Source organism: Bradyrhizobium guangdongense, assembly GCF_004114975.1.
GTDB classification, from domain to species: domain Bacteria; phylum Pseudomonadota; class Alphaproteobacteria; order Rhizobiales; family Xanthobacteraceae; genus Bradyrhizobium; species Bradyrhizobium guangdongense.
The window spans coordinates 1,593,707-1,649,208 of sequence record NZ_CP030051.1; the positions used below are offsets into that span (position 1 = coordinate 1,593,707).

Here is a 55,502-nt window from a genome sequence, read left to right on the forward strand (position 1 = left end):
GAAACGATTGACCAGCTCGCGTTCCTCGCGCGCGAAGGCTGCGACGGCGTGCAGGGCTATCTGCTCGGCAAGCCCTTGCCGATCGGGCAATATGCCGGCCTCGTCGGCCGCGTCGAGACCATGGAGCTTGCGCTCAAGACGGGCTAGAGCGTTTTCGAGCGAAGTGGCTACCGGTTCGCGTGAAGAAAACGCGTCAAGACAAGAATCTAGAGCCCCGTTCCGATTCCATCGGAACGGAAAAGGCTCTAGTGAGGAGAGACTTGGCTCGCTCCCTCTCGACGGTTTCATGGCGGATTACGACCTCGCGATCATCGGTGGCGGCCTCAATGGCGTCAGCCTCGCGCGCGATGCGGCCGGCCGCGGCCTGCGGGTCATCCTGATCGAACAGGGCGATCTCGGCGGAGCAGCCTCGTCGGCGACGCCGCGGCTGATCCATGGCGATTTGTCGGTGCTGGAGCGTCGCGGCTTCCGGCGGGTGCGCCGAGCTCTTGCCGAACGCCGAACCTGGCTGCGGATCGCGCCGCATCTGGTGCGGCCGATGAGTTTTGTGATCCCGGCGCATGCGGACGAGCGTCCGCCATGGCTGTTGCGGGCCGGATTGTATGTTTATGACGCGCTGGCGAACCGCGGCGGCCTGCCGCAATCGACCACGCTCGACATCACGCATCATCCGGTCGGCAACGCGCTGAAGCGTCCGTTCGGTATCGCATTTGAATACGCTGATTGTATCGTCGACGATTCGCGCCTCGTCGTGCTTACGGCGCTGGATGCCGCCGAGCATGGCGCCACGATCCGCACCGGGGCGCGCTGCGTCCGCGCCGACAGGACCGACATCTGGCGGCTCGCGCTGGTCGATCGCGGCCATCGCCGGGTGATCACGGCACGTGCGCTGGCCAATGCCACCGGGGGCTGGACATCGTTGGTCGCTGAGACGGTGCTGCGACAGCCGCTGCCGGCAATGGCAGCCGTACAGATGAGCCAGATCGTCGTGCCCAGGCTGTTCGAATCCGACAACGTCTATGTGTTCCAGAACAATGACGGTCGGCTGATTTTTGTCAGCCCGTTCGAACGCGACTTCACGCTGGTCGGCACGGTCACGCACGACTTCACCGGCGATCCCGCGGTTGTCGCAATGCCGGGTGCCGATGTCAGCTATCTCTGCGAGGCCGTGAGCCGTTACTTCCGCGAGCGCGTCGCCCCGACCGACGTTGTGCGCACGGTCTCCGGCGTCAATTTGACGCTCGCAGCCGCACGGCGAAGAGACGTCACCACGCTGTTCCACGCGCGCCGGCGCAAGGCGCCGCTGCTCACGATGTTCGGTGGCGACGTCACGACCTCGCGGCTGCGCGCCGAGCGGGCGGTGACACGGCTGACGCCGTTCTATCCGATGTCGCGGCCCTGGACTTCAGACGCAGCATTGCCCGGCGGCGATTTCGCCTGGGATCGTTTCGAAACCGAAGTCGATCTGGCGCGCCACCGCTGGCGGTTTCTTTCCGAGCCGCAAGCGCGCCGCCTGGTCGCGGGCTACGGCACGCGGCTGCCTGATGTGCTGGGCGAGGCGAAGACACGCGAAGAGCTCGGCCCGGCCTTCGGTCCTGAACTGACCGGCGCCGAGGTGCGCTATCTCATGGCCCGTGAATGGGCGCGCTTTCCCGACGACATCCTGTGGCGCCGTTCCAAGCTCGGCCTGACCATGCCTGCCGCGGGTCGGGACGCACTGGCGGCCTTCATAGCGGACTTGGCTCGAACCAGTTGAGCAAAGGACGTTCCGCGGCTAGCGTGCGGCGGCATTGGGGTTGGCTGGGACGATGACTGACGAATTGCCTGGAACGGATACCGCGGTCGCTGCGGCAGGAGATGTGTCTCCGTCCATCGGCCAGCCGCTGCTGCGCATCGAGGGCGTGGTGAAGACGTTCGGAACGTTCCGTGCCGTCGACGGCGTATCGCTCGACATCAAGGCCGGCGAATTCTTTGCGCTGCTCGGGCCGAGCGGCTGCGGCAAGACCACGCTGCTGCGCATGCTCGCGGGGTTTGAGGCCCCGGACGAAGGGCGCATCCTGCTCGGCGGCAAGGACATTGCGCAGGCGCTGCCGCACGAGCGCCCCATCAACATGATGTTCCAGAACTACGCGTTGTTTCCGCATCTGTCGGTGCGCGACAACATCGCCTTCGGCCTCAAGCGCGCCGGCATGTCGCGCGCCGACATCGCCCCCCGTGTCGCGGAGATGGTCGCGCTGGTGAAGCTCGAGGGGCTGGAGAAGCGCAAGCCCGACCAGCTCTCCGGCGGCCAGCGGCAGCGCGTCGCGCTGGCCCGCGCGCTGGCCCGCCGGCCGCAATTGCTGCTGCTCGACGAGCCGCTCGCAGCGCTCGACAAGAAACTGCGCGAGAACACGCAGGGCGAGTTGATGGAGCTCCAGCGGCGACTCGGCATGACCTTCATCATCGTCACCCACGACCAGGAGGAGGCGATGACGATGGCCAGCCGGATCGGCGTGATGAAGTCAGGCAAGCTTGTGCAGGTCGCGTCTCCGCGTGAGCTCTACGAGGCACCCCGCTCGCGCTGGGTCGCGGAGTTCGTCGGTGACATCAATCTGTTCGACGCCGAGTCCAAATTGCGCGATGGCCATCGCTTGGTCGTCGGCACGCGTGATGCGGGGACGCTGGTGGTGGCCGAGCCGCGCCAGCCGCTCGGTGACGTCAAGTTCTCGGTCGCGATCCGCCCCGAAAAGGTCAAGCTGTCGCGTCGTGGACCGGTGAGCGAGGTGGGTCGTGGAACCGCGATCAACGTGCTGGACGGCGTGATCGCCGACATCTGCTATCTCGGCGGCACCACCACCTACAAGGTCAAGCTCGATGCCGGTGGGATGGTGCAGGCGTCCGTCGCCAACAGCGCCCGCCTCGATGTGGATGCCTACAGCCTGAACCAGCATGTCGTCGCCTGGTTCACGCCCGACGACTGCGTGGTGCTGCCGTCATGAGCGCGCGCCGGATTTTCGCGCGGCCGGCGCGCTTTGCCGCGATCGCGCCATATGTCTGGATGGTGCTGTTCTTCCTGGTGCCGTTCGGCTTCGTGCTGAAGATCAGCCTGTCGCAGACGGTGATCGCGCAGCCGCCTTACGAGCCGCTGTTCGATCTGACGGCAGGGTGGACCGCAATCCAGGCGGCTTTTGCCGCGCTCTCGATCGACAATTTTCGGCTGCTCGCCTCCGACGACCTCTATGTGTTCGCCTACCTCCGTAGTCTGACCGTTGCCCTCACGGCGACCGGCTTGTTGCTTCTGATCGGCTATCCCATCGCTTATGGCATGGCGCGATTGCCGAAGCGCTGGCAGGCGGTGGCGATGGTGCTGGTGATCGTGCCGTTCTGGACTTCGTTCCTGATCCGCATCTATGCCTGGATCAACATCCTCCAGCATGACGGCCTGCTCAACCAGATCCTGCTGGCGCTGCGCTTGGTCAGCCAGCCCGTGGTGTGGCTGTCCACCGACACGGCGATGTATATCGGCATCGTCTATTCCTATCTGCCGTTCATGATCCTGCCGCTCTACGCCACGCTCGCCAGGATGGAGCCGGCGCTGGAAGAGGCCGCCAGCGATCTCGGCGCGCCGCCTTGGCAGGTGTTCTGGCTGGTGACCTTCCCGCTGTCGCTGCCCGGCGTCGGCGCCGGTGTGCTGCTCTGCTTCATCCCGATCGTCGGCGAGTTCGTGATTCCGGATCTCCTCGCCGGCTCCAATTCGCTGATGATCGGCCAGACGCTGTGGCTTGAATTCTTCACCAACAAGGACTGGCCGGTGGCCTCAGCCGCGGCGATCCTGCTGCTCGTGGTGCTGCTGTTGCCGCTTCTCTTCTACGAGCGGCTGCAGCGCCGGCAGCTGGAGGAGCGCTGAGATGCGCAAGGTCTCCCGCCTGTCTCGCTTCAACATCGCTTCGCTCGCGCTGGGCCTCGCCTTCCTGTATCTGCCGATCCTCATTCTCGTGATCTATTCCTTCAACGCCTCGCGGCTGGTGACGGTGTGGGGCGGCTGGTCCCTGCGCTGGTATCACGAGTTCTTCGCCGACCGGGCCATGATCGAGGCGTCCTGGATGAGCCTGCGGGTCGCGGTCTCATCCGCCACGATAGCCACGCTGCTCGGCACGCTGGCCGCCGTGGCGCTGGCGCGCGGCGAGCGCTTTCGCGGCCGCACGCTGTTCTCCGGCATGCTCTATGCGCCGCTGGTGATGCCGGAGGTGATCACGGGACTGTCGCTGCTCTTGCTGTTCGTGGCGCTGAACGCCGAGCGCGGCTTCTGGACCGTGACGATCGCCCACACCACGCTGACGATGTGTTTCGTCGCCGTGGTCGTGCAGTCGCGTCTCGGCTCGCTCGACCGCTCGCTGGAGGAGGCGGCGATGGATCTCGGCTGTGCTCCGGTTCGCGCCTTCCTGTTGGTGACGTTACCGCTGATCGCGCCCGCGATCGTCGCCGGCTGGATGCTGGCTTTCACGCTCTCCCTCGACGATCTCGTGATCGCGAGCTTTACGACCGGCCCCGGCTCGGCAACCCTGCCGATCCGGATCTATTCCGAGGTGCGGCTGGGCGTGAAGCCCGAGATCAATGCGATCTGCACGCTGGTGATCGCGCTGATCGCGGTGGTCATCGTCATCGCCTCGCTTGCTTCAAAACTGTCGAGCTCGCAGGGCGAGAGTGCAGCGCCTCTGTAGAGGAGAACAGGCCATGATGTTCGTATATCAGATAGTGATCCATACGCCGCCATGGGTCTGGATCCTGCTCGCTTATCTGGTTTGGCAGGGCATCAAGTCGATGCAGCCGCGCAAGGCGCCGATCTGGCGCGCGCTGATCGTCCCGGTCGTGTTCATCGTCTGGGGCGTCTCGCGGATTGGCTTTGGGCACCAGGATAACCAGTGGCCGCTCGTCGCATGGATCGTGGCGGCGCTGGCGCTGCTGCCTTTGGGCGTGTTGACGCCGCGCCCGTTCGATGTCGATCGCAAGACCGGGGAAATCATCCGGCCGGGCAGCGCGTTCGGGCTGATCCGCAATCTCGTCGTGTTTTTTCTACAATATACGGTGAGCGTGATCTCGGCGATCGACGCCGGCGACCGCGCCGTGGCCATCATTGTCGGCCGCGCCATCTCGGGCGCGACCGCCGGCTATTTCTTTGGCTCGATGATCGCGCTGCTGATTGCATATCGCAGGAAGCGCGCGGCCGATGTCTAGGACTTCACCGCACCGGCCGTCAGCCCGCCCACCATGTAGCGGCGGAAGGCGTAGTAGACCGCGGCCGGCGGCAGCGCGTAGATGAAGCCGGTGGTCATCAACAGCTCCCACGGCGAATCGTCGGCGGCGAGGAAGTTGCCGAGCGCGACGGGAAGCGTGATGTCCTGGTCGTTCGAGAGCAGCAGGAACGCGTAGAGATATTCGTTCCAGGCGAGCAGCACCGCATAAGTGCCGATCGCGACCAGCGACGGCATCATCAGCGGCAGATAGACCAGGCGGAAGATCTGCAGCGTCGTGGCGCCGTCCATCACCGCGGCTTCGTCGAGCTCGACCGGCAGCTTGTCCGAGGCCTGCTTCAGCACCCAGATCGCGTAAGGCGAGGCGATCGTCACCATGGCGAGGATCAGCGACCAGCGATTGTTGAGCAGGCCGTAATTACCCATGGTGCGGTACATCGGCACGGCGAGGAACGCGGCGGGGATGAAATAAGTGAACAGCGCGAGGTTCAACACCATGCGTCCGCCCGGCACCTTCAGCCGCGAGATCGAGAACGCCGCGGCAGTTGCGACGACCAGTGTCAGCGCGCCGACGGCGGCTGCAATCACCACCGAATTCCAGAACTGGACGTAGAAGTCGCGCAGGAAATAGTGCTGCTGCTTGAACACGATCTCGAAGTTGTGCAGCGTCGGGTGGTCCGGCCACAGCTTGCCCGAGAAAGCGTCTTCCTTCGGGGAGATGGCGAACAGGAACATGTGGTAGATCGGAATCATCGTCCACAGGAAGACGGGAATGCCGATCAGCAGCAGCCGCGCTTCGGTGGCGACGTCACGCCAGGAAAATTCGCTTACGCCGGGGAGCTTCATCGCGACAACCGTTTCATCATGAAGTACACGAGCGGCAGGACGAACGGCATCGCGCAGACGATGGAAGCCATCGCCAGCGAGAGCTGGTCGAGCCGGAGATAGCGGATGCCGAGTGTCGACAGCACATGCGTGAGGTCGGCCGGCCCACCGCCGGTGAGAAGGTAGACGCTGTTGAAGTCGCCCAGCGTCCAGATCATCGAGAGCAGCGTGCAGGTCACGTAGAGCGTCTGCATCGACGGCCAGGTGATGAAGCGGAATTTCTGCCACCAGCTGGCGCCGTCGACCTCGGCGGCCTCGAACAGATCGTGCGAGATCGCAAGGCGGCCGGTGATCAGGATCAGCGTCCAGAACGGCAGCGACTTCCAGATGTGCACGGCGATCGCCATGGTCAGCGCCACGGTCGGGTCGTTCAGCCAGTTCGGGCCGTCGTCACCGGTGAAGGCGAAGATGTAGTGATTGATTATGCCCCATTCGGGATTGAGCATGAACCGCACCGACAGGATGGTCGGGATCGACGGCACCGCCCAGGGCAGGATGAAGATCACCGAGAGCCATTTGATCCAGGTGCGCTGCTGGGCGAAGAAGCCGGACAGGAACAGCGCGATCAGCATCTTGATGTTGATGCCGATGACCAGGAAGATCAGCGTGTTGACCGCGGCGCGCGCGAAGATCGGGTCGTTGTAGAGCGCGACATAGTTCGATGGGGCTCGCGCCAGCCAAAGCCCGTAGCAGACGGGGTAGACGACGAAGGCGAGGAAGACGAGGAAATAGGGCGTGAGCAGCACGATGCCCCAGACCTGCGCCGGGCTCAGCCGCGACGACAAGGGTGGGGCGATCGCCTGATCGCCAGAGAGCGTGATCGCCATTCTTTTCGGACTCTTCAAAGAGAAGCCGGCCGCGAAACGCGGCCGGTGTTGTTCTTACACCTCTCCCCGCGAGGCGGGGAGAGGGAGGATGGACTTAACCCGCGACCTGCTTGATGCGGGCGATCAGTTCGTCGACCGCTTTGTCGACCGGAACCTTCTCGCTGACCACCCGGTTCATCGCCTTGGCCCACACGTTCTCGTTGTTGAGGATCGTGAACTTCCAGTTCTTGGTGAAGTCGAACGGCGCGGTTCCGCCCTTGAACTGCGCGTACACGGCCTTGCGGTGCTTGTCAGCCTGCCAGAACGGGCTTTCCTGGCTTTCCTTGGTCACCGGGAACCAGCGGCCGAGCGCGCCCTCGATATAGGGGCGAACATTATCCTCCTGGAGCAGGAAGCTGATGAACTGCTTGGCCTCGGCCTTGTTCTTGGCCGCGGTGAAGATCAAGCCGGTCTTCACGTCGGAGCGGTACTTGATCGTCGAGCCATCCGGCGCCTTGGGGAAGGACGCCGTGATGATGTCCTGCTCATAGGCCTTCTTGCCAGCGTCGCGCTGCTCCTGGGTGAGCGCCTGGTTCTGCGAGTCCTCGTACCACTTCGCCGCGATCGAGATCGTGAAGTTGTGGGTCATCACGATGGTCTTGTTGTGGAAGGCGACGTTGTTGTCCGGATCCTTCCAGGTCGTGGAGGACGGCGGCGTGCAGCCCTTGATGTAAGTGTCGGTGTAGTCCTTCATCGCCTTGATCAGGCCGTCGCGGACCTTGGGATCGTCGACCAGGAGCTTACCGTCGTCGTCAACCAGCTTGACGTGATAGGCATCCATGAAGGTGTAGAACGACTGGAAGGCATCGGTGGATTCCACGCCCATCGGCTGGCCGACGGCATAGATGCGCTGACCGGTGGCCTTGCGGATCGCCGGCTGCACCTTGTCGCACCAGAACGACCAGTAGCCGGTCCAGTCGTTCGGAATGTCGCTCTGCTTGAAGCCGGCCTTCTCCAGCATGTCGTTCCAGATCTGGACGTGCATGCTCTGCTGCTTCAGCGGGAAGCCGTAATAGGCCTTCTTCTTGGCGACGTCGTTGTAGAGGATCGAGGCGTCAAGCGTGTTCTGCACGAACCGATCCTTGATCGGCTCCATGACGTCGGTGAGATCCTCGAGCTTGCCTTCATAGGCCCACTTGCCCTGTGCCTGCACGTCATAGGAATCGGAGTAGGCGACATCCGGCACGGTGCCGGCGTCGAGGGCGGCGACCGTCTTCGGAATCATGTCCTGGATCGCATACTGCGACAATTCGACCTTGATGCCGGTCTTGGCCTCGAATTTCTTGATCGTCTCGATCAGTGCGTCGTCTTCGGAGCGGTAGAAGCCCTTGCTCCACCAGACCGTAATCGTTTTCTGCTGCGCAAAGGCGGGTGCGGCGGCTGCAAACAGCCCGACCGCAGCGACCGCCAATGATACTGCGCCAATAACCTTGGATCTCACGTTTTTCTCCCTCAAACGGCCGGTGTTTTAACCGGTCGGATAAAACACTAGCGCATGGCGGAAGTCCGATCTAGCGCCATCTTGTCAGACCAATGTCGCGGGGACAGAGCCTCAGGGAGATGCTTAACGCGCGCATCGATCCAATCGCCGCATCAATTCGCGGCAATCAATTCGCCTTGTGCGTCGCGGCTCAGCCCGACCAAGCGCAGCGCCACGCGCCTACGAGCCTCTATTTCGAACGGCTTGACCGCGGCTTGCCTTGCCCGCGGGCTTGCGGAGGAGAACGCCATGCCTCGAGCAGCATCTTGAGGAATTGGCTGGCATGCGGAGAGAGTGTCGCCCCGCGCCTGCGCACGATGCCGATCGTCCGCGACACTTCCGGCTCGGTCAAGCGAATGGTGTGAATGATCGGATGGCCGGCGGCGGGTGTCGCCAGCCGTGGCAGCACGGCGATGCCGAGGCCCGCTTCGACGAGGCCGAGCGAGCCGGAGAGGTGAGCGACTTCGTAGGACCAGTTCAGCTGCAGGCCGTGTCGCGCCAGCGCATTGTCGATCAAGGCGCGATTGCCGCTGTTGCGGCCGACGGTGATGACCCGGTGCGGCACGATATCCGGCCAGCTGACCTGTTTGCGCGATGCCAGCGGATGGTCATGGCGGCAGGCCAGCACGAAAGGATCCTCGACCAGCTTCTCGAATTCGATCTCGGCATGCGAGGCCCCGATGAAATTGATGCCGAAGTCGACCTCTCCGCGCGCGACCGCTTCCAATCCCTCGTTGGCACCGATGTCCAGGATGCGGACGCGAATGCGCGGATAGGCTTCGGCAAACCGGCCGATCGCGCGCGGCAGGAAGTAGAACACCGTTGTCGGCACCGCCGCCACCGAGACCAGGCCCGAGCTTCGCGCGCCGATATCCTGGATGGCGAGCACGGAAGTCTCGAACTCGTCGATCAGGCGCCGCACCTTTGGCAGGAAGTCGCGGCCGGTCATGGTGAGATTGACGTGGCGCGTCGACCGCTCCAGCAACGGAGCGCCGAGGCTTTCCTCCAGCTTCTGAATGCGGCGGCTCAGCGCTGGTTGAGACAGGTTGAGCGCCTTGGCGGTCCGGACAAAGCTTCCCGTTTCCGCGACGGTGATGAACGCCTTGAGGTCGAGCAGTTCTGCGTTCATGGCGAGCTCCTATTATACCGATATACGAAATAATACCTCAGATATTTGCATTTCACAAAAGAGTTCGGAGGGAGGATGTTCTGGGTCAGGCGAAGAGTTCGCCGAACGGAACAGCACCATGAACGATCAGATTGCCATTCCCTGTGTGGTCATGCGCGGTGGGACCTCGCGCGGGCCGTTTTTCCTGGCCCGCGACCTTCCGGTCGATCCGCAGCAGCGCGATGCGTTGCTGTTGTCGGTGATGGGAGGCGGGCACGATCTCGGCATCGACGGGATCGGCGGCGGCAATGCCGTCATCAACAAGGTGGCGATCGTCGGACCGGCATCGGTTCCAGGCGCCGATGTCGACTACCTGTTTGCCCAGGTCCGTGTCCGCGAAGGGGTCGTGGATACGTCGCCGAACTGCGGAAACATGCTGGCGGCGGTGGGGCCGTTCGCAATCGAAGCCGGCCTGATCGCCGCGACAGCAGATATCACCCATGTGCGCATCCACAACGTCAACACCGGCAAGCTGATCGATGCGGCGGTCGCCACCCCCGGCGGGCGCGTGACTTACGAGGGCGAGGCGCGGATCGACGGCGTTCCGGGAACGGCCGCGCCCATCGAACTGTCGTTTCCGAACGCGGCCGGCGCACGCACCGGTCGCCTGCTGCCGACGGGACGGCCGGTCGACCGCATCGATGGGATCGACGTGAGCTGCATCGACGCGGCAATGCCTGTGATGCTGGTCCGCGCGGCGGACCTGGGCTGCACCGGCCGTGAGGCGCCTTCGGACTTCGCCGACAGCAGCTTTCGCGCGCGTCTCGAAACGCTGCGCATCGAGGCCGGGCGCCTGATGGGTCTTCCTGACGCCGCCAACATGGTGATCCCGAAGCCGGTTCTGATTGCACCGGCAAGCGGGGCGACGTTGAACGTCAGGTACTTCATGCCGCATGACTGCCATAGCGCGCTGGCGGTGACCGGCGCCGTCGCGATTGCGACGGCGTGCCTCACGCCCGGAACGATCGCCGCGGAGATGGTCGGACCGCTGACGGCGCCGGTGCCGATCACGCTCGCCCATCCCTCCGGCCAGCTCCTGGTCCGGCTGGAGCCCGGGCCGGTCGCCCGGGTGCAGCGGACGGCCCGCCGGATCTTCGAGGGCCAGATCTTCGCTCGCCGGTCGCACGTGCCTCATGCGGTCCTGGCGGCCTGAGGGCCACCGCTTTTGCAGCCATCAAGAAAAAATCAGAGCCATGGGAGAAGCGATCATGCACAAGGAAGCGCGGATTGGATACGAGGTCATCGAGGCGCGGAAGCCGTTCTACCGGATCCTCTACGTCCAGGTCCTGATCGGCGTCATGCTCGGCGTCCTCACGGGCCACTTCTGGCCTGAATTCGGCGCCGCGCTGAAGCCTTTCGGCGACGGCTTCGTCAAGCTGGTCAAGATGATGATCGCACCGATCGTGTTCTGCACCATCGTGAGCGGCATCAACAGCATCAGCGATTCCCGCGAGGTCGGCCGCACGCTGGTGAAGTCCATGGCGCTGTTCTATCTGCTGACCGTGCTCGCGCTGCTGGCCGGGCTGATGGCCGTCTCGTTGATCCAGCCGGGCGCGGGCATGCATGTTTCAGTCGCGACGTTGGATCCGTCGGTGGCTGCGAAATTCACCAAGCAGGCAGCTGCGACCGGCTTTGCGGACTTCATGCTGCACATCATCCCGCATTCGTTCTTTGGCGCGTTTGCGGACGGCGAGGTGCTGCCGGTCCTTCTGGTCTCCATCCTGATCGCTTTTGGTCTCAGCCGTGCCGGCGACCAAGGTGTCGCGGTGACAAAGGCGGTCGCCTCGTTCTCGCACGTGCTGTTCGTGTCCTTCGGCTTCATCATGAAGCTCGCGCCGCTCGGAGCCTTCGGCGCCATGGCGTTCACGGTCGGCCGCTACGGTGTCCGTTCGATCGGCTCCCTCGGACTGCTGATCCTGACCTTCTATATCGCCTGTTCCGTCTTCGTGGTCGTCGTGCTCGGGACGCTGGCGCGGCTGAACGGCTTCAGCCTGTGGAAGACCATCCGATATTTCAGGGAAGAATTGCTGATCGTGCTCGGCACGTCCTCGTCGGAGCCGGCGCTGCCTGGCGCGCTGCGCAAGCTGGAGCAACTCGGATGCCGGAAAGGCGTGTCGGGGCTCGTGCTGCCGATGGGCTATTCCTTCAATCTGGACGGCAGTGCCATCTATCTCACCCTGTCGTCCATCTTCATCGCGCAGGCCTGCGATATCAACCTGTCGTGGGGGCAGATCGCGGCGATGCTCGGACTGATGCTGCTGACGTCCAAAGGGGCGGCAGGCGTCACCGGCAGCGGCTTCGTCGCACTCGTCGCGACCCTCACCGTCATGCCGGATCTGCCGGTGACCGCCGTGGCGCTGCTGGTCGGCATCGACCGCTTCATGTCGGAAGCGCGGGCCCTGACCAGCATGATCAGCAACTGCGTCGCGGCGATCACTGTTTCCCTGTGGGAGAATGCCTGTGACCGCGAAGTGCTGGCCCGTGAACTCGGGCAGAGCGGCGCTCTGCAAGCCCCGGCCGGCGCGGGGATCCGCGAGGCGACGGTAGCCGAGGACAAGAGCTGGATCGCGACGACGCGATCGGCTGCCTGACGGAAACCAGCCGCTCGCCGCGTTCAACCCGGCAAGTCGCGCCTGAAGTTAAGGAGACGACCGAACGGAGAGAGCGGCATCGATCGCGCTAGTTGGATTTGGCGTTCTCTTTGGCGTTCTCCGCCGTCGGCGATCCCTCAGGCTCTTGCCGCTTTCCGCCGGTGATGCGCTGCTTCAAGAGGTCGAGGAAAGGAGACGCGGCGGGCGAGTGGCGGATCAGGGCCTCGGGGTCGGGGAAGATCAGCGGATCGTCCCAGGGACCCTGCACCATGAAGGGCAATTGAAAGCCGGAGGCCGTGTTGAGGCTGGCGACACCCTTCATGTCGTATTCGCGCGTCGGCACCGACGCGGTGCCGGTCAGCGTGATCTTCGCCGAAGGCCCCTCGATGCGGATGTCCTCGGCGGTGGCGATCCCGTCGGCGAATTTCACCGCAATGGTGAGGTTGTCGTAGGGCGTCGAGCCGTTGCGGAAATTGCCGCCGCCGGACAGCGGGCGGCGCTCGAGCCGCTTCAGGAGCTGCTCGGCATTGAAGCCCGAGATCGCGCCGTCGTGCCCGGTCACCGTGGCGGTACCGTCGAGCGACTGCATCAGACCGAACGGGCTCGAGCCGGAGGCGACGAGAGACACGTTGATGTTGCCGCGGCCGGACAGCTTGCTGAGGCCGAACAGTTCGGTGGCACAGGCCTGGAGGTCGACGTCGGTGAACTGGAATTGCGCCTTGATGTCGGCGACGGTGTCGGCGCGCGAGATGCCGAACGAACCCTTGGCGATGCCGCCATAGACCTGCGCCTCGCCGACCGAGAGCGCCAGCGTGCCGTTGCGCAGATTGGCGCCGATCGCGGTGCGGCCGAGTTTGGTCGGGCCGACCGTCAGCTTGGCTGCCGACAGGCGCATGTCGAGGTCGGTGGTCGAGAGGCCGTTGAGGTCGAACAGCTGCCTGTTCCAGTCGCGCGCCCCGCTCGCGAGCAGGCGGAAGGTCGAGATGTAAGGCGTGAAGTCGAGCGCGTCGGCGGCGAGCGTCGCCTGCAAGGTCTGCCGGCCGTTGTTGGCATAGGTCATCACGCCCTCGGCGGCGTTGCCGTCGAGCTCGACATTGACGTTGGTGAGTGCAATCGAGGCGCCGACGACGTTGGCGCGCGCCTTCAGCGTGAACCGGCCGAAGCCGCCGCTGCCGGGCTGCGGCTGCCCGGTCCAGCGCAGCGCGTTGCGCAAGGACGGGCTATCGATGGTGAGGGTGCCTTCCATCATCGGGCTGGTGCGGTTGGCGACGCTGCCGTCGAAGGCGAGCTTGAGCGGCGCGCTCGCGATCCGCGCCTTCAGCCCGGAACGGTCGCCGGAGAGGGCGGCGACGAAATCGGCAAAGCTGATGGAGCCGTCGACGCGCTCGCCGCGCCAGTCGAATTGCCCGGTCGCAGCGAAGGAGCGCGAGATGGAGGGCCAGGCCAGCGACAGATCGATGTCCTCGAACTTCTCGGTCGCGTGCGTTGCCATGTCTTCGTAATTGAGCACGCCGTCCTGGATCCTGATTTCCGAGAACGAGACCTGGTTGTCGGCGCCGGGCTTCATCGTGCGTGCGATGGTCTGGATGAAGGGAGTCCAGTTGCTCTCGCCATCCGGCTTCAGGCTGACATGGATGTGAGGCCGCAGCAGCGTCAGGTCGGCGATCTCGAATCGTTGCAGCAACAGCGGCAGCAGGCGGAGATTGGCGGTGAGTACGTCGACATGGAGCGCGGGGTCGGCCGTGCCGCCGCCCTTGAGGCCGACGTCATGGAAGGAGATGTAGCTCGCCGGCAGCACGGAAATGTCGATGCTGCCTGCCACACTGAGCTCGAGCCCGGTGACGTCGCGGATCTGCGCTTCCACGGCCTTGCGCAGCGCGTCGCGGTTGATGAGCCAGGAGGTCGCGATCAAGGCGATCAGCGCAACGCCGAGCAGCGCCGCGATCGGCGTGCCGAGGCGCTTCATTCCTTGGGCCATGGTCAATGGCATGTCCTGATCGAGTTGGTCGCTGGAGCCAAATGGGCGGGGCGGGAAACCTGAGCGCCCCCACGCCCAACCCCTGCAACTTGATGGGTTTTCTTGTCGCTTTCAAGGCCGCGGACGGGTCTGCCCACGGTGTGGGCAGCTTCTAGCACCGGGCCGCGATGCGGAGAACCCCGTATCATTGACGGCTTCGGACGATTTCGCCTAATAATCGCCGCCAATAGGGCGCGACGCCTGCAAGCCGAAGGTTTCCTGCATGAATAAGGTCTATCCCGACGCGAAGTCGGCCCTCGACGGTATTCTGAAAGACAATATGATGATCATGTCGGGCGGCTTCGGCCTCTGCGGCATCGCCGAGGAGCTGTCGGACGCGATCCGCGAGTCCGGCGTGAAGGGGCTGACGGTCGTCTCCAACAATGCGGGCGTCGACGGCATCGGTCTCAGCCGCCTCTTGGAAACCCGGCAGATCAAGAAGATGATCTCGTCCTATGTCGGCGAGAACAAGCTGTTCGCCCAGCAATTCCTCGCCGGCGAGCTGGAGCTCGAGTTCAATCCGCAGGGCACGCTGGCCGAGCGCATCCGCGCCGGCGGCGCCGGCATTCCGGCCTTCTACACCAAGACCGGCGTCGGCACGCTGATCGCCGAAGGCAAGGAAGTGAAGGAGTTCGACGGCGAGAAGTATCTGATGGAGCGCGGCCTGTTCGCCGACCTCGCCATCGTGCACGCCTGGATGGGTGACACCGCCGGCAACCTCATCTACCGCAAGACCGCGCGCAACTTTAACCCGATGATGGCGACCGCGGCCAGGATCACGGTCGCCGAGGTCGAGCATCTGGTTCCGGCGGGCCAGCTCAATCCCGATCACATCCACACCCCCGGCATCTTCGTGAAGCGCATCGTCGAGGTCGGCACGGCCAAGAAGCGTATTGAGTTCCGCAACACCCGGCCGCGTCCCTCTGCGGCTGCAACGGGAGAAGAAGTCTGATGGCCTGGACCCGCGAACAGATGGCGGCGCGTGCCGCCAAGGAGCTGCGCGACGGCTACTACGTCAATCTCGGCATCGGCATCCCGACGCTGGTCTCGAACTACATTCCCGACGGCATGGATGTCTCCCTGCAGAGCGAGAACGGCATGCTCGGCATGGGCCCGTTCCCGTATGAGGACGAGGTCGATCCGGACCTCATCAACGCCGGCAAGCAGACCGTCAGCGAGCTGCCCTCGACCTCCTATTTCTCGAGCGCGGATTCCTTCGGCATGATCCGCGGAGGCCACATGGACCTGTCGATCCTGGGCGCCATGCAGGTGGCCCAGAACGGCGATCTCGCCAACTGGATGATCCCCGGCAAGATGGTCAAGGGCATGGGCGGCGCGATGGATCTCGTCGCCGGCGTCAAGCGCGTCATCGTGGTGATGGAGCACTCCGCCAAGGACGGCGCCAAGCTGCTGAAGAAGTGCAATCTGCCGCTGACCGGCGAGCGCGTCGTCGACATGGTGGTGACCGATCTTGCCGTCTTCACCATCGACAAGCACGGCAGCGGCGGCATGGCCCTGATCGAGCTCGCCGACGGCGTCACGCTCGACGAGGTCAAGGCCAAGACCGAGGCCGAATTCCGCGTCGCGCTGAAGAACACGTAAGGTCTTCGCCAAGGGGGCGCGCATGACGATCCGGTCTGCGCGTCCCGAAGACGCCGATTTCATCGCCGGAATCATCCTGTCATCGATGCGCGGCTATCGCTCGCGCGGCTGGTTCGACGTCGCGCTCGGCTGGCCTGAAGCGCGGTGCCTCGATTTCATTGCGCGCGTTGCGACGGCACGCGCGGTGTCGATGTGGCATGTCTCGCAGTTCCTGGTCGCGGAGATTGACGGGAAACCGGCAGCGGCGCTCTGCGCCGTGCCTGCGGCGAACACCGGCCTTTTGGCCTGGCGCGCGATCGAGGAGGTCGGTTTCGCGACAGGGCTCGCCGCGGCGGAACTGGACGCCATCCGACAGCGCGGTGCCTACACGCGAGCCTGCTGGGTTCAGGGCGGCGAGGGCGACTGGATGATCGAGCATGTCGCCACCGATCCGGCCTATCGCGGCCGTGGTCTCGTGCAGGCCTTGATCGCACACGCGCTGGAGAAGGGGCGGGCGGCCGGATTTGCCCGCGCGACGATCTCGTTCCTGATCGGCAACGAGCCCGCCGAGCGCGCCTATGCCAAGGCGGGCTTCGCGTTTGCCGAAGAGAAGCGCGATCCCGCCTTCGAGTCGATCATCGGCGCGCCGGGCTTTCGCATGTTCGCGCGGACGATGTGATTGCGCCGCGCCTCGATTGGAAGCGATCCGGCGACGACGTGGCCTACGACCGCGCCGCCCAGACCTTGCTCCACCGTGCCGACACGCTCGCCATCCAGGTCCTCTCCTCCCGCACCAGGCGGAAGCCGAGATTGGCGGGCGGCACGCCCTGCGCGCAGCCGCCGGCGCGGGCGTCGCGAATGAAGTCGGTGACATAGGCGCGGTGGGCGCCCTCGGCGACACGCACGCCGCAATTCACCGTCGGTCGGCCGGCATTGCCTGACGCATCGAGGTGCGAGCGTACGAAGCAGGTCGAGGTCCACTCCCAGACATTGCCGGCGAGATCGGAGACGCCGCGCTCGTTCAGGCCGAACTTGCCGAACGGATAGGCCCTGGTGTCGGAGGAGCCGCGCTCGGATTCGCGCTCATAGCGGCTGATCCAGCGCTTCGAGGGATCGCTTTGATCGACCGGCACGCCGTCATCCCTGAACCTGGCGCCCGCGGCGAACGCCCATTCCTCATCGCTCGGCAGGCGATAATGCTTACCCGTCTTGCGCGACAGCCAGACCGCATAGGCTTCCGCATCGTGCCAGTTCACCTGCACGACGGGGCGGTCGGGCGCGATCACGACGTCCTTGTCCAGCGCGCGGCAGGCGCCATCCTCCACGCAAAGCTGATAGTCGGCGGAAGAGACCTGCTCTCGCATGATGTGAAGCGGTCTGTCGAATTGCAATGTACGCAGCGGCGCTTCGGCCTGCTCCCCGCCGCGGGTGAAATCCCCGGCCTCGCGATATGCGAAGCTGCCGGCGGCGATCTCGACGATCGCGGGCTCGCTTTGTGTGCCGTGAGCCGTCATCTCGGAAACCAGCGGCGCAACGGCGAGCGGTCCGGCGAATCCGGCCGCGCAGGCGAGCACCAGTTTAAGCTTGAATGCGATCAGCATGGTCGCCCCCGGAAGGAAGAAGGGGCCGGCTGTTGCCGGCCCCGCGTCGCGTCTAGTTGGTGGTACCGGGCGGGATTTCCGCAGGCGCCTTCACCTGGGTCATCAGATCGTCGTTCCACTTGCCTTCGACCTTGAAGTGCGCGGTGGCACCGAGATCGGCCGCCTCGATCAGATTATGCGTGACATAGGCGTAGATGCCGGGTTGCAGGAACTTGTACATCGCCGCTCCCGCCGAGCCGCCGCGGATGAACCAGGTCTCGAGCCCGGTCTCGGGCGGATTGGAGAACTTGCCCGTTTCCCAAACATAGTCGCCATGGCCGCCGATCAGATGCGGACGGCTGTCGCGGTTGGCCTGAGAATGTACGATCAGCACGTTCTCGCCGACATTGGCGGTCAGCGCGTTCTTGCCGGTGAGTGCGCCGACCTTGCCGTTGAACACGACATGGGTGGGGATCAGCTTCTTCATCACCTCTTCGGTGTCGGTGAAGGCTTCACCCGGCGAGTCGTAGGACTTGAAATTGCCCTTCTCGTCGCGCGGCACGTACATGTCCTGCTCGCCGATATAGTAGATCTTGTCGTACTTCAGGGCGTGGCCCTTGCCGTCGTTGAGGCCGTCGCGCGGCAGCACCATCACCGCGCCGTTCATGCCGGAGACGACATGCCAAGGGATCATCGGGCCGCCCGGGGCGCAGTGGTAGACGAACACGCCGGTCCGCGTCGCCTTCCAGCGCAGCACGACCTGCTCGCCGGGATTGATCAGGGTGAGCGCGGCGCCGCCGAGTGCACCGGTTGCGGAATGGAAGTCGATGTTGTGCGCCATCGTGTTGCTCGCGGGATTGACCAGCGTCACTTCGACGTAGTCGCCCTCATGCGCGACCATCAGCGGACCCGGCATCGAGCCGTTGAAGGTCATGGCCTGGAACGTGGTGCCCTTCTCGTCGATCACGACCTTCTTCTCCTGGATCGTGAGCGTGAACTCGAGGATCTTGGGACCCTGCTTGGTCGCCTGCTCGTGCGCATGCACGAAGGGTGGTGCGACCAGTTCGATCTTCTGGCGCGGCAGCTTGAGATCCTCGGCCGCGAAGGCGGGGGCTGCCAGCATCAGGGCCGTCGCGGCGGCGCTGATCAATGCGGCTCTGCGGGTGAACATCGGAAGCATCCTTCATGTGAAAGGGTTTTGATGACGGATGCAGTGTGCGCCTGTTGTGGCAAGAGTGTTTGCGCTGCGACAAGCTTTCGCCGGATTCGCCTCCGGTAAAATCCTTAAGAGCGTTGCCGAAGGACAGGCAGAGCGCGCGGCCGCAGATCGCGGGACATACTTCGCGTCGTCGGCCGCGTCAGCGGCAACTCGTTCGCATGTTCAATGGTGTTCGATAGCGAATATCGGATGCGTCGATCAGAGAAGCCCGATCGCGATCCGGACCGTGCCCCAGACCGCGAGCGCGACCACGGCGAGCACCGCGATCACGATGGCCAGCACGCGTACGGGATGGCTTCCGCCGGCATCCGGCGTGACGGGGACGGGACGAAAATCGTCGAAGCGCGGGATATGGCCGCGAATACCGGCAAGCCAGAGAACGAGATCGAGCGCGAACGACGCCATGGCCTGTCTCCCAAAGGGTAATGATCGTTATCATGGTCTCAATCCGGTGCTCTGACTTTGAGCGAGCGCAAGGTGACCCCCGCGAAAGCGGGTAATCTAATGCCATCCGGAGCTTGCCGTGACTGCAAGCGAATGAATTTACGAATGGATAAGCTATGAGGACTGATCTCGCTGCGAGCTACGGCGAAGAAAGATTGCCGCGCTACACGAGCTATCCGACCGCGCCGCATTTTTCGGCCGCGATCGGTGCCGATACCTATGCACGCTGGCTGGCCGAGCTTCCCTCGAACGCCAGCGCGTCACTCTATCTTCACGTGCCGTTCTGCCGCGAGATGTGCTGGTATTGCGGCTGCCACACCCAGATCGTGCGTCGCGATGGCCTGATTGCAGCCTATCAGCGCACGCTGCGGAGCGAAATTGCGCAGGTCGCCGACACCATTGGCCGCCGCATCAAGGTCGAGCACATCCATTTCGGCGGCGGCACGCCGACGATCATGGCACCGGATGCCTTTGCCGAGCTGATGGCGGAGATGCGCCACGCTTTCTTCGTGCTGCCCTCGGCCGAGATCGCGGTCGAGATCGACCCGCGCACATTGACCGCGGAGATGGTCGAGGCGATGCGGCTCTCTGGCGTCAACCGCGCCAGCCTCGGCGTGCAGAGCTTCGATCCGGTCGTGCAGCGTGCCATCAACCGCGTGCAGAGTTACGAGCAGACCGCTTCCGTCGTCGACATGCTCAGGCAGGCCGGAATCCAGGGACTCAATTTCGACCTGATCTATGGCCTGCCGCACCAGACCATCGCATCCTGCCTGGATACGGTGCGGCGTTCGCTCGCTCTCGCGCCGGCTCGTTTCTCGGTGTTCGGCTACGCGCATGTGCCTGATTTCAAGAAGCACCAGCGCATGATCAACGAGAGCCATCTGCCTGACGGTCCTGCGCGTCACGACCAGGCCTGCGCCATCGCCAACGCGCTGAAGGAGGCCGGCTATGTGCAGATCGGCCTCGACCATTTCGCCCGCCCCGATGATGCCATGGCCGTGGCCTTCGAGCAGGGGACGCTGCGGCGAAATTTCCAGGGCTACACCACCGACCAAAGTGAGGTGCTGCTCGGCTTCGGTGCCAGCGCAATCGGACATCTGCCGCAAGGCTATGTCCAGAACGAGGTGCAGATCGGTGCTTATCAGCACAGCATCGCGGATGGCCGCCTCGCCACGGCGAAAGGCTACAGGCTCACTGAAGACGACCGGTTGCGCGCCGACATCATCGAACGGATCATGTGCGAGTTCGGCGCCGATCTCGCCGACATCTGTGCGCGACATGGCACTGAGCCGGAGGCGATGTTGCAGTCTGCGCCACGCCTGAAGTCGCTGATCTCCGACGGCGTGGTGCGGCTGGATGGCAGCCATATCGCGGTTGCGAACGACTCGCGCTTCCTCGTCCGCAGCGTTGCTGCCGCTTTCGATGCGCATCTGGATCCGGGCAAGCAACTGCACAGCCGGGCTGTGTAAAGGTTCGCCGTCATTCCGGGCTCGCGCTACGCTCGCTGCGGAATGACGGCAGAGAAGCAACCGCCAGCTTGCGCTTCCACAAAGAAACTATGATCCCCTCCGCTATCGTCATTTCGGAACGGAGTTGTCCATGCCTTTCCGATCTGACGATTTGGTCGATGACATCATGCGTATGGCGCCGCACACGATCCGCGTGTTCCTCGCCTTCAAGATGGCCTGTGTTGGCTGTCCGATCGCGACCTTCCACACCGTGGATGACGCCTGCCGCGAGCATGGCATCGACCGTGACAAATTCCTGGCCGCGCTGAGCGATTGCGTGCCGGCGTGAGGCGGATCGGAGTCTGCGCGGAGGGCGCGCGGATTCCAGGGTGAGGGAGAGCTTTCGCCGCAAGCGAGAGTGCCCTCACCCGTTTCTTCAGGCCGCCCCGCTATCCGGGTTTCGCTCTGCCAGCACGACGATCCGGTGCGGCTCGCGCAGGATGATGCGTTGCCGGCCGCTCTCGACAAGTCCCTGGCTCTCCCAGCCGCTGAGGATGCGGCTCACGGTGTGCAGCGTGGTGCCTGTCATCTGCGCAATGTCCTGGCGGCTGATCGGGAAGTCGATCTCGACACCGTGGTCGAGCTTCTTGCCGGATTGGTTGGCGAGCCGCAGCAATGCGTGTGCGACGCGCTGCTCGACCTGCTGGGTCGACATTTCCAGGATGCGGGTATGGCTTTCCTGCAGTCGCTTGCCCACGGTCTGCATCGTGTTGGCGGCAAGCGCGGGAAACCGTTCGATCAGCCGCGGCCAGGCGGAGGTCGGCCAGATCAGCACCACGCTGTCGTCGACCGCCATCGCGGTCGCGGGATAATGGGCGGAGCCAATCGCCATCGCGAGCCCGAAAGTCTCTCCGGGCGCCACGTAGCGCACCACGATCTGCTCCCCGGTCGGCGTGGTCTTGGCCGCGCGGACATGGCCGTGCAGCAGCAGGAAGAAGGACTGCGCGTCCGCGCCCTGCTCGAAAATGGCGGTGTTCTTGGGATAGCGCGCCGAGCGGGCCTCGCGCAGGATCTCGTCGAGTTCCTCCGGCTTGACGCCGGCGAACAGCGGCAAATGTGCAACCAGCGATGTGTCGACCTTGGCCATTCTGCCTCCTCAGGCTTGGGAGTGTGATGGCACCTGCAATCGTCGGACAGTTTGCGATAGCGCAAAACGGGCTGGCCGTGCGGCAGTATTTTTCCAGACAACCGTTTGAATTCACAGGAGTTGCCCCATGGCTGGTGCCCGATCCCGCAATTTTGCGGGCTGGCCGTTGTTTGCGAACAGTTTCCGGCCCTTCTTCCTGCTCGCTGCGGTCCAGGCCGGACTGTCGATCCTCGTCTGGCTGCCGATGTTCTATGGCGAGTTGTCGGTGACCTCAGCCTTCGCGCCGCGGGACTGGCATGTCCACGAGATGCTCTACGGGTTCCTGCCGGCCGTCATCACCGGGTTCCTGTTCACGGCGATCCCGAACTGGACCGGGCGGCTGCCGATCCAGGGCAAGTCGCTGGGGGCGCTGGTGGTGGTCTGGCTGGCCGGGCGTGCCGCGGTGGCACTCTCCGCCGAGACCGGCTGGGCGTTCGCGCTTCTCGTCGATGCCGCCTTCCTGACGCTGGTCGTCGCGGCCGCAACCCGCGAGATCATCGCGGGTAGCAACTGGCGCAATTTGCCGGTGGTGGTGCTCGTGCTGCTGCTGCTCTCAGGCAATATCGCCTTCCATCTCGAAGCCCATTACGAGGGGGCGGCCGATCTCAGCATCCGCATCGGCATCAGCGTGGTCATATTGCTGATCTCGCTGATCGGGGGCCGGATCATCCCGAGCTTCACCCGCAACTGGCTGGTCAAGTTCAATCCCGGCCGCCTGCCGGTGCCGTTTGCGCGGTTTGACGGCGCGGTGATCGGGCTGAGTGCACTCGGGCTGATCGCGTGGATCGCGGCGCCGTTGACCATGATCACCGGCGTCATCATGGGGCTCGCCGGCGCACTGCACCTGGTGCGGCTGGCGCGCTGGGCCGGTGATCGTACCACGCGCGAGCGGCTGCTCGTGATCCTTCACGTCGGCTACGCTTTCGTGCCATTGGGCTTCCTCCTGAACGCCTTGGCCGGCTTCGGCGTGCTGCCGTCGAGTGCAGGCATTCACGCCTGGATGGTGGGAGCGGCCGGGATCATGACGCTGGCGGTCATGACGCGCGCGAGCCTCGGCCACACCGGGCAGGCGCTGACGGCTTCGCTCGTGACGCAGGGCATCTATGCCGCGATCATCATTGCGGCGCTGGCCCGGGTGTCTGCGGTGTTGCTGCCTGCTCATAGCGATGTGCTGCTGCACATCGCCGCCTGCGGCTGGATCGTGGCGTTCCTCGGCTTTGCCGCTGCGTTCGGACCGCTGCTCGCCGGCAATCCCCGGCGCGCGCTTGCCATCATGGGCGTGCCGGCTGCGGCGCGCTGAAGTCAGGCTGCGCTGGCTGGCAGCATATTGGCCGGCTGCGCCAGCGGGCGTGCGCCCTTGCGCCAGTCGGTGATGGTGCAGCCGAAGCGGCCGCGGAACCAGCGGGCCATGGCGCTCTGCGCGGAGAAGCCGAGCTGTGCGGCGATATCGGCCAGCGGCCGGCCGGGGTCCTCGATCAATTGGATCACGAGGTCGGCGCGTTGCGCCTCGAGAATGGCCGAGAAGCTGGTGCCTGATGCGGCCAGATGCCGGTGAATGGTCCGCCGGGTGCAGGCGAGATGCTCGGCCACGCGTTCGACCGTGCAGTCGCCGCTCGCGAGCAGGCTGCGCACGACGTCGTCGACCTTCTCCTCCCAGCTCGCCGGCCGGTTCTCGATCGCCTCGATCCGCTTGCGCAGATAGTTCGCGACCAAGGGATGCGCGCTAGGAATCCGCCGCTCCATGTCGTGCACCGACAGCAGTATCGCATCGTCATCCGCGTTGAAGACCACGCGGCAGCCGAAGAAGTCGCGGTAGCGTTTGCGGTCGTGCGGCGGCGGGTAGTGCAGGTGAACTTCCTGCGGCCGCCAATCGCTGCCGAACAGCGACTGGATGATGCGGTGGACGCTGCCGAGCGCGGTGTCGATCGACTGGCGCGGCGCGGTCGGTCGCCGTCCGCGCAGATGCAATCTGACCGTCACGGTCTGCTTGTCCCTGACAATGTCGAGCTTCATGCCCTCATGGTGGACATGGATGAAGCGGGAGAAAGCCTCGATGGCCTCGCCGACGGTTGCCTGTTCGCGCACGATGAGGCCGACCGCGCCGAAATTGGTCAGGCCGCCGCGCTCGGCCAGTCGCAAGCCGAAATCTTCGGCGCCGGAGGCCGCCGCCGACATCTCGAGCAAGCGGCGCAGGCTTGCGACGGGGATGGGCGTATCGGGCTTGTCGAGAACGGCCAGCGGCAGCCTGGCCTTGCGCATCATCTGCCGGGGGTCGAGCCCGACCGACCGGGCGATCTCCGGGTAATAACTCAGGCTTGCGCTGCGAATGAGATCGGCCATGCGACCAAGTCCTGCCGGCTGTTCCCGCAGATGTCCCGAAATGTAAAGTTTCTGTCCCGATCCGTCAAATCGGGGAACAGCGCGGAACATACATAAAGGAAAGCGACGCACCGGCGCGAATGCCGTGCTCATGACGGCGGGGCGCGATGAGGCCCCCGGCCGTCTCGCATGATTTGACCAAGACATTGCTGGATCGGGGATTATTCCGGGGAACATGGTTTCCAAGGGCGAGGTATTCGTCATCGACACCGACGCTGCCTGCCGCGAAGAACTGTCGAACGCGCTGCGGCAGAGCGCCTACGACGTGATCTGTTTTGCCGACGGCGCATCGCTGCTGTCGGAAGCGAAGGCGCGGATACCCGCCTGCGTGCTGCTGGAGATGCCGCCGGATCGCTCCGCCCTCGAGGTGCTCAGGCGCCTGCGCGAGGAAAACTGCATGGCGCCGGTGCTGGTCACTTCGGCGAACGGCAACATCGCCATGGCGGTCGACGCCATCAAGAGCGGAGCTGCGGATTTCATCGAGAAGCCGTTTCGCACCCACGATATCGTCGGCCGGATCAATGCCGCGATCGACGAATCCGCCCAGCCCACTTCGAGGCGGCAGCGCTGGTTGCCCGGTTGCGAGCCCCTGACCGCGCGCGAAGGCGACGTGCTCGCGCTTCTCGCGGCTGGCCTCACCAACAAGGAGGTCGCCCGGCGCATGCATCTGAGTGCGCGCACGGTCGAAGGCTATCGCGCCAGCATTTTGAAGAAAGCGGGCGCACGCAACGTGACTGACCTGCTCCGCCGCATCTACGGTCAGGGCTCGCCCAGCCAGGTCTGACCGCTCGATGTTGCTTGCTGTCGCGGCCTGGTGACGCGTTCCGCGGCCATGGTGCTGCCGCAGCGGCGCCCAATGGAAACCCCAATCGAACCGGTTCCTTCCCTGCCGCGTCTCACCACGATGGTGTGGCACGTTTTCGCGCGTCCGGCTGGCGGCGCGGCGATATCGGCAGGGAGAAATTGATGCGCACGATCGCAAGATGTCTGGCGACGACGAGCCTGGTGCTGGTGACCGCGATGCTGGCGCCGCCCTCATGGGCCGCCGATGTGGATGCCACGTCGGCGATCGACGCCGTCACGGTTTACCCAGACGGTGCCACCGTCACCCGCGTGATCGCGATCGACCTGGCCTCCGGCGACAGCACGCTTGTCGCGAAGGATTTTCCGCTTTCGCTCGATCCGTCCTCGCTCCGCGTCGAGGGCGAGGCGGGGACCAAACTCACCATCGGCACCATCGATGCCCGGCCGCCGCGGGCGGCGCCCCCGGTCAATCTGCCCGAGCTCGACAAGCGCATCGAGGCGCTCAAGGATGAGCGCGCCGATCTGCAGGGCGCGATCGATGCGGCCACCGCACGGCGTAAATTCGCCGAGCGCTTTGCCGAAGCATCTCCCGCCGGCATCGGCGAGAAGGGCGAGGCGCGCCCGATCACGGAGTGGCGGGCGGCCTTTTCCGCCGTGGCCGAGGAAGTCGCAGCCGCCGACACGGCGATCCGCGATGCCGCCCGAAAACAGCGCGAGATCGATCGCCAGATCGCGCAGCTCGAAGCCGACCGATCCGCCAAGCCGCCGAGCAAGCTCGAGGTGCGCATCGATATCGCCTCCGACGCCGCAACGAAGGCCAGGCTGCGGGTCACCTACACGGTGCGCAACGCGCGCTGGCTCCCGCTCTATGACGCCCGGCTCGATACCGGCGCCAGGGACCGCAAGCCACAGCTCGAGCTGGTCCGCCGCGCCGAGGTGACGCAATCGACCGGCGAGGATTGGTCCAACGTCACGCTCGGTGTCTCCACCGTGCGCATCGCCCGCGGCGGCAGCGCGCCCGAGCTGGGCTCGCTGGTGGCCCAATATCCGCAGATGCCGAAGCCAACGGCACTCGGCTCGGTTTCGGATCTGGCAAGGCCCGCTCCCGTATTGCGTCAGATGCAGGCTCCATCCTTCGCTGCCAAGCTCGCGGAAGCATCCGAGCCGCGCGAGCGCGCCGATGAACAGCAGGCCGTTGCCGAGATCGGCGACTTCCAGGCCACCTTCAAGATTCCCGGCCGCGTCAGCCTCGGTGCCGCCGAGGGTGCCAAGAGCCTGCGCATCGCCTCGATGAGCGTGCCCGCCGAGCTCGCGGTCCGCGCCGCACCGGTGCAGGACCCCACCGCTTTCCTCGAAGCCAGCTTCAAGCAGACCGACGATATGACGCTGTTGCCGGGCAAGGTCGCGATCTATCGTGATGGCATCTTCGTCGGCCGCGGCAAGCTGTCGGCATCAGCCAAGGACGACATCGTGCGGCTCGGTTTCGGTGCCGACGACAAGGCCAAGGTCGAGCGGACCGTCCTCAAGCGTAACGAAGGTTCCGCCGGCCTTCTGGTCACGACCTCGAAGACCGACGAGCGCGCCTTCAAGACCACCATCCGCAACGGCCATGACTTCCCGATTCACGTTGCGATCGAGGATCAGCTGCCGGTCAGCGAAAACGAAGATATCGTGGTCGAGATGCTGCCCGCGACCACGCCTCCCACGGCCAAGGACATCCGCGACAAGCGCGGCGTGCTGGAATGGTCGTTCGACGCCAAGCCCGGCGAGGTCAAGGACATCAACTTCGCCTGGCGCGTCCGCTGGCCGAAGGACAAGAGCATGGTGATCGTGCCGTCGGGCTAGGACTTCTTCGCCACGGAGGAAATGCGCTCCCTCTCCCGCCTGCGGGAGAGGGCAGGGGTGAGGGCTCTTTCCTCTTGGGGAGTCTTCGTCGTCGAGACACCCTCTCCCCAACTCTCCCCGCAAGCCGGGGAGGGGGAGGACTGTCTTCGTGGTTCGCGCGTTGAGCCGATCTGACTCTTGTGACGGTCGTTCGCGAGCAAACGAGAGAGCTATTCCTTCACCGCGCCTGTGAGCGAAGACACGTAATAGTCCACGAACAGCGAGTAGAAGATCGCAACCGGCAGCGAGCCGAGCAGCGAGCCGGCCATCAGCGCGCCCCACTGGTAGACGTCGCCGGTGACCAGCTCGGTCAGGATCGCGACCGGCACGGTCTTGTTGGCGCCGCTCTGGATGAAGGCGAGCGCGTAGATGAACTCGTTCCAGGACAGCGTGAAGGAGAAGATGCCGGCCGAGATCAGGCCGGGCACCGCCAGCGGCAGCGTGATCCGGCGCAGGATCTGCAGCCGCGTCGCGCCGTCGACCAGCGCGCATTCCTCGAGCTCGTAGGGGATCGACTTGAAATAACCGATCAGCAGCCAGGTGCAGAACGGCACCAGGAAGGTCGGATAGACCAGGATCAGCGCCAGCGGAGAATCGAACAGGCCGAACTGCACGACGACGGTGGCAAGCGGAATGAACAGGATCGAGGGCGGGACGAGATAGGCGAGATAGATGCCGAGGCCGACATAGGGGCTGCCGCGAAAGCGCAGGCGCTCGATCGCATAAGCGGCCAGCGTGCTCGCGACCAGCGACAGCGTGGTCGCCCCGATCGCGACCAGCATGGTGGTCCACAGCCAGCGCGGATAGGCGGTCTCGAACAAGAGATGCTTGATGTGCGCCAGCGTCGGCGAGGAGATCCAGAACGGGTTGTGCTCCCGGTAGTTCATCAGCTCCGCGTTCGGTTTGAACGAGGTGATCGCCATCCAGTAGAACGGAAACAGCAGGATCAGCACGAAGCAGCCGAGCGGCAGATAGATCATCATCAGCCGGCGCAGCCCGGAATCCCAGGCCATGGTGTCGGGCGCCGCTTTGGCGTTGGCGATAGTGGAGGCTTGCGCGACGCTGTCAGTCATTGGCCTCTCCCTGCTGCCATTTGCGGCGTGCCAGGCCGAAATACGAAAACAGCGTCGCGAACACCAGGAAGGGGATCATCGACACCGCGATCGCGGCGCCTTCGCCGAGCTCGCCGCCGGCGATGCCGCGCTGGAACGCGAGCGTCGCCAGCAGATGCGTCGAGTTGCCCGGACCACCGCGGGTGATGGCGTAGACCAGCTGGAAGTCGGTGAAGGTGAAGATGATCGAGAACGTCATGACGATGGCGAGGATCGGCATCATCATCGGGAAGGTGATGTAGCGGAAGCGCTGCCACGAACTGGCGCCGTCGAGCATCGCGGCCTCGTAGAGCGAGGGCGAGATGGTCTGCAGGCCGGCCAGCAGCGAGATCGCGACGAAGGGAATGCCGCGCCAGATGTTCGCGGCGATCAGCGAGAACCGCGCCGGCCAGGGCGAGCCCAGGAAGTCGATATTGCTCGATTTCCAGTGCAGCACATCGACCAAGAGATAGGAGATGATCGAGAATTGCGGATCGTAGATCCACCAGAATGCCAGGGCCGACAGCACCGTCGGCACGATCCAGGGCAACAGGATGATCGCACGCAAGAGGCTCTTGAACGGAAAATGGTTGTTGAGCAGCAGCGCCAGCCAGAAGCCGAGCGCGAACTTTCCGAAGGTCGCGATACCGGTGTAGATCACACTGTAGGACACCGCGCCCCACCACAGGGGATCGCTGAGCAGATATTGAAAGTTATCCAGGCCGACGAAGATGCCCTTCTGGCCGATCGTGGTGTCGGTGAAAGCGAGCCAGATGCCGAGCCCCAGCGGATAGGTGAGGAACACCGCGAGCAGTCCGATCGCGGGCGCAAGACACATCGCGATCAGAAACGGCTTGTAGTCGAACAGGCGAACGAGCCAGTTCGGTTGCCGCTGGGGCAGGACGGGAGAGGAGAGGGTGGTCACGGACATCAGGGCGTTGTCCTGTCGTTGAAGGTCACCACACCCGTCATTGCGAGGAGCCCGCGACAAAATTGCGAAGCAATTTTGCGTTGGTGCGACGAAGCAATCCAGGCTGTAACCGCCGAGAGACTCTGGATTGCTTCGCTTCGCCCGCAATGACGGATCGCTCTGTTCGATGCTACCTCTGTCGCCTGAAATACCGCTTGCAGCGCTGCTCGGCTTCCGCGGCTGCGGCCTCCGGCGTGGCCGCCCCGGTCGCAACGGAAGCGAACATCTGGATCAGCACGTAGTCGGCGCTGACGGCACCCGTTGCCGTCGAGATCGGACCGGCATAGCCGTCGTAGTAGGTGCTGTTCATGGTGTCCTTGAAGATCGCGACCTTGGGATCACCTTTCCACACGGCCGCCTCCGCATAGGCCGCGAGCGGCTGCGCCCAATAACCGGAATTGGCATTCAGCCACGGCTCGTACTGGTCCTTCTCCAGCATGTATTGCAGGAACGCCTTTGCGGCGTTGGGATACTGGCTGTGCTTGAACACCATGGCATTCAGCGTCAGGCCCGCCATCGGCGAGACCTTGGCCACGCCCTTCGGCAGCAATTGATGCTCGCTGTCGTCGGCGATCGCCTTGGTCGCCGGATCGTTCTTCAGCGAGAAATACAAAGAGACGCCGTTGGCCGTCAGCGCGATCTCCTGCGCGGAATAGGCGCGGTTGTTGCTGACGTCGTTCCACGACGTCGTGCCGGCGATGAAGGTCGGGTAGAGCTGCTTGACCCAGTTCAGCGCGGCGATGGTCTCCTTGCTGTTGATGGTGACGTTGCCATCGGAGTCGAGCAGGGCCGCGTTGTGCGACCACAGCGCCCAGCTCGCAAAACCGTTGCCGTCGCCCTTGGCGTTGCCGAGCGCGAAGCCCGCCGGCTTGCCGGCCTTTTGCAGCTTCTGGCAGAGGTCGAGGATGCCGGCGTGGTCTTCCGGTACCTTGTCGAAGCCGACCGATTGGAGGATCGACTTGCGGTAGATCAGCGGACCTGCGGTCGCGCCGAACGGGAGGCCGATCCAGGTGTCGCTCTTGTTCTTCTTGCCGTAGCGCTGCGCCAGCGGCAGCCAGCCGCCATAGCGCTTGCCGACATAGTCGGCGACGTCGGTGAGCTCGATCAGCTTGTCGACATAGATGTGCGGCGCGTCGGAGAAGCCGATGATGATGTCGGGGCCGGCGCCGGAATTGGCGGTCACCGCGGTCTGCTGGCTGATGTCCTCCCAGCCGACGAAATCGACCTTGACCTCGACTCCGGTCTCCTTGGTGAATTTCGCCGCGTTGGCGCGGAACACGTCCTCGTCGGCCTGCACGAAGCGCACCGGCCGCAGCATGCGCAAGCTTGCGCCCTTCTCGATCGGCAGCTTCGGTGCGGGGACGTCGGCGGCCTTGATTGCGGATTGAGCGTGCGCTGCAACACCCGTGGCAGCGACCGTTGCAGCGGACAGGCCCAGCGCCAAGGCATCACGACGCGTGATGTCGTTCCTCATCGGTTCCTCCCTATGATGTCTCCCTTCCCGGCGTTGATCGCCGGTGAAGGGCCGTTTCAGTCCTTCGGCGCGTTGTGCGCCGGCCGCCTTAGCTGTTCGGGCCGCGATCCATGCTGACGGGTTGCCAGCGGCGGAGCGCGGTGTTCTGCAGCACCGACGGATTGACACAGCTTACCGGCCACATGCCCTGAAGCACCAGTGACAATTCGTAGCCTACGCGCCGCTTGCGCGCTTCGTCGAACCGTGCCGAGGCCGAGGCGACATGGGCGGTCAGCGTCACGTTCTCCATGCCGAGCAGCGGGTTGTTGTGCGAGGGCGGTTCCTTCTCCAAAACGTCGAGTGCGGCATGTGCGATCCAGCCCTCCTGCAGCGCCTTGATCAGGCTCTCCTCGTCGACGGTGGCGCCGCGCCCGGTGTTGATGAAGATCGAACCCTTCTTCATCTGCCGGAAGTGCTTCTCGGTCAGCATGTGATGCACCTCGGGCCGGGCGGGCGCGTGCATCGAGACGAAGTCGGATTGCGACAGCACCTCGTTCAGCGTCGCCGGGATGACGCCGTGGTCGTACATCAGCGTTTCCTGGATGAACGGGTCGTAGGCCATCATGCGCAGGCCGAAGGGAGCGGCGCGCTTCGCCACCGCACGCGCGACGCGGCCGAACGAGATGAAGCCGAGCGTCTGGCCCATCAGCCGCGGGATCCTCAGCAGCGCCGGCCGGCCCTCCGCCCAGCGGCCGCTGCGCACCATCCTGTCCTGCTCGACCAGGCGGCGGAAGCCTGACAGCAGCAGCATCATGGCGTGGTCGGCGACCTCCTCGATGAAAGTGTCGGGGATGTTGGTGACGGGAATGCCCCGCGCGGTCGCGGCCTTCACGTCGACGCTGTCGACGCCGACCGAGCCGAGCGTGATGACCTTGCAGCTCTCCAGCGCATCGATGATCGATTTGGTGATCGGCATGCCCTTGGCGTAGATCGCATCGGCAGTCCTGGCGGCGGCGATGAACTCCGCCTCGTTGGCCGGCGCCTCGACGATTTCGGCATCGATCGGATCGAGCGCCTCGCGCTCGTAGGAATAATCGCTGCCGGCGACCGTGAAGCTCGCGCCCTTCGGCGTCACCACCCTGTATTTCGGCATGTCCTGCTCCCGATTTGGTTTCTTGTTGTGACCCGGCCTTCTTGGGCGGGCCTTTGCGTCTTTTACGCGAAATCGGCGGCGCCGCGTACAATTCACGGTTGCCGTCGGAGCCATTATTTGCCGTTTTGCTCGGTGTCGTCCGGGCTTCTACGGAGGCCTGTAAGTAACTTGCTAAGGGGTCTGACACTAAAAGTTGATTCAAATCAAAACTGCCTGGCGGTGCATTTCCGCGTCATTCGAGGAGCCCATGGTGAAGTTGAGCAATCTGAAGATCGCCCCGAAGCTGGGCATCCTTGTCGGCGTCACCTTGTTCGGCCTGTGCGTCTCCGGGGTTCTGGCCGGCTATCTCATGAAGCAGGAGATGGTGAACGCTCGCATCGAGCAGGCCAAGGCGATCGTCGACATGGGGCGCAATTATGCCGTTGCGCTGAAGAAGCGGGTCGACGCCGGCGAGATGACGAAGGACGCGGCGATGGCCGATCTTCGGCGCTATGGCAATGCGATGACCTATGACAAAGGCGCCGGCTATCTGTTCGGAACGTCCTACGACGGCATCACGCAGTTGGCGCCGGATCCAAAGCAGATTGGCACGAACCGCATGGAGGTCGTGACCAACGGACGCAAACTGTCCTGGGAATTGATGAACGGTGCGAAGGCCAACGGGTCGATCCTGCTGACCTATGAATACGCAAAGCCGGGCCAGGAAGGGCTGATCCGGAAGATGGGTTACGCCGTGGCCGTCCCCGAGCTCGAGATGTATCTCGGCACCGGCGCCTATCTCGACGACATCGACGCCAAGATGGTCCCGGTCTACTGGCTGCTCGGGCTTGCCATGCTCGGCATTGTCATCGTCGCCGGCAGCGTCGCCTGGATGCTCGGGCGCAGCATCAGCCGCCCGCTGGCGCTACTCGGTATTCGCATGAAGGATCTCGCCGACGGCAAGCTCGAGGGCGACATTCCCGGCGTCGGCCGTGGTGACGAGATCGGTGAGATGGCCGCCACCGTCCAGATCTTCAAGGACAACGCGGTCCGGATTCGCGAGATCGAGAAGAGCGAGGCGGACGCGAAGGAGCGTGCCGCAGCGGAACGCCGCCGCGCGATGGAAGACATCGCCAACGATTTCGAACGCAGCGTCAACGGCATCGTGCGCTCTGTCTCCTCGGCCGCAGCGGGCATGCAGTCGACGGCGCAGTCGATGACTGCGACCGCCAGCGATGCATCCTCGCGCGCGGCAACGGTCGGTGCTGCCTCGCAGAAGGCCTCCGGCAATGTCGGCACGGTTGCGGCCGCTGCCGAAGAACTGTCGAGCTCGGTTGCGGAAATCTCCCGCCAGGTGACGCGCTCGACGGAAGTGGCGAGCCGCGCCGTCAGCGACGCCGAGCGCACCAACGCCACGGTGCAGGAGCTCTCGACCGGCGCCGAGAAGATCGGCGAGGTAGTCAAGCTGATTCATTCGATCGCGGCGCAGACCAACCTGCTCGCGCTCAACGCCACCATCGAGGCGGCGCGTGCCGGTGAATCCGGCCGCGGCTTCGCCGTTGTCGCCTCCGAGGTCAAGGCACTCGCCAACCAGACCGCCAAGGCGACCGAGGAGATCTCCGCGCAGGTGGCGGCGATGCAGACCTCGACCAGCGATGCGGTCGCGGCGATCGGCGGCATCACCCAGACCATCGCCGAGATGAGCGAGATCACCGCCGGCATTTCCTCATCGATCGAGCAGCAGGGCGAGGCGACGCGCGAGATCGCGCGTAACATCCAGTCGGTCGCGGCCGGCTCGAGCGAGATCAACGCCCATATCGGCAGCGTTACCTCGGCCGCGGAAGCGACCGGCACGGCGGCCGGCGACGTGCTGACCAACGCCCGCGAGCTGGATCATCAGTCCGGCGCGCTGCGCAGCGCGGTGGACGGCTTCCTCGCCAAGGTGCGCGCGGCGTAAGATCTTGCGCTGAATTCGTAAGGTGGGCAAAGACGCGGAAGCGTCGTGCCCACCTTTTCATTGTGGGATCGTTGTGACGTCTCGGTGGGCACGCTTCGCTTTGCCCGCCCTACGAGACCTGCTTACTGCTTCTCGATCCCGGCGTCCCTGATCAGCTTCTCCCACAACACCAGCTGCTCGTTGACGAACGTGCCGAGCTCTTCGGGCGTGCCGGAAAAGGCGTCCATGCCGAGCGTGGCGAGCTGGGTCTTGATCTCCGGCTTCTCGACGATCTTGCGGATCTCGGCATTGAGCCTGACCACGATCTCCTTGGGCAGGCCGGCGGGCCCGAAATAGCCCTGCCATGACGAGATGTCGAAATCAGGCACGCCCGCCTCCTGCATTGACGGCAGGCTGGGCACCAGCGGCGAGCGGTCCTTGGTGGTGACGGCGAGCGCCCGCAATGCGTTGCCCTGGACGTGCGGAAGGCCGGTCAGGATGTCCACGAACATCATCGAGACGCGCCCGCCCATGACGTCGTTGAGCGCGGGCGGCGAGCTCTTGTAGGGCACGTGCAAGAGGTCGAGCCCGGCATTGTGCGCGAAGGTGGCGCCCGACACGATCGCCGAGGACGAGCCTGAGGCGTAGCTCAGCTTGCCCGGATTGGCCTTGCCGTAGGCGACGAGCTCGGCGACGGTTTTGGCCGGCACGTCCGGATTGACGACCAGCATGAACGGCAGATCGCCGGTGCGCGCGATCGGCGTGAAATCCTTCACCGGATCGTAAGTCAGGCTCTTGAGCAGATAAGGATTGGCCGAATGCGTCGTGTTGGTCGTCACCAGCAGGGTGTAGCCGTCGGGGGCGGCCTTCGCGACATAGGTCGCCGCAATCATGCCGTTGGCGCCAGCCTTGTTCTCGATCACGATGCCGACGCCGAGCGCCTGCGACAGGTGCTGCGAGATCAGCCGCGTCGTGGTGTCGGTGCCGCTGCCGGCCGCAAACGGCAGCACCAGCGTGATGTTGCGGCTCGGCCAGGTATCGGCTCGTGCGGTGGATGCGGCGGCTAGACACAGTGCGGCGGCGCCGGCGGTGCGCAGAGTGCGCACAAGTGATGACAGCATGGTTGGACGTTCCCTCTTTTTTCGTTGGCGAGGAACCTAGCCGGTTCGCATCAAAGGCGAAAGGCGGCAGCGCGCCGCGTCCGCAGCGCGGAATTATTTCGCGGCGGAGCCCTGGCGCGAGGCGAAGACGACGCCGGCGAGCACCAAGGCGTAGCCGATCAGGTGGAACGGTCGCAGCTGTTCACCCAGCAGCAGGATCGCCATCGCCGAGCCGAATACCGGCACCAGATGGAAGAACGGCGCCGCACGGTTCGGCCCGATCAGCGCGACGCCACGGTTGAAGAAGAGGTAGGCGAGCGTGGAGGGGAAGATCAGGATGTAGCCGAGCGTCATCAGCGTCACGGCGTCGAACTGAATGACGTGGCCCTGCCAGGCCTCCCACACCGCCGTCGGCAGCAGCATCGTGGCGCCGCAGCAGGTGGTGAAGGACAGGAACGACAGCTGGTGGATCTTCGGCCGGCGCGGGATGAAAGCGGAGTAGAGCCCGAAAGCCACCAGCGAAGACGCGAACATGATGTCGCCCCTGTTGAACGAGATGCCGGCCAGCGCCGCGAGGTCGCCGCGCAGGATGATGATCAGCACCCCGATCAGCGAGATCGCGATCCCGGCAAGCTGCGCGGGCGTCAGCCGCACGCCGAACAGCACCAGCGACCAGAGCGCCACGAACAGGGGGCCTGCGGACTGGATCAGCAGCGCGTTCAGCGCCTCCGTATATTGCATCGCCCAGTAGGAGATCGCGTTGTTGAAGGCAAAGCCGACCAGCGACAGGAACAGCATCAAAGGCAGGCTCTTGCGTAACGCCCGCCAGTCGCGCTTCAGATGCGGCCAGGAAAACGGCAGCAGGATCAGGAATACGCCGAACCAGCGGATCGTGGTCACCGTCAGAGGCGGCACATGTGCGCCGACATGGCGCGCGAGCACGATGTTGCCGGCCCAGAACAGCGAGCTGAGGCTCAGCAGCAGATAAGGCTGGTTGTTGAGCCAACTGGCGGGATTGGTGGCCGGTGGCGCAGGCGAAGCAATCGTCATGGGCGTCGCGTGCGACCTTGCGCCGGATTGCCGTCGTGACACAAGTCACGCCGCCGCAATGCTACAATGCAGGCACGACCAGAGGAGGTGCCATTGGCGGTCAATATGTTGAACATTTGGGGTCTCGAAGCGCTCGATCAGCATGCGCCGGTGGTGATGCTGAACCTGATGCGTTTCCATGTGCGCTCGCGCGACGGTGACGGCTCCGGCTGGGACGCCTATTTGCGCTACAGCGCGATCACCGTGCCCATGATCAAGGCGCGCGGCGGCACCCTGCTGTGGACCGGCGAGGCCAAGGCCATCGCGCTCGGCCCGCATGGCGGCAACGACTGGGATTTCGTCGCGCTGGTCTACTATCCCTCGGTCGCAGCGTTCCTCGACATGATGACGTCGGAGGCTTACGAGCGAGAGGCAGATCCGCATCGCGTCAACGGCTGTGCCGAGCATGTCATTATCGCGACCAGCGAGGCGTACAGCAAATTCAGGATGACCTAGCTCGTCTGCTTCCTTGACGCCACGAACACGCCCGACAGCACCAGCGCGAAGCCGATGAAGTGGAAGGCCTGCGGGCGCTCGCCGAGGAAGGCCATCGCCATGATCGAGCCGAACACCGGCACGACGTGGAAGAACGGCGCGGCGCGGTTGGCGCCGATCAGCCTGACGCCGCGGTTGAAGCAGAGATAGGCAAGCGTCGAGGGAAACACCGCGACATAGAACAACGTGAGCAGGTTCGGTCCGTCCAGCTTCATGACGGGGCGGGCCGATATCTCCCAGATCTCCAGCGGGATGAGGCAGGCCGCGCCGGCGCCGAAGGTGAAGGCGAGGAACGACAGGCCGTGGATCGGCGGGCGTTTCAAGGTCAGCACCGAGTAGAGCGCGAAGATGATCAGAGCGACGATGAAGATCAGGTCGCCCTTGTTGAAGGCGATGTTCGACAGCGTGGTAACGTCGCCGTGCAAGAGGATGATCAGCACGCCGCACATCGAGAGCAGCACGCCGAAGGCCTGCGCCGCGGTGAGGCGGATGCCGAGGATGACCAGCGACCACAGCGCCACGACGAGGGGCGCGGCCGACTGCAGCAGCAGGGTGTTGAGCGCCTGGGTGTGCTCCAGTGCCCAATATTGCAAGGTGTTGAAGGCGCCGATGCCGGTGATCGACAGCACGATCATCAGGCCGAGCTTGTCGCGGATCGCCGGCCAGTCCTCCGCGAGATGCTTCCAGGCGAACGGCAGCACCAGCAGGAAGGCGAAGAACCAGCGCAGGAAGGAGAGCGTCACCGGCGGGATGTGGCCGGCGGCAAGCCGCCCGACGATCGCATTGCCGGCCCAGCACAGCGCGGTGATGCTGAGCAGGAGGTATGGCTGGTTGGCAATCCAGTGGTGGCCGGATGTTTCGGCGTTCGTGGTCTGGCCGGTGGCGGACATTGTGATTGTTGTGGCCCCGCGTCATGCGCCGAGCCTCGGCCCGGCGGATGTCCAGGCCGTCCCATGGCCCGGCACGGTCCAAAGACACGGAAATCGGCTTGATATCAATGGGGCGGTGTGCATCGCCTCCATGCGTTGGGCGAGCCGGGGAACTTCAACTCCTCCGCCCCGCGCGGATCGCGAACGGCTTCAATAGCTCGGCGCAGCCGAGATAGACGACGACGAGAACCGCGATACCGGCCGTCATGATCGGCGGCGGTGCGACGAAGCCGAACCAGGCTCCGAGCGGCGTGAACGGCAGGACCATCGCGACGAGCAGCGCGACCAGCGAGGAGGCCGCGAGCGCGGGATCCGGCCAGTTGCGCCATGGCCGCCCGTTGGTGCGGATGACGAAGATGACCAGGATCTGCGTCGCCATCGATTCGACGAACCAGGCGGTGCGGAATTCGTCCGGCGAAGCCTGGAACAGGTACAGCAGCGCGCCGAAGGTCAGAAAGTCAAACAGCGACGACAGCGGTCCCATGATTGCGGCGAAGCGGACCAGTCGCGACATGCTCCACACCTGCGGCTGCGCGGTCGCCTCGGCCGAGACGCGGTCGAACGGAATGCCGAGCTCGGAGAGATCGTAGAGCAGATTGTTGAGCAGGATCTGCGTCGGCAGCATCGGCAGGAACGGCAGCGCGATCGAGGCGGCCGCCATCGACAGCATGTTGCCGAAGTTCGAGCTCGCGCCCATGCGGACATATTTGAGGATGTTGGCGAAGGTCCGCCGTCCTTCCTCGACACCGTCGGCGACGACCTCGAGATCCGATGCGAGCAGGATCATGTTTGCGGCGGCTTGTGCCACGCCCGTTGCGCCGTCGACCGACAGGCCGACATCGGCGACCTTCAGGGCCGGCGCGTCGTTGATGCCGTCGCCGAGGAAGCCGACCACGTCCTTGCCCGCCTGCAGCGCCTTGACGATGCGCGACTTCTGGTCCGGCGCAAGCCGGCCGAACGCATCGGTGGAGCGCACCTGCACGATGAGGGCCTCGTCGCTCAGCTCGGCAATCTCGGCCCCCGACAGCACCCGTTCGGCATTGAGGCCGACCAGGCCGGCGAGCCGCTTCACCACCACGGGATCGTCACCCGACAGGATCTTGAGGCTGATGCCGCTCGCCGCGAGGCGGGCGATTGCAGCAGCGGCCGTCGGCTTGGGCGGATCGGCGAAGGCGCAAAAGCCTTCGAAGACCAGGTCGGTCTCGTCCTCCGTTTCGACGTTGCGCAGCGCGCCGTTCCAGGGCCGGGAAGCGACGGCCACTGCGCGCAGGCCCGCGGTCGCGAGCTCATGCACGCGGGCCATCGCCGCCTGGCGCGCCTGCTCGTCCAGCGCGCACAATGCGAGCACGGCCTCCGGCGCGCCTTTCACGATCAGGAGCTCGCCTTCGGGACCCGTCGCGAGCACCGATCCCAACCGGCGCGAGAAGTCGAAGGCCTGCCGTCCGGCCAGCGTCCAGCCCTGGGCGGCGTCCGGTCGGCCGGCGACGAGCGCGGCATCGAGCGCGCCGCGGTCGCCGCCGAGCGATGCCGCGATGGCGCCGAGCTGTGCGGCGCGGACCTCGTCCTTGCCCGCGGCATCGAGGCTTCTTGCAAGCGTGATCTCGGCCGAGGTCAGCGTGCCCGTCTTGTCCGTGCACAGCACGGTCATGGCGCCGAGGTCGTGGATCGCGGCGAGCCGCTTCACGATCACCTTGCGCCCGGCCATACGCAGCGCGCCGCGCGACAACGTCACCGTGGTGATCATCGGCAGCAGCTCCGGCGTCAGCCCGACCGCGAGGGCGACGGCAAACAGCAGCGAATCGAGCACCGGGCGGCCGAACACGACGCGGATGGTGAGCACGACCAGCACCAGCGCCAGCGTGGCGCGCGCGATCACGAGGCCGAATTCGCGCAAGTCGCGTTCGAAGGGCGAGGGCGCCTGGGTTTCGGCGAGCGCCGAGGCCGCCGCTCCGAACACCGTGTCGCGACCGGTCCGGACCACGAGTGCGATTGCTTCGCCGGTCTGCGCCACGGCCCCGCGGAACAATGCATTCGATGTGTCGTCGGGCCCGCTGGCGGTGCCGGCCTGCTTCTGCACGGGATAGGGTTCGCCGGTGAGCGCGGCTTCGCCCGCGGTGAAGGCCGTAGCTTCCAGGATCAGCGCGTCGGCGGGAATGATGTCACCGGCGCGGACGCGCAGGATGTCGCCGGGCACGACCTGATCCACCTCGACCTCGCGAAAGCCGCCGTCGCGCTTGACCTCGGCCTTGAGTGCGACGGAGCGGCGCAGGATCTCGGCGGCACGTACCGCATGGCCCTCCTGGACGGTGTCGAGCCCGATCGAGAGCGCGAGAATCAGCACGATGATGAGGCCGCCGATCTCATCGCCGGTCAGCATCGAGATGATGCCGGCCACCAGCAGGATCAGGGACAGCGGCTCGAGCAGCCGGCGCAGGATGGCGCGCGCGGCGCCCTCGATGCGCGGGGGCGCATCGCTGTTCCGCCCGAAACGGTCGAGCCGTCCGGCTGCCTCGGCCGAGGTCAGGCCCGTGAGCCCGCAGCCGAGGCGAGCGGAGAGGTCGAGAGGGGACAGACGCCAGAAATGGGTGTCAGGACGGCTTGGATTTTCCAGCAAACATTGCTCCCGCTATCAGGGCCTCTCATGGCGGCAGATGCATCTAAATTCGGCGTAACCTCTTGACCTAGAACAATCTCGATTTTCGACGGCACGGTAGCGTCGCGGCCAATCAGTCGAGTTGCGCCGACCCCTTTGGGCCAAGATCCGGATTCAGCGGCCGGCGCGGCGCGCGTTGCGGGACGATGTCATGGCCGAACAAGCTATCGTCCTGACACAGCACAGGCGATGGTTTTCCGTCTCCGCGTTGTGGTCGGGATTTCTCAGTCACAAATGGTTCATCCTTGCGGTGACGGCGCTGCTCGGCCTCGGCGCCTGGCAGGGCGCGCGGGTGCTGCTCGGGCCCGCTATCGTGGTGGACCAGGTCAAGCTCGGTCGCCTCGTCGAGACGGTCGTGGCCAGTGGCCATGTCGAAACGCCATATCGTGTCGAGATTGGCAGCCAGATCACCGGCACGGTAGAGGACGTGCTGGTCCAGCAAGGCGAAAAGGTCACCAAGGGCCAGCCTCTGATCGCGCTGGAGTCCCGCGAGCTGAGGGCGACCATGGTGCAGGCGCAGGGCGCGGTGGCGCAGGCGGAAGCCCGCATCAAGCAGCTCGAGGAGCTCACCCTGCCATCTGCCAAGGAGGCACTGACCCAGGCGCAGGCGACACTGCTCAACGCCCAGCAGACCTACGACCGCACCGCCCAGCTCGAACACAACGGCTACGCGACGCGGGCCGCGCTCGACGATGCCCAGAAGACTCTCGACGTCGCGCGCGCCGCGACGCGTTCGGCACAATTCCAGGTCTATACGGCGAGCCCCGGCGGCAGCGACTACGTGATGGCGCAGACCCAGGCCAACCAGGCGCGCGCCAATCTCGACACCGCGGAGTCGCGGCTCGGCTATGCGACGATCGTGGCCCCCCGCGACGGCGTCCTGATCTCGCGCAGTGTCGAGCGCGGCACGGTGGTGCAGCCCGGCAAGACCTTGCTGGTGCTGGCGCCAACCGGCGACGTGCAGCTCGTGTTGCAGATCGACGAGCGCAATCTCGGCAAGATCTCGCTCGGGCAGAAGGCGCTTGCGTCTGCCGACGCCTATCCGGACCGGCGTTTCCCGGCCACGATCACCTATATCAATCCCGGCATCGATATTTCGCGCGCCTCCGTCGAGGTCAAGCTGACCGTCGCCGATCCGCCGGATTATCTGCGCCAGGACATGACCGTCTCGGTCGATGTCGAGGTCGCCGCACGCGACAATGCGCTGATCCTGCCGCTGCGTTCGGTGCACGACGTCCTGTCGGGAAACGCCTGGGTGCTCGGTATCAAGGATGGTCGCGCCAGTCAGCGGCCGGTGAAGATCGGGCTGCACGGCAACAGCCAGGTCGAGATCATCGATGGACTTGCCGCCGGAGACGTCGCGATCCCGCAGAGTTCCGGCGTCCTGACCGGACAGCGCGTGCGGCCCGTGCTGCAATGAACCGCTGGCTGCCGATCGAATGGGCGATGGCCGTGCGCTTCCTGCGCGAAGGCCGGCTGCAGACCATCTTCATCATCGGCGGCATCTCGATCGGCGTCGGCGTCATCGTCTTCATGTCGGCGATGCTCGCCGGGCTCCAGGCGAATTTCATCAAGCGCGTCTTGACCTCGCAGCCGCAGATCCAGTTGCTCTCGCCGGATCAGATCGCGCGCCCGCTGCGCAATGCCAAAGGCGAGATCGAGGACGCGGTGGTGCAGCGTCCGAGCCAGCGGGTGATCTCGATCGATCAATGGCCGAAGATCAGGACGCAGATGCAGGCGATGCCCGAGGTCGTCACGGTATCGCCGACGATCCTGGGCTCGGTGCTCGCGGTGCGCGGCGATGCCAGCCGCTCGGTGAACCTGTCGGGTGTCGAGCCGGACTCCTACTTCAAGATCGTGAAGGTGCCGGACTACATCGTCGCCGGCGAACCTCGCCTCACCAGCGAAGACATCATCATCGGCACCGAGCTTGCGAAGGATCTCGGAGCCACCGTCGGCGACAAGCTCAACATTCGCGCCGCGTCCGGCGCAACGCGCGTGCTCACGATCTCGGGCATCGTCGATCTCGGCAACAAGAGCGTCAACCAGCGCGTCTGCTACGCCGCGCTCCGCACCGCGCAGTCGCTGCTCGGCATGATCGGCGGCATCACCACGATCGACATCACGGTTACCGATATCTATGCGGCCGAGGAGATCGCCCAGCGCATCCAGGCCGCCAACGTCGTCGAGGCCGACAGCTGGATCAGGACCAATGCGCAGTTCTTCACGGCGGTGCAGGCCCAGCAGAACACCAACACCCTGATCCGCCTGTTCGTCGGACTCTCCGTGGCGTTCGGCATCGCGGCGGTGCTGATCGTCTCGGTGATCCAGCGCTCCAAGGACATCGGCATCCTGCGTGCGATGGGAACGTCGCGAGCTCAGATACTGCGCGTCTTTCTGGTCCAGGGCGGCCTGCTCGGCTTCGTCGGCTCGCTGGTCGGCGCAGCCATGGGCGCATTTGCACTGGTCTATTGGCATTCGGTGGCCCGCCAGGCCGACGGCACCGAATTGTTTCCGCTGATCCTGGAGCGATCCCTGTTCATCTATACGGCACTGCTTGCCACCGGCACCGGCATCCTGGCCGCGATGGCGCCGGCGATCCGGGCGGCCAAACTCGATCCAGTGGTGGCGATCCGTGGCTGATGCGATCCTGAAGCTCGAACGGGTGTGCAAGGCATATAATGTCGGCTTGCCGACCGAGACCGAAGTGCTGCACGACGTCGATCTCGAGCTCGACCATGGCGAGTTTCTCGCCTTGATCGGTCCATCGGGCTCCGGCAAGAGCACGCTGCTCAACATCGTGGGCCTGCTCGATCGTCCGACCTCCGGCCGGCTGTCGATCAAGGGCCACGACACCGCTTCGCTGGGCGACGCCGAAATCACCCGCCTGCGCGGCCATACCATCGGCTTCGTGTTCCAGTATCACCTCCTGATCTCGGCTTTCACGGCCCGTGAGAACGTCATGATGCCGATGCTGGTCGATCGCGGCTTTGCGAGCGCGGAGATCGAGGCGCGGGCCGACCGCTTGCTGGCGCAGGTGGGCCTCGAGAAATTCGCCGGCAATCTCGCCAACAACATGTCGGGCGGCCAGCAGCAGCGGGTGGCGGTGGCGCGCGCGCTCGCGATGGGGCCGGACCTCGTGCTGGCGGACGAGCCGACCGGCAATCTCGACACCAGATCGGCCGATGCCGTGTTCGAGCTGATGCGCCAGGTCAATCGCGACAGCGGAACGAGCTTCCTGCTCGTCACCCACAATATGGACCTGGCGCAGCGCTGTGACCGCATCATCGAAGTGATCGACGGCCGCATCCGCGCCTAACGTCGTAGACGCCGGCCCCGCAGGACGGATTTTTAGGGGATATCAAGGGCTTGGATCGCGTATTGGGCCCGAAAAAAGCCCCGTTCTTGCTTGCCTAGAGGGGCTGCATCCTTTATCCGGTTGGCTGCCTCGCGTGCGAGCGGCCTTGGGCTGTGGATTGGCTGGGCGCATCTAAAATCTTCGAAGGGAATCCCCGCGAATGGCCAATGTTGTCGTCGTCGGCGCCCAGTGGGGCGACGAAGGAAAGGGCAAGATCGTCGACTGGTTGTCGGAGCAGGCGGACATCGTCGTCCGCTTCCAGGGCGGCCATAACGCCGGCCATACGCTGGTCATCAACGGCAAGACCTACAAGCTGGCTCTGCTGCCCTCCGGCGTGCTGCGCGAGGGCAAGCTGTCGGTGATCGGCAACGGCGTGGTGTTCGATCCCGCCGCCTTCCTCGACGAGGTCACCAAGCTGCGTGCGCAGGGCGTTGCGGTCTCCCCGGAAAATCTGCGTGTCGCCGAGAACGTCACCCTGATCCTGCCGCTGCATCGCGAGCTCGACGCCTTGCGCGAATCCTCCAACGCGGCGACCGCGATCGGGACCACGCGCCGCGGCATCGGACCGGCCTATGAGGACAAGGTCGGCCGCCGCGCCATCCGCCTGATGGATCTCGCCGACCTGAGCACGCTGCCCCACAAGATCGACCGGCTCCTGGCCCACCACAACGCGCTGCGTCGCGGTCTCAATCTGCCGGAATTCGACGGCAAGGAGATCTTGAAGGAGCTGAGCGCGCTGGCGCCGCAGCTGCTGCCTTACGCCGAGACGGTGTGGCGCCTGCTCGACATCGAGCGGCGTGCCGGCAAGCGCATGCTGTTCGAGGGCGCGCAGGGCGCGCTGCTCGACGTCGACCACGGCACCTATCCTTACGTCACCTCGTCCAACACGGTGGCGGCGCAGGCCGCGACCGGCGCCGGCCTCGGTCCGGGCGCTGTCGGCTATGTGCTGGGTCTCTGCAAGGCCTATACGACCCGGGTCGGCCAGGGCCCGTTCCCGACCGAGCAGGACAACGAGACCGGCCGCAAGATCGGCGAGCGCGGCCGCGAGTTCGGCACCAACACCGGCCGTCCGCGCCGCTGCGGCTGGTTCGACGCCGTGCTGGTCCGCCAGGCGGTCCGGACCTGCGGCATCAACGGGCTGGCGCTGACCAAGCTCGACATCCTCGACGGCTTCGACACGATCGAGGTCTGCACCGGCTACAGGCTCGACGGCAAGGAGATCGACCATTTCCCGGCCGGCGAGGGCGCCCAGGCCAGGGTCGAGGCCATTTACGAGACCATCGAGGGCTGGAAAGAGCCGACCGCCAATGCGCGGTCCTGGGCCGACCTGCCGGCCCAGGCGATCAAATATGTCCGGCGGATCGAGGAATTGGTGGGGTGCCCGGTCGCGCTGCTTTCCACCAGCCCCGAACGCGAGGATACTATCCTGGTGCAAAACCCGTTTGAGGCTTAACGATCTCTTACCAGGACGCGGGTATAGTTGAGTAGAAATGGCTGATTACTATCCGCTGATCGCCCGCGCTATTGCCGCCCTGGACCCCAATGCTCCCGGCGAAAGCCGGCGCGCGCTCTATGAACGGGCGCGCACGGCCCTGATCGCGCAGCTGCGCAGCGTGCAGCCGCCGCTCTCCGAATCCGAGATCACCCGCGAGCGGCTGTCGCTGGAAGAGGCCGTCCGCAAGGTCGAATCGGAAGCCGCCCAGCGCGCCCGCGAGGCCTCGCGCCCCGGTGGCGGTGCCAGGGGGGCCAGCAGCAGCGGGGATGCGTTCCGAAAGGCGAGCACCCGGGCGGCCGACAACAATCCATCCGCTCCGCCGGCCGCGCCGCGGGCTCGTCCCGCCGCGCCGCCGCCGCCGCGCAACGATCGCCCGCCGCTCGGTGGTGACGATCAGGGCGATGCCCCGCGTCCGCCGCGCGCTCCGCGTTTCGATGCGCCGCGCCCGCCGGAGCCGCCGGCCGCGCGTGATCGCTCCGCTCCACGCCGCTCGCCGGAGGGCGGACCGCCGCCACCCATGCCGCCGGCGCCGGGCGTGCGCGGCTTCCGCGACATCACCGCCGATGCCAACGATCTCGGCGGCGCTGCCGCGCAGGCCAATCGCGCCGCGCGTCGCACCTACGCCAACGTGCCCTCGCCCTCGCCGGAATTCGACCGGCTCGAGCCGAGCCTGGAAAACCGCGTTGCCGAAGGCGATGCGCCCTATTCCTATGACGAGTCGATCGAGGAGGCCGAGCGCTACACGCCGCAGCCGCCGTCGCCGCGGCCGCGCATCGCGCCCAATCGCGACGTCAAGAAGCGCGCGCGCACCGGCTCCATGTTCCCGTTCAAGAGCGCGATCGCGATCGGCATCGTGCTGATCCTGGTCGGTGCCGGCCTGCTCTGGGGCAAACAGCTGGTCCAGACCGCGACCAATCTGCTCAAGCCCGCGCCCACCCAGGTGGTGGAGGCGCCGAAGGACACCTCGCAGCCGCAGAGCAAGCCCAAGATTCCGGATCGCGTCGGCCAGCCCTCGGCAAGCGACCAGCCGGTCGCGCCGGTGGCGCAGAAGGTCGTGCTCTATGACGAGGATCCGTCCGATCCGAAGGGCAAGCAATATGTCGGCTCGGTGGTGTGGCGGCTCGAGCCGATCAAGGCGTCCGGCAACCAGAAGGCCGACGTCGCGGTGCGCGCCGACATCGAGATTCCCGATCGCAAGTTCAAGATGACGATGTCGTTCCGCCGCAACACCGACTCGTCGCTACCGGCGAGCCATACGGCCGAGCTGACCTTCGTCCTTCCGCCGGACTTTCCGGGCGGCAGCGTCTCCAACGTGCCGGGCATCCTGATGAAGTCGAACGAGCAGGCCCGCGGCACGCCGCTCGCCGGCCTCGCAGTCAAGGTCACCGACGGCTTCTTCCTGGTCGGCCTCTCCAACGTCGATGCCGACCGCAGCCGCAACGTCCAGCTCCTGAAGGAGCGCTCGTGGTTCGACGTGCCGCTGGTCTACGCCAACCAGCGCCGTGCCATCATCGCCATCGAGAAGGGCGCCCCCGGCGAGCGCGCTTTCAACGACGCCTTCGCGCAGTGGGGCGATTAGGCGATCTGTCATTCCGGGGCGACGCGTAGCGTCGAGCCCGGAATCCATTTTTCATCGTTACGTGCAGCCTGATGGATTCCGGGCTCGCGCTTCGCGCGCCCCGGAATGACGCCTGGACGATGGGCTACTGCGCCGCCGCTTCCCGCTTGCGCGAGGCCGTGGCGGCGGCGTGCTCGCGGTCCATCACGGCGCGGCAGCCGGGGCTGACCTGCGACTTGTTCCGGACCATGCAGGCGGTGATGCGCGGGATGTCGGGGATTTCGTTGGAGCACAGCCGCATCGCATCGCCGGAGCACATCTGCTGTGCTTCGGGCGAGAAGGCGAGACCGGGTGAGGTCTGCAGCGTGAAAGCGGTAGCGGTGAAGGCCAGCAGCGAAGCGGTGGTCTTGAGCAGCGAAGCGATGGTCCGGTAGCGTGTCATGAACAATGCGTCCCCGAGTTCCGTGGATTGAACCACTTGGTTTTGGGGCGCCGCACGCGACTTGATCTGCCGCATGTCACAGCCTTCACGCCGGGAGCTCGATCCCGGGTGTGGTCGCTCGATTTCTGATGTTCGAATCGAAAAGTGCTGCGCCGCCCGATTCGAGTATGCGCCAAAGCCGCGAAGCTTCAATGGGAGACGCGAAGGAATTCGCAGCTGTTGCGCGACCGTCACGCAAAAGGATTGGGCACGCGCTCAGATCAGTCGATCGGACGATGCGCCGGCCTGTTCCATGTCGTCAGCCGCAAGCGCAGCAGCGTGTTCCTCGACCGCGGTGATGCCTTTCGCCGTGAGCTCGAACAAATCGCCGTCCTTCATCACGTAGCCGTCGGCGATCAGCTCGCCGATCTTGCCGTGACGATCGTCGGCGAATGCGATGGACTGGCTGATGTCCTTGAGGATCGAGAGCTGTTCATCCCGCAACATCGCTTCGTCCTCCATTCGCCGGGATCGCCGGCTCCTCACATGCCGTGGCTCTGAAAAACCTTGCTGCAGGACCGCGACAGCTTGGCGCGGTTGGCCTGCAGGCAGTTCTGGACCGCCCCGTCGTTGCCGAGGTCCTTGCGGCACAACCGCGAGGCATCGCGCGAGCAGGCGTTCTGCTCCTGCGACGTGCCCATATGACCTTGCGCGAGAGCGGGGGCACTGGACAGTCCGCCAAGGGACAGGAGGGTGATCGTCGCCAAGAACAGTTTACGTGACATCGGCCGCTCCAAATCTGCCAGGTCAATTTCAGGTCAGGTCAATTTCAGGTCCTGTCAGAACTCGTCGCTTTGCCACTTGTTCCCCGGGAGGCCCGAACCGCTATCCAAGGTTCCCGCCGCGCTGCTATAACAGCCCTCGGCTATGAGGAGTCCTTGATGAAACGCTATCTGGTGTTTGCGCTCGTTGGTCCCTTCGTGGGCGGCTTCCTGTTGCTGCTGACCACCACCTACCAGTCGGGCTACTGGACCCAGACCAGCCTCGGAGAGGTCGGCAAGCTGTTCGTCGTATTCTTCAAGACCCTGCAATACAGCTATCTGTTCGGCTTCCTGCCGTCGCTGATGATCGGTGCGGTCGACGACATCCTGACCCATGTCCGGCGGATCCGGCCGGGCTTGCGGATGCTGCTGGTGGGCCTGTTCGCCTTCATCCTCGCCGCCTTCACCTACGGCTCGCGCGGGTCGGATTCGGGCGCGGTGCAGTTCATCCTGTACGGCCTGGTCGGCTTCGTGCCGACGGTGATTTCATCCTGGCTCGTGCATCACTATGTCGAGGAGCGGCAGCCGGCAGCGGCGGCGGGCTGAGCGCGACCTCGGACGCGGCGCAGCAACCTTCCGCCGCGCTCGCGCGTTTCCCGATGGCCATGACCATGCCAGACGACGACATTCTCGCACCCCGCAAGTCCCGCTCCGGGCCGCATTCGCCCGGAGATTTTTCCGCGCGCGGACCGATCATCGACCAGGAGGGGCATGAGATCCGCCCCGAGACGCTGGAGCAGGGCTTTCGCGAGTTTCGCTTCGAGTTCGGGCAAGGATTCGGAAACGGAAATCCGTTCGGCAATCTGACGCGCGAGCAGCGCATCGCGCGCTTCGAGGCGATCGCCAGACTGCTCGACGTCGCCTTCATCCTGCCGGGCACCAATATCCGCTACGGCATCGACGGGCTGATCGGCCTGATCCCCGTGATCGGCGACCTCATCACCACCGCGATCTCGCTGTGGCTGGTGCGCGAGGCCCGCGCGCTCGGCGCGCCCTGGTACATCACCGCGCGGATGCTCGGCAACGTCGCGGTCGACGGCGTGGTCGGCATGGTGCCGTTCGCCGGCGATGCCTTCGACGTCATGTTCCGCGCCAACATGCGCAACGTCCGCCTGTTGCGCCGCTGGCTCGACAAGCAGCCGCGGATGTAGTGGCAATTGGTCGAGAATGCGCCGGATTTCTCTACGTGGTCATTGCCGAGGGGAGAGAGAAGAGCGCCGCCAAACGCAAAAAGCGCGACAACCTTTCGGCCGTCGCGCTTCCTGCGCACATCGGAGGCTTGCGAAAAAACTTACGCCGCGTCGGCGTCGGCCTCGGCGGCCGGGGCCGGCTTGGGACGGCGGGGCAGCGGGAAGGCTTCGCTCTCATAGAGGGAGCGGATGCCGTTCTGGTCGAAGCGGGCTTCCTCGACCTGCAGATAGGCGCCGTTCAGCGAATCCGTCGGCAACTGCTCCATCGCGAATTGCACAGCCTCGGCCGCGGTGCCGAACCGGCGATAGGTGAAGCCCGCACGTTTCTTCTTGCGGATGGCGGCGGGGAAGAGCTCGGCGGAAGTGTTGAAGTTGAACGGACGCAGTGGACGCATGGTCAAAGACCTCGTGATCTTCTCTGGGGCTTTAAGCGCGTGGGGTTTGGGAGGGCAGGGGCCGCAATCAAGCGAGCCCGCCGCACGTCATTTTCGCCCCCTAATATAGGCCGATTTGACAGAAATGCGACCCCTGCGATGGAAGATGATGAATCCATGCATGGCAGCCCCGCAGCGGCAATAAATCAAGTCATTTCAAAGAATTACCGGATTAAAGCTTGCCGACAAGCAGCAGGACGATCAGCACCACCAGAACGACCCCGCCGATCCCCATCCCGGAATGGCCCATGCCGTAGCCATAGCCGCCGAACCGGCCGGACATGCCGCCCAGCAGATAGATGATCACCAGGATGATCAGGATGGTCCCAAGTGTCATGGCATCCTCCCTGACGGTCGCCGGATCGCGCTCAACGGCCGCATCGCCAGACAAGAAAAGCACATCGGACCGCCGGGTGCCATGACGGAACCCGGCGGTCTGCAACCTTATTTCGGCTCGAGCTTCAGCGCCGCCGAATTGATGCAGTAGCGCAGTCCGGTAGGCCCCGGTCCGTCGGGGAAGACATGGCCGAGATGGCCGCTGCATTTGGAGCAGAGCACCTCGGTGCGGATCATGCCGTGGCTCGTGTCGCGCTCCTCGTCGATATGGCTCTCGGCGGCGGGCGCGGTGAAGCTCGGCCAGCCGCAGCCGGAGTCGAACTTGGCAACGGACTCGAACAGCACATTGCCGCAGCCGGCGCAGACATAGGTGCCGGCGCGATGGTCGTGCTCATATTCGCCGGAGAAGGGACGCTCGGTCGCCTTCTCACGCAGCACGGCGTACTGCATCGGCGTCAATTCGCGGCGCCACTGCTCGTCGCTCTTGATGACCTTGTCTTCGGTGGTTTTCGTTTTGGTGTCGGGCATGGGTCTCCCGCTGTTTCCAGTGATTTTGCGATCAGTTGGTGGCCTTGCTGGCGCTCACCAGCGTCGGCTTCTCGATGTAGTTATCCGCGAACAGCTTTTTCAGGTTCTCGATCTTCGGGATGTCGTTGTAGGCGATGTAGGGCTGGTTCGGGTGCAGCGTCAGATAGTCCTGGTGGTAGGCCTCGGCCGGGTAGAACGCCTCCAGCGTGCCCACCTTGGTCACGATCGGCCTGCTGAACACCTTGGCGGCGTCGAGCTGGGCGATATAGGCCTCCGCGATCTTCTTCTGCTCGTCGGAGGTGGTGAAGATCGCCGAGCGATATTGCGTGCCAGTGTCCGGTCCCTGGCGGTTGAGCTGGGTCGGATCGTGCGCCACCGAGAAGTAGATCTGGAGGATCTTGCCGTAGGAGATCTTCTGCGGGTCGAACTTGATCTCGACCGACTCGGCGTGACCGGTGCGGCCGGTCGAGACGGTCGGGTAATCGGCGGTCGCCTTGGTGCCGCCGGCATAGCCGGAGACGGCGTTGACGATTCCGGCCGTGTGCTGGAACACGCCCTGCACGCCCCAGAAACATCCGCCGGCGACCACCGCGGTCTGGATGCCGCTTGCGGGGGCCGCATCCATGGCAGGAGCGGGGATCACGACGGCGTCTTCCGCGGCCCGGGTCGGTGCGGCAAAGCCCAGCGACAAGGCGGCGGTGGCGGCGAGCAGGGACAGGACGGAACGGCGCATGGCGGGTCCTCTTTCGAAAGGCCTGGCAGTCTAGGGCGGTTGAGGGCGGGCGAACAGCCTGCCCGGCGATTTCAGACACCGGAGATACGGACCTTCAGGGCGATTGTTACGGACGGAGAGACACGTCTCCGTGAAGAACCTGCATCCACCGGCCCGGCTTGGCGGAGTGGGAACTCCGGGGTAGATGAACCGGCGCGATCGCTGATCGACTTAAAATGTGATGGCTGGAGCTGATCGGACAACATGCTGCGCGTCGTCGCCCTGATCTCGGTCATATTCCTCTCGGGCGTCGCGATGGCCGCGGCCGAACCGCAAGCCGGCGACGATCTCGCCACCTGCCGCGACCGCCAGGCCGAGACCCAGGCGCGGACGACCGCGTGCGAAAATCTGCTCAACGCGAACCGCGTCACCGGCCGGGACAAATCGCTCGCGCTCGTCATTCGCGCCCAAGCGCTGATCAGCAAGCGCGATGATGACCACGCGATCGAGGTGCTGACGTCCGCCATCGAGCTCGATCCGGACAATGTCGGCGCCATCAACGTGCGCGGCATCGCCCATGAGCACAAGGGCGAGGACGATCTCGCGATGGCCGGCTACAACCTCGCCATTCAGAAGCGGTCGAACTTCGGATACGCCTACAACAATCGCGGGACCATACAGCTGCGCCGGGCTGCGCTGCAGAGCGCGCTCGACGATTTCAACCTGTCGATCAAGTACACGCCCAAATTCCTGCTCGGCTGGACCAATCGCGCCCGCGTGCGCACGTTGATGAAGGACTACGACGGCGCGATCTCCGATTTCGCGGAGGCGGAGAAGATCGATCCGGCCGCGCAGCAGATCGCCGCCAATCGCTGCATCACCTACGGCCTGATGGGCAAGTTCGACCAGGCCTTTGCCGACTGCAACGGGCTGATCGAGAAGCAGCCCAAGAACATCTACGCGATCAACAATCGCGCCGACGTCAGCATGATGAAGGGCGATTTCGACGCTGCGCTGAAGGACTACAACATCGCGCTGCATCTCAACCCGAACAATGTCCGCGCGCATTCCGGCCGCGGCCAGATCTACGAGCGCAGGAAAGAGCTCGCCCAGGCGCGCGCCGATTATCGCTCCGCGGCCTATTCGCTCACCAAGTTCGACGAGCTCGATGTCGCGCGCGCCAGAGCCATCGCGCAGGAGCGGCTCGCCGCGCTGACGCCGCAGGCTCCCGCGGCGGCTGCCGCGCGCCGCGTGGCGCTGGTGATCGGCAATGGCGCCTACAAGAACGTCCACGCCCTGCCCAATCCGCCGCGCGATTCGAAGCTGATCGCGAGCGTGTTGAAGGAGGTCGGCTTCCAGACCGTGATTTCAGTCAGCGACCTGACCCGGGACAAGTTCTTCGAAACGTTGCAGACCTTCGCCGCCGAGGCGGAGAAGGCGGACTGGGCCGTGGTCTATTACGCCGGCCACGGCTTCGAGATCGGTGGGGTGAATTACCTCGTTCCCGTCGACGCCAAGCTCGCGGTCGACCGGGACGCCGAGACCCAGGCGGTTGTCCTCGAGCAGGTGATCGCCGCGGTGGGCGCTGCGCGAAAAGTGCGTCTCGTGATGTTGGATGCCTGCCGCGACAATCCGTTCGCGCCGACCATGCAGCGCACGTTGTCGCTGAAGCTGGTCGACAAGGGCTTTTCCAACATCGAGCCGGGCGCCGGCTTCATGGTGGTCTATGCCGCCAAGCACGGCGAGACCGCGATCGACGGCGAGGGCAGCGCCGACAGCCCCTTCGCCACCGCGCTCGCCCGCGACATCAAGGAGCCGCGCGTCGAGATCCGGAAGCTGTTCGACATCGTCCGCGACGACGTCTGGGCCGCCACCAGACATGAGCAGCAGCCGTTCACCTACGGATCGCCGCCGGGACGCGAGGACTTCTATTTCATGGCGGGGAAGTGAGGCCGCCGGAGCGGCTCATCGCAGCGAATTAAACCAGTCGAACGCGGTGGATTGTCCGTTTAGCGTCGTGCCGTCCCCATAGAGGCTCGCCAGGAACGTGACGCGGTGGCTGGCGCCGCCGACCGGAACGCCATCCGCGAAATGCCCGCCGGCGGCGACCGCCGGCTTGACCAGCCGCGGATGCAGCGCCTCGTCCGCCAGACCGTAATAGAAGCGGATCGGGGAATCGTAGTCCCAGAAGGTCGCGCCGTTATTGCCGAGCCGGCGCAGCAGCCCGCTGTTTGTATCCTTTGTGAAGCGCTCGAACAGCCCATCCACCAGGAAATCTCCCGCCGGCGGAACGCTGCTCGCGGTCTCGCCCGCCAGGCTGTAGTCGGCCCAGTATTTTTCAGCGAACGCCTGATATTGCGGCTTGATCGCAGTCTTGAACAGATCGCTCAAGCCGTAATACTGACGATAGCTTCCGAGTAGCACGATCAGGCAGGGCGTGATCCATGCCGGCGGCATCGGATAGGATGTTTCCTTGGCCGGAATATAAGAGGCCGGGTCCACCCAGTAATGGAAGCTCTCGGCCAGATTGTTGAACGGGCTCTGCACGGCGGTCGCCGTCACCTTCATGCCGCGGCGCTGCATCTCCTGCTTCAGCCATTGCGTGTTCAGCGCGCCTTGCGACCAGCCGTTCAGAAACAGCGCCGCTGGGCGGAGGCCGGCCGTCCGCAGCTCGCGCAACCCGGCACTGAGCACGTCGACGCAGCATTGCACCGTGGCACCCTTCACCGCATAGGCCTCGCCGCGACCGTCGCGATAGGGGCCCTTGCCGACGTAGTCGGCGGCGATGACGGCATAGCCGTTGCCGGCGAAGCGCTGGACGTTGAACAGCGTCTCCAGCGAGTCGATGTTGTCGCGGAGCTGATAGTTCTCATCGCCGAGGCGCAGCAGGTTCGACGGAACCTGGTCGAACGACAGGATCGTGCCATGCTGCCAGGATACGACCGGCAATGCGCCGCGGACGCCAACGGGGACGGCGACCAGCGCGCTCACCTTCACCCGCTCGCCGGTCTCCGGTATGCGCGTGAAGGTGACGATCCGGCGCAGCTCGACGTCGTAACGTGCGGCATGCTTGTCTGAGAAGTCCTTGGGCAGAATGTCGTGTTCGTTGAACACGGCATAGAATTTCGCCGCGAGCGCATTGAGGCGTTCCCTCGAGACCCGCACCGATTTCTCCGAACGTGCTGTGCGAAGCGGAGCGGACAGTGCGATAGCAGGCGCGGCGAGCGAGGCCGCGAGTGTCCCAGCCGCGACGCCGGTCATTTTCAGAACGTCGCGACGGCTCGCGCGGGCTGGATCCAACGTGTTGAGGTAGCCGGGTCTTCCGGTGTTCATGCGCATGCCCCATGCCGATTGCATGGTGATATCAGTCAAAGCCTAGCGCCTCGTGAACGCATCGCGCGGCGCTCTGCATCACACCACAATACTCAACCTTTTCGCCGCCCGTGTGATTCCGGTATACAACCACCGCTGCCGCGAGTCCTGAAACGCAAAGCTCTCGTCGAACAGCACGACGTCGTCCCATTGCGAGCCTTGCGACTTGTGCACGGTCAGCACGTAGCCGTAGTCGAACTCGTCATAGGGCTTGCGCTGCTCCCAGGCGATCTGCTCGACCCCGCCCTCGAAGCAATCGGCGCGCACCGAGACCTTCGTGACCTTGTGGCCGAAATCCTCGTCCGGCGACAACCGCATCGAGAGGATGCGCGATTTCGAGCGCGATGTGTTGCGCGACTTCACGCGCCACAGGCCGCCGTTGAACAGGCCCTTCTTGCGGTTGTTGCGCAGGCAGACCAGCTTGTCGCCCGCGACCGGAAACGTGTCCTCGATGTTCTGACGCTGGCGCACCCGCATGTTGTACGCGCGGCGGGTGTTGTTGCGACCGACCAGCACCTGGTCGGCGCCCATGACGCGATCGGGATCGAGCTCCTTGCGCGACACCACTTCGCTCTCGCCGTAGCGGCCGATGTCGAGCTCGCGGCCCTCGCGGACGTCCATCGACATCCGCACGATCGGATCGTCCTGGGCCTGGCGGTGCACCTCGGTCAGCATCGCGTCCGGTTCGGTGTTGGTAAAGAAACCGCCGCCCTGGATCGGCGGCAGCTGCGCGGGGTCGCCGAGCACCAGCAGCGGGCACTCGAACGACATCAGGTCGCGGCCGAGCTCGGCGTCGACCATCGAGCATTCGTCGATCACGATCAGCTTCGCCTTCGAGGCCGGCGCATCGTCCCACAATTCGAAGCTCGGCTGCTCTTCGCCGGATTCGCGGGCGCGGTAGATCAGCGAGTGGATGGTCGAGGCCTCGTCGCAGCCCTTGTTGCGCATGACCAGGGCCGCCTTGCCGGTGAAGGCGGCGAACTTCACCTCGCCGTCGACGCCCTCGGCGATATGCCGCGCCAGCGTGGTCTTGCCGGTGCCGGCAAAGCCGAACAGGCGGAAAATCGGCGGCGTGCCGCCCCTGCCGGGCTTGGCCTTGAGCCAGTCGCCAACGGCCTTGAGAGCGGCATCCTGATGCGGGGTGAAAGTGGCCATGTCTGTCTTGAGGAGGGACGGAATCGAGGCGATTCGCCGGACCTCAAAACTAACCATTCGCCCCGCTGGTTCAAGCGGGGCAAATCCGGTTGCGCTCGCCCCTACTGCCAGCCCGGAACGCCGCGCATGTCGGGCAGGTGATGGGCGATGCCCTTGTGGCAGTCGATGCAGGTTTTTTCACCTGAAAACAGGAAGCGCTGGTGCGCCACCGAGGCCCGCGGCGACTGCTTGGTGATGTCCATGGAATCGGCGCTGTGGCAGTTGCGGCATTCCAGGGAATCGTTGGCCTTGAAGCGCGCCCATTCATGCGCGGCAAGTTCGAGCCGGTGATCCAGGAACTTCTCCCGCGTGTCGATCGTGCCGAAGATTTTGCCCCAGACTTCCTTGGAGGCCTGCATCTTGCGCGCGATCTTGTCGGTCCAGTTGTGCGGCACGTGGCAATCGGGGCAGGTCGCACGCACGCCTGATCTGTTGGAGAAGTGGATGGTCGATTTCAGCTCGGCGTAGACGT

Annotated in this window: 54 protein-coding genes (2 of these 54 running past the window's edge); 26 read left to right on the plus strand and 28 right to left on the minus strand. The window is 64.9% G+C overall.

Features of this window, described 5'->3' with window-relative positions:
- The 6 genes from X265_RS07635 to X265_RS07665 all read left to right on the plus strand — a co-directional run.
- A protein-coding gene (locus X265_RS07635) for a sensor domain-containing protein (RefSeq protein ID WP_128964250.1) crosses the window boundary here: on the plus strand, nucleotides 1-147 show its end. Its footprint begins 2,532 nt before the window's first position; the window shows 147 of its 2,679 coding nt (coding positions 2,533-2,679); its start codon lies off the left edge, out of view; it ends in the stop codon at nucleotides 145-147.
- A 139-nt stretch (nucleotides 148-286) separates the two neighbouring features.
- Nucleotides 287-1,756, plus strand: a complete 1,470-nt coding sequence (locus X265_RS07645; RefSeq protein ID WP_128969172.1) for a glycerol-3-phosphate dehydrogenase — start codon at nucleotides 287-289, stop codon at nucleotides 1,754-1,756.
- Between the two features lie 52 nt (nucleotides 1,757-1,808).
- Entirely contained in the window at nucleotides 1,809-2,978 is a 1,170-nt protein-coding gene (locus X265_RS07650) for an ABC transporter ATP-binding protein (protein ID WP_128964251.1), read from the plus strand.
- A complete protein-coding gene (locus X265_RS07655; RefSeq protein ID WP_128964252.1) occupies nucleotides 2,975-3,886 on the plus strand; it encodes an ABC transporter permease in 912 nt (303 codons plus the stop codon). Before X265_RS07650 ends, X265_RS07655 begins: the two co-directional genes overlap by 4 nt.
- Nucleotide 3,887: 1 nt before the next feature.
- Nucleotides 3,888-4,700, plus strand: a complete 813-nt coding sequence (locus tag X265_RS07660; RefSeq protein ID WP_128964253.1) for an ABC transporter permease — start codon at nucleotides 3,888-3,890, stop codon at nucleotides 4,698-4,700.
- Nucleotides 4,701-4,713: 13 nt separating this feature from the next.
- Entirely contained in the window at nucleotides 4,714-5,214 is a 501-nt protein-coding gene (locus X265_RS07665) for a DUF6622 family protein (RefSeq protein WP_128964254.1), read from the plus strand.
- Here the strand turns inward: X265_RS07665 and X265_RS07670 are convergent.
- From X265_RS07670 to X265_RS07685, 4 genes are all read right to left on the minus strand, one after another.
- Entirely contained in the window at nucleotides 5,211-6,077 is an 867-nt protein-coding gene (locus X265_RS07670; protein ID WP_128964255.1) for a carbohydrate ABC transporter permease, read from the minus strand. The genes X265_RS07665 and X265_RS07670 overlap by 4 nt on opposite strands.
- On the minus strand, nucleotides 6,074-6,943 hold the full coding sequence (locus X265_RS07675) for a carbohydrate ABC transporter permease (protein WP_128964256.1): 870 nt from the start codon (nucleotides 6,941-6,943) through the stop codon (nucleotides 6,074-6,076). The genes X265_RS07670 and X265_RS07675 overlap by 4 nt, the downstream gene beginning before the upstream one ends.
- Nucleotides 6,944-7,037: 94 nt before the next feature.
- Nucleotides 7,038-8,423 (minus strand): ABC transporter substrate-binding protein, encoded by a 1,386-nt coding sequence (locus tag X265_RS07680; protein WP_128964257.1) that lies wholly within the window; start codon nucleotides 8,421-8,423, stop codon nucleotides 7,038-7,040.
- 229 nt (nucleotides 8,424-8,652) lie between these two features.
- A complete protein-coding gene (locus tag X265_RS07685) occupies nucleotides 8,653-9,591 on the minus strand; it encodes a LysR family transcriptional regulator (RefSeq protein ID WP_128964258.1) in 939 nt (312 codons plus the stop codon).
- A 118-nt stretch (nucleotides 9,592-9,709) separates the two neighbouring features.
- On the opposite strand from X265_RS07685, the gene X265_RS07690 reads away from it, so the two are divergent.
- Together X265_RS07690 and dctA are read left to right on the plus strand one after the other, a co-directional pair.
- Nucleotides 9,710-10,783, plus strand: a complete 1,074-nt coding sequence (locus X265_RS07690) for a 4-oxalomesaconate tautomerase (protein ID WP_128964259.1) — start codon at nucleotides 9,710-9,712, stop codon at nucleotides 10,781-10,783.
- Between the two features lie 55 nt (nucleotides 10,784-10,838).
- A complete protein-coding gene (gene dctA / locus X265_RS07695) occupies nucleotides 10,839-12,221 on the plus strand; it encodes a C4-dicarboxylate transporter DctA (RefSeq protein WP_128964260.1) in 1,383 nt (460 codons plus the stop codon).
- An 88-nt stretch (nucleotides 12,222-12,309) separates the two neighbouring features.
- Here dctA and X265_RS07700 read toward each other — a convergent pair whose 3' ends face one another.
- Nucleotides 12,310-14,199, minus strand: coding sequence for an AsmA family protein (locus X265_RS07700; protein ID WP_164938979.1), 1,890 nt, complete (start codon nucleotides 14,197-14,199; stop codon nucleotides 12,310-12,312).
- Nucleotides 14,200-14,461: 262 nt separating this feature from the next.
- On the opposite strand from X265_RS07700, the gene X265_RS07705 reads away from it, so the two are divergent.
- From X265_RS07705 to X265_RS07715, 3 genes are read left to right on the plus strand one after another with little or no spacing between them, the layout of a single operon-like run.
- On the plus strand, nucleotides 14,462-15,190 hold the full coding sequence (locus X265_RS07705) for a CoA transferase subunit A (protein WP_128964262.1): 729 nt from the start codon (nucleotides 14,462-14,464) through the stop codon (nucleotides 15,188-15,190).
- On the plus strand, nucleotides 15,190-15,840 hold the full coding sequence (locus tag X265_RS07710; protein ID WP_092302797.1) for a CoA transferase subunit B: 651 nt from the start codon (nucleotides 15,190-15,192) through the stop codon (nucleotides 15,838-15,840). Before X265_RS07705 ends, X265_RS07710 begins: the two co-directional genes overlap by 1 nt.
- Nucleotides 15,841-15,862: 22 nt before the next feature.
- On the plus strand, nucleotides 15,863-16,498 hold the full coding sequence (locus X265_RS07715) for a GNAT family N-acetyltransferase (RefSeq protein ID WP_128964263.1): 636 nt from the start codon (nucleotides 15,863-15,865) through the stop codon (nucleotides 16,496-16,498).
- A 43-nt stretch (nucleotides 16,499-16,541) separates the two neighbouring features.
- On the opposite strand, the gene X265_RS07720 is transcribed toward X265_RS07715, so the two are convergent.
- The 3 genes from X265_RS07720 to X265_RS07730 form a co-directional block, all read right to left on the minus strand.
- Nucleotides 16,542-17,420 (minus strand): SUMF1/EgtB/PvdO family nonheme iron enzyme, encoded by an 879-nt coding sequence (locus tag X265_RS07720; protein ID WP_128964264.1) that lies wholly within the window; start codon nucleotides 17,418-17,420, stop codon nucleotides 16,542-16,544.
- A 52-nt stretch (nucleotides 17,421-17,472) separates the two neighbouring features.
- A complete protein-coding gene (gene nirK / locus X265_RS07725) occupies nucleotides 17,473-18,570 on the minus strand; it encodes a copper-containing nitrite reductase (protein ID WP_164938461.1) in 1,098 nt (365 codons plus the stop codon).
- A gap of 246 nt (nucleotides 18,571-18,816) precedes the next feature.
- Complete coding sequence (locus X265_RS07730) at nucleotides 18,817-19,023, minus strand: hypothetical protein (protein WP_128964266.1); 207 nt, start codon at nucleotides 19,021-19,023, stop codon at nucleotides 18,817-18,819.
- 155 nt (nucleotides 19,024-19,178) lie between these two features.
- Between X265_RS07730 and hemN the strand changes: the two genes are divergently transcribed.
- Nucleotides 19,179-20,531 (plus strand): oxygen-independent coproporphyrinogen III oxidase, encoded by a 1,353-nt coding sequence (gene hemN / locus X265_RS07735; RefSeq protein WP_128964267.1) that lies wholly within the window; start codon nucleotides 19,179-19,181, stop codon nucleotides 20,529-20,531.
- A gap of 130 nt (nucleotides 20,532-20,661) precedes the next feature.
- Nucleotides 20,662-20,859, plus strand: coding sequence for a DUF1858 domain-containing protein (locus X265_RS07740; RefSeq protein ID WP_128964268.1), 198 nt, complete (start codon nucleotides 20,662-20,664; stop codon nucleotides 20,857-20,859).
- 87 nt (nucleotides 20,860-20,946) lie between these two features.
- Here X265_RS07740 and X265_RS07745 read toward each other — a convergent pair whose 3' ends face one another.
- Complete coding sequence (locus X265_RS07745) at nucleotides 20,947-21,657, minus strand: Crp/Fnr family transcriptional regulator (RefSeq protein WP_128964269.1); 711 nt, start codon at nucleotides 21,655-21,657, stop codon at nucleotides 20,947-20,949.
- Nucleotides 21,658-21,784: 127 nt separating this feature from the next.
- Between X265_RS07745 and X265_RS07750 the strand changes: the two genes are divergently transcribed.
- On the plus strand, nucleotides 21,785-22,996 hold the full coding sequence (locus X265_RS07750) for an NnrS family protein (RefSeq protein ID WP_128964270.1): 1,212 nt from the start codon (nucleotides 21,785-21,787) through the stop codon (nucleotides 22,994-22,996).
- Nucleotides 22,997-22,998: 2 nt separating this feature from the next.
- Here the strand turns inward: X265_RS07750 and X265_RS07755 are convergent, their stop codons facing one another.
- Complete coding sequence (locus X265_RS07755; protein ID WP_128964271.1) at nucleotides 22,999-24,036, minus strand: AraC family transcriptional regulator; 1,038 nt, start codon at nucleotides 24,034-24,036, stop codon at nucleotides 22,999-23,001.
- A gap of 214 nt (nucleotides 24,037-24,250) precedes the next feature.
- Here X265_RS07755 and X265_RS07760 point away from each other — a divergent pair, with 214 nt between their 5' ends.
- Both X265_RS07760 and X265_RS07765 read left to right on the plus strand, forming a co-directional pair.
- On the plus strand, nucleotides 24,251-24,859 hold the full coding sequence (locus X265_RS07760) for a response regulator transcription factor (protein WP_188637354.1): 609 nt from the start codon (nucleotides 24,251-24,253) through the stop codon (nucleotides 24,857-24,859).
- Nucleotides 24,860-25,041: 182 nt separating this feature from the next.
- Nucleotides 25,042-26,724, plus strand: coding sequence for a mucoidy inhibitor MuiA family protein (locus tag X265_RS07765; RefSeq protein ID WP_128964273.1), 1,683 nt, complete (start codon nucleotides 25,042-25,044; stop codon nucleotides 26,722-26,724).
- 209 nt (nucleotides 26,725-26,933) lie between these two features.
- On the opposite strand, the gene X265_RS07770 is transcribed toward X265_RS07765, so the two are convergent.
- From X265_RS07770 to X265_RS07785, 4 genes are all read right to left on the minus strand, one after another.
- Nucleotides 26,934-27,776, minus strand: a complete 843-nt coding sequence (locus X265_RS07770) for a carbohydrate ABC transporter permease (RefSeq protein WP_373291575.1) — start codon at nucleotides 27,774-27,776, stop codon at nucleotides 26,934-26,936.
- A 52-nt stretch (nucleotides 27,777-27,828) separates the two neighbouring features.
- Nucleotides 27,829-28,785 (minus strand): carbohydrate ABC transporter permease, encoded by a 957-nt coding sequence (locus tag X265_RS07775; protein ID WP_128964275.1) that lies wholly within the window; start codon nucleotides 28,783-28,785, stop codon nucleotides 27,829-27,831.
- A gap of 169 nt (nucleotides 28,786-28,954) precedes the next feature.
- Nucleotides 28,955-30,298 carry an ABC transporter substrate-binding protein gene (locus X265_RS07780; RefSeq protein ID WP_128964276.1) on the minus strand — a complete coding sequence of 448 codons (1,344 nt, stop codon included), beginning with the start codon at nucleotides 30,296-30,298 and terminating at the stop codon, nucleotides 28,955-28,957.
- Between the two features lie 88 nt (nucleotides 30,299-30,386).
- Entirely contained in the window at nucleotides 30,387-31,430 is a 1,044-nt protein-coding gene (locus X265_RS07785) for a C-terminal binding protein (RefSeq protein ID WP_164938462.1), read from the minus strand.
- A gap of 250 nt (nucleotides 31,431-31,680) precedes the next feature.
- Between X265_RS07785 and X265_RS07790 the strand changes: the two genes are divergently transcribed.
- A complete protein-coding gene (locus tag X265_RS07790; RefSeq protein ID WP_128969173.1) occupies nucleotides 31,681-33,366 on the plus strand; it encodes a methyl-accepting chemotaxis protein in 1,686 nt (561 codons plus the stop codon).
- Nucleotides 33,367-33,488: 122 nt separating this feature from the next.
- On the opposite strand, the gene X265_RS07795 is transcribed toward X265_RS07790, so the two are convergent.
- A complete protein-coding gene (locus tag X265_RS07795; RefSeq protein ID WP_128964278.1) occupies nucleotides 33,489-34,466 on the minus strand; it encodes a Bug family tripartite tricarboxylate transporter substrate binding protein in 978 nt (325 codons plus the stop codon).
- A gap of 93 nt (nucleotides 34,467-34,559) precedes the next feature.
- Complete coding sequence (locus tag X265_RS07800) at nucleotides 34,560-35,495, minus strand: DMT family transporter (RefSeq protein WP_164938463.1); 936 nt, start codon at nucleotides 35,493-35,495, stop codon at nucleotides 34,560-34,562.
- A 105-nt stretch (nucleotides 35,496-35,600) separates the two neighbouring features.
- Between X265_RS07800 and X265_RS07805 the strand changes: the two genes are divergently transcribed.
- Nucleotides 35,601-35,990: a DUF1330 domain-containing protein gene (locus X265_RS07805; RefSeq protein ID WP_188637353.1), complete on the plus strand. Its 390-nt coding sequence runs from the start codon at nucleotides 35,601-35,603 to the stop codon at nucleotides 35,988-35,990.
- Here X265_RS07805 and X265_RS07810 read toward each other — a convergent pair.
- Nucleotides 35,987-36,919 carry a DMT family transporter gene (locus tag X265_RS07810; protein ID WP_128964280.1) on the minus strand — a complete coding sequence of 311 codons (933 nt, stop codon included), beginning with the start codon at nucleotides 36,917-36,919 and terminating at the stop codon, nucleotides 35,987-35,989. The two genes, X265_RS07805 and X265_RS07810, sit on opposite strands and share 4 nt — an antisense overlap.
- Before the next feature lie 154 nt (nucleotides 36,920-37,073).
- Nucleotides 37,074-39,572, minus strand: a complete 2,499-nt coding sequence (gene mgtA / locus X265_RS07815) for a magnesium-translocating P-type ATPase (protein WP_128964281.1) — start codon at nucleotides 39,570-39,572, stop codon at nucleotides 37,074-37,076.
- 190 nt (nucleotides 39,573-39,762) lie between these two features.
- Here mgtA and X265_RS07820 point away from each other — a divergent pair, with 190 nt between their 5' ends.
- The 5 genes from X265_RS07820 (at nucleotide 39,763) to X265_RS07840 (ending at nucleotide 46,043) form a co-directional block, all read left to right on the plus strand.
- Nucleotides 39,763-41,031, plus strand: coding sequence for an efflux RND transporter periplasmic adaptor subunit (locus tag X265_RS07820; protein ID WP_128964282.1), 1,269 nt, complete (start codon nucleotides 39,763-39,765; stop codon nucleotides 41,029-41,031).
- Nucleotides 41,028-42,254: an ABC transporter permease gene (locus X265_RS07825; protein WP_128964283.1), complete on the plus strand. Its 1,227-nt coding sequence runs from the start codon at nucleotides 41,028-41,030 to the stop codon at nucleotides 42,252-42,254. Before X265_RS07820 ends, X265_RS07825 begins: the two co-directional genes overlap by 4 nt.
- Complete coding sequence (locus X265_RS07830) at nucleotides 42,247-42,930, plus strand: ABC transporter ATP-binding protein (protein WP_128964284.1); 684 nt, start codon at nucleotides 42,247-42,249, stop codon at nucleotides 42,928-42,930. Before X265_RS07825 ends, X265_RS07830 begins: the two co-directional genes overlap by 8 nt.
- A 199-nt stretch (nucleotides 42,931-43,129) precedes the next feature.
- A complete protein-coding gene (locus tag X265_RS07835) occupies nucleotides 43,130-44,422 on the plus strand; it encodes an adenylosuccinate synthase (protein WP_128964285.1) in 1,293 nt (430 codons plus the stop codon).
- 37 nt (nucleotides 44,423-44,459) lie between these two features.
- A complete protein-coding gene (locus tag X265_RS07840) occupies nucleotides 44,460-46,043 on the plus strand; it encodes a hypothetical protein (protein WP_128964286.1) in 1,584 nt (527 codons plus the stop codon).
- 124 nt (nucleotides 46,044-46,167) lie between these two features.
- Here X265_RS07840 and X265_RS07845 read toward each other — a convergent pair whose 3' ends face one another.
- From X265_RS07845 to X265_RS07855, 3 genes are all read right to left on the minus strand, one after another.
- Nucleotides 46,168-46,464, minus strand: a complete 297-nt coding sequence (locus X265_RS07845) for a hypothetical protein (protein ID WP_244659248.1) — start codon at nucleotides 46,462-46,464, stop codon at nucleotides 46,168-46,170.
- Between the two features lie 255 nt (nucleotides 46,465-46,719).
- Nucleotides 46,720-46,950 (minus strand): hypothetical protein, encoded by a 231-nt coding sequence (locus X265_RS07850; protein ID WP_128964287.1) that lies wholly within the window; start codon nucleotides 46,948-46,950, stop codon nucleotides 46,720-46,722.
- Nucleotides 46,951-46,985: 35 nt separating this feature from the next.
- Nucleotides 46,986-47,228, minus strand: coding sequence for a hypothetical protein (locus X265_RS07855; RefSeq protein ID WP_128964288.1), 243 nt, complete (start codon nucleotides 47,226-47,228; stop codon nucleotides 46,986-46,988).
- Nucleotides 47,229-47,384: 156 nt separating this feature from the next.
- On the opposite strand from X265_RS07855, the gene X265_RS07860 reads away from it, so the two are divergent.
- Both X265_RS07860 and X265_RS07865 read left to right on the plus strand, forming a co-directional pair.
- Nucleotides 47,385-47,810: a DUF5413 family protein gene (locus tag X265_RS07860; protein WP_128964289.1), complete on the plus strand. Its 426-nt coding sequence runs from the start codon at nucleotides 47,385-47,387 to the stop codon at nucleotides 47,808-47,810.
- Nucleotides 47,811-47,869: 59 nt separating this feature from the next.
- Entirely contained in the window at nucleotides 47,870-48,415 is a 546-nt protein-coding gene (locus tag X265_RS07865) for a DUF4112 domain-containing protein (protein ID WP_128964290.1), read from the plus strand.
- 140 nt (nucleotides 48,416-48,555) lie between these two features.
- On the opposite strand, the gene X265_RS07870 is transcribed toward X265_RS07865, so the two are convergent.
- The 4 genes from X265_RS07870 to msrA all read right to left on the minus strand — a co-directional run bounded on the left by X265_RS07870 (nucleotide 48,556) and on the right by msrA (nucleotide 50,485).
- On the minus strand, nucleotides 48,556-48,849 hold the full coding sequence (locus X265_RS07870) for a hypothetical protein (protein WP_128964291.1): 294 nt from the start codon (nucleotides 48,847-48,849) through the stop codon (nucleotides 48,556-48,558).
- A gap of 211 nt (nucleotides 48,850-49,060) precedes the next feature.
- Complete coding sequence (locus X265_RS07875) at nucleotides 49,061-49,225, minus strand: DUF3309 family protein (RefSeq protein ID WP_164938465.1); 165 nt, start codon at nucleotides 49,223-49,225, stop codon at nucleotides 49,061-49,063.
- A gap of 107 nt (nucleotides 49,226-49,332) precedes the next feature.
- Entirely contained in the window at nucleotides 49,333-49,752 is a 420-nt protein-coding gene (gene msrB, locus X265_RS07880; protein ID WP_128964293.1) for a peptide-methionine (R)-S-oxide reductase MsrB, read from the minus strand.
- Nucleotides 49,753-49,783: 31 nt separating this feature from the next.
- Entirely contained in the window at nucleotides 49,784-50,485 is a 702-nt protein-coding gene (gene msrA / locus X265_RS07885; RefSeq protein WP_128964294.1) for a peptide-methionine (S)-S-oxide reductase MsrA, read from the minus strand.
- Between the two features lie 243 nt (nucleotides 50,486-50,728).
- Here msrA and X265_RS07890 point away from each other — a divergent pair, with 243 nt between their 5' ends.
- Nucleotides 50,729-52,414, plus strand: coding sequence for a caspase family protein (locus X265_RS07890; protein WP_128964295.1), 1,686 nt, complete (start codon nucleotides 50,729-50,731; stop codon nucleotides 52,412-52,414).
- Nucleotides 52,415-52,429: 15 nt separating this feature from the next.
- On the opposite strand, the gene X265_RS07895 is transcribed toward X265_RS07890, so the two are convergent.
- The 3 genes from X265_RS07895 to X265_RS07905 form a co-directional block, all read right to left on the minus strand.
- Nucleotides 52,430-53,797 (minus strand): twin-arginine translocation signal domain-containing protein, encoded by a 1,368-nt coding sequence (locus tag X265_RS07895; RefSeq protein WP_244659247.1) that lies wholly within the window; start codon nucleotides 53,795-53,797, stop codon nucleotides 52,430-52,432.
- Between the two features lie 78 nt (nucleotides 53,798-53,875).
- Entirely contained in the window at nucleotides 53,876-54,991 is a 1,116-nt protein-coding gene (locus X265_RS07900) for an ATP-dependent DNA helicase (protein ID WP_128964296.1), read from the minus strand.
- A gap of 101 nt (nucleotides 54,992-55,092) precedes the next feature.
- On the minus strand, nucleotides 55,093-55,502 hold the 3' portion of the coding sequence (locus tag X265_RS07905; protein WP_128964297.1) for a NapC/NirT family cytochrome c. The gene runs 244 nt beyond the window's last position; 410 of the gene's 654 nt are visible here — the last part of the coding sequence; its start codon lies off the right edge, out of view; it ends in the stop codon at nucleotides 55,093-55,095.

What these genes read in the sequence shown, in the direction of transcription:
- X265_RS07645 (WP_128969172.1), top strand. Translation starts at nt 287, where the DNA reads ATGGCGGATTACGACCTCGCGATCATCGGTGGCGGCCTCAATGGCGTC.
- X265_RS07650 (WP_128964251.1), top strand. Translation starts at nt 1,809, where the DNA reads ATGACTGACGAATTGCCTGGAACGGATACCGCGGTCGCTGCGGCAGGA.
- X265_RS07655 (WP_128964252.1), top strand. Translation starts at nt 2,975, where the DNA reads ATGAGCGCGCGCCGGATTTTCGCGCGGCCGGCGCGCTTTGCCGCGATC.
- X265_RS07660 (WP_128964253.1), top strand. Translation starts at nt 3,888, where the DNA reads ATGCGCAAGGTCTCCCGCCTGTCTCGCTTCAACATCGCTTCGCTCGCG.
- X265_RS07665 (WP_128964254.1), top strand. Translation starts at nt 4,714, where the DNA reads ATGATGTTCGTATATCAGATAGTGATCCATACGCCGCCATGGGTCTGG.
- X265_RS07670 (WP_128964255.1), bottom strand. Translation starts at nt 6,077, where the DNA reads ATGAAGCTCCCCGGCGTAAGCGAATTTTCCTGGCGTGACGTCGCCACC.
- X265_RS07675 (WP_128964256.1), bottom strand. Translation starts at nt 6,943, where the DNA reads ATGGCGATCACGCTCTCTGGCGATCAGGCGATCGCCCCACCCTTGTCG.
- X265_RS07685 (WP_128964258.1), bottom strand. Translation starts at nt 9,591, where the DNA reads ATGAACGCAGAACTGCTCGACCTCAAGGCGTTCATCACCGTCGCGGAA.
- X265_RS07690 (WP_128964259.1), top strand. Translation starts at nt 9,710, where the DNA reads ATGAACGATCAGATTGCCATTCCCTGTGTGGTCATGCGCGGTGGGACC.
- dctA (WP_128964260.1), top strand. Translation starts at nt 10,839, where the DNA reads ATGCACAAGGAAGCGCGGATTGGATACGAGGTCATCGAGGCGCGGAAG.
- X265_RS07700 (WP_164938979.1), bottom strand. Translation starts at nt 14,199, where the DNA reads ATGGCCCAAGGAATGAAGCGCCTCGGCACGCCGATCGCGGCGCTGCTC.
- X265_RS07705 (WP_128964262.1), top strand. Translation starts at nt 14,462, where the DNA reads ATGAATAAGGTCTATCCCGACGCGAAGTCGGCCCTCGACGGTATTCTG.
- X265_RS07710 (WP_092302797.1), top strand. Translation starts at nt 15,190, where the DNA reads ATGGCCTGGACCCGCGAACAGATGGCGGCGCGTGCCGCCAAGGAGCTG.
- X265_RS07715 (WP_128964263.1), top strand. Translation starts at nt 15,863, where the DNA reads ATGACGATCCGGTCTGCGCGTCCCGAAGACGCCGATTTCATCGCCGGA.
- X265_RS07720 (WP_128964264.1), bottom strand. Translation starts at nt 17,420, where the DNA reads ATGCTGATCGCATTCAAGCTTAAACTGGTGCTCGCCTGCGCGGCCGGA.
- nirK (WP_164938461.1), bottom strand. Translation starts at nt 18,570, where the DNA reads ATGTTCACCCGCAGAGCCGCATTGATCAGCGCCGCCGCGACGGCCCTG.
- X265_RS07730 (WP_128964266.1), bottom strand. Translation starts at nt 19,023, where the DNA reads ATGGCGTCGTTCGCGCTCGATCTCGTTCTCTGGCTTGCCGGTATTCGC.
- hemN (WP_128964267.1), top strand. Translation starts at nt 19,179, where the DNA reads ATGAGGACTGATCTCGCTGCGAGCTACGGCGAAGAAAGATTGCCGCGC.
- X265_RS07740 (WP_128964268.1), top strand. Translation starts at nt 20,662, where the DNA reads ATGCCTTTCCGATCTGACGATTTGGTCGATGACATCATGCGTATGGCG.
- X265_RS07745 (WP_128964269.1), bottom strand. Translation starts at nt 21,657, where the DNA reads ATGGCCAAGGTCGACACATCGCTGGTTGCACATTTGCCGCTGTTCGCC.
- X265_RS07750 (WP_128964270.1), top strand. Translation starts at nt 21,785, where the DNA reads ATGGCTGGTGCCCGATCCCGCAATTTTGCGGGCTGGCCGTTGTTTGCG.
- X265_RS07755 (WP_128964271.1), bottom strand. Translation starts at nt 24,036, where the DNA reads ATGGCCGATCTCATTCGCAGCGCAAGCCTGAGTTATTACCCGGAGATC.
- X265_RS07760 (WP_188637354.1), top strand. Translation starts at nt 24,251, where the DNA reads ATGGTTTCCAAGGGCGAGGTATTCGTCATCGACACCGACGCTGCCTGC.
- X265_RS07765 (WP_128964273.1), top strand. Translation starts at nt 25,042, where the DNA reads ATGCGCACGATCGCAAGATGTCTGGCGACGACGAGCCTGGTGCTGGTG.
- X265_RS07770 (WP_373291575.1), bottom strand. Translation starts at nt 27,776, where the DNA reads ATGGCCTGGGATTCCGGGCTGCGCCGGCTGATGATGATCTATCTGCCG.
- X265_RS07775 (WP_128964275.1), bottom strand. Translation starts at nt 28,785, where the DNA reads ATGTCCGTGACCACCCTCTCCTCTCCCGTCCTGCCCCAGCGGCAACCG.
- X265_RS07780 (WP_128964276.1), bottom strand. Translation starts at nt 30,298, where the DNA reads ATGAGGAACGACATCACGCGTCGTGATGCCTTGGCGCTGGGCCTGTCC.
- X265_RS07785 (WP_164938462.1), bottom strand. Translation starts at nt 31,430, where the DNA reads ATGCCGAAATACAGGGTGGTGACGCCGAAGGGCGCGAGCTTCACGGTC.
- X265_RS07795 (WP_128964278.1), bottom strand. Translation starts at nt 34,466, where the DNA reads ATGCTGTCATCACTTGTGCGCACTCTGCGCACCGCCGGCGCCGCCGCA.
- X265_RS07800 (WP_164938463.1), bottom strand. Translation starts at nt 35,495, where the DNA reads ATGACGATTGCTTCGCCTGCGCCACCGGCCACCAATCCCGCCAGTTGG.
- X265_RS07805 (WP_188637353.1), top strand. Translation starts at nt 35,601, where the DNA reads ATGTTGAACATTTGGGGTCTCGAAGCGCTCGATCAGCATGCGCCGGTG.
- X265_RS07810 (WP_128964280.1), bottom strand. Translation starts at nt 36,919, where the DNA reads ATGTCCGCCACCGGCCAGACCACGAACGCCGAAACATCCGGCCACCAC.
- X265_RS07820 (WP_128964282.1), top strand. Translation starts at nt 39,763, where the DNA reads ATGGCCGAACAAGCTATCGTCCTGACACAGCACAGGCGATGGTTTTCC.
- X265_RS07825 (WP_128964283.1), top strand. Translation starts at nt 41,028, where the DNA reads ATGAACCGCTGGCTGCCGATCGAATGGGCGATGGCCGTGCGCTTCCTG.
- X265_RS07835 (WP_128964285.1), top strand. Translation starts at nt 43,130, where the DNA reads ATGGCCAATGTTGTCGTCGTCGGCGCCCAGTGGGGCGACGAAGGAAAG.
- X265_RS07840 (WP_128964286.1), top strand. Translation starts at nt 44,460, where the DNA reads ATGGCTGATTACTATCCGCTGATCGCCCGCGCTATTGCCGCCCTGGAC.
- X265_RS07845 (WP_244659248.1), bottom strand. Translation starts at nt 46,464, where the DNA reads ATGACACGCTACCGGACCATCGCTTCGCTGCTCAAGACCACCGCTTCG.
- X265_RS07850 (WP_128964287.1), bottom strand. Translation starts at nt 46,950, where the DNA reads ATGTTGCGGGATGAACAGCTCTCGATCCTCAAGGACATCAGCCAGTCC.
- X265_RS07855 (WP_128964288.1), bottom strand. Translation starts at nt 47,228, where the DNA reads ATGTCACGTAAACTGTTCTTGGCGACGATCACCCTCCTGTCCCTTGGC.
- X265_RS07860 (WP_128964289.1), top strand. Translation starts at nt 47,385, where the DNA reads ATGAAACGCTATCTGGTGTTTGCGCTCGTTGGTCCCTTCGTGGGCGGC.
- X265_RS07865 (WP_128964290.1), top strand. Translation starts at nt 47,870, where the DNA reads ATGACCATGCCAGACGACGACATTCTCGCACCCCGCAAGTCCCGCTCC.
- X265_RS07870 (WP_128964291.1), bottom strand. Translation starts at nt 48,849, where the DNA reads ATGCGTCCACTGCGTCCGTTCAACTTCAACACTTCCGCCGAGCTCTTC.
- X265_RS07875 (WP_164938465.1), bottom strand. Translation starts at nt 49,225, where the DNA reads ATGACACTTGGGACCATCCTGATCATCCTGGTGATCATCTATCTGCTG.
- msrB (WP_128964293.1), bottom strand. Translation starts at nt 49,752, where the DNA reads ATGCCCGACACCAAAACGAAAACCACCGAAGACAAGGTCATCAAGAGC.
- msrA (WP_128964294.1), bottom strand. Translation starts at nt 50,485, where the DNA reads ATGCGCCGTTCCGTCCTGTCCCTGCTCGCCGCCACCGCCGCCTTGTCG.
- X265_RS07890 (WP_128964295.1), top strand. Translation starts at nt 50,729, where the DNA reads ATGCTGCGCGTCGTCGCCCTGATCTCGGTCATATTCCTCTCGGGCGTC.
- X265_RS07895 (WP_244659247.1), bottom strand. Translation starts at nt 53,797, where the DNA reads ATGAACACCGGAAGACCCGGCTACCTCAACACGTTGGATCCAGCCCGC.
- X265_RS07900 (WP_128964296.1), bottom strand. Translation starts at nt 54,991, where the DNA reads ATGGCCACTTTCACCCCGCATCAGGATGCCGCTCTCAAGGCCGTTGGC.